At 77.0% G+C, this 57,671-nt stretch carries 20 protein-coding genes (1 of these 20 running past the window's edge); 4 read left to right on the forward strand and 16 right to left on the reverse strand.

The window, feature by feature from the left end:
• From AC2TEW_RS26170 to AC2TEW_RS26180, 3 genes are all read right to left on the reverse strand, one after another.
• On the reverse strand, positions 1–10,382 hold a 10,382-nt coding region (locus tag AC2TEW_RS26170), incomplete at its 3' end, for a non-ribosomal peptide synthetase (protein WP_484625813.1).
• Positions 10,379–18,250, reverse strand: coding sequence for a non-ribosomal peptide synthetase (locus AC2TEW_RS26175; RefSeq protein ID WP_484625814.1), 7,872 nt, complete (start codon positions 18,248–18,250; stop codon positions 10,379–10,381). The genes AC2TEW_RS26170 and AC2TEW_RS26175, both read right to left, overlap by 4 nt.
• A gap of 152 nt (positions 18,251–18,402) precedes the next feature.
• Positions 18,403–19,257, reverse strand: coding sequence for a response regulator transcription factor (locus AC2TEW_RS26180; protein WP_484625815.1), 855 nt, complete (start codon positions 19,255–19,257; stop codon positions 18,403–18,405).
• Positions 19,258–19,467: 210 nt separating this feature from the next.
• Between AC2TEW_RS26180 and AC2TEW_RS26185 the strand changes: the two genes are divergently transcribed.
• The 4 genes from AC2TEW_RS26185 to AC2TEW_RS26200 all read left to right on the forward strand — a co-directional run bounded on the left by AC2TEW_RS26185 (position 19,468) and on the right by AC2TEW_RS26200 (position 23,288).
• The gene (locus tag AC2TEW_RS26185) at positions 19,468–19,731 is read left to right on the forward strand and encodes a phosphopantetheine-binding protein (RefSeq protein ID WP_484625816.1); all 264 of its coding nucleotides are present in this window, start codon (positions 19,468–19,470) and stop codon (positions 19,729–19,731) included.
• A gap of 197 nt (positions 19,732–19,928) precedes the next feature.
• Entirely contained in the window at positions 19,929–21,026 is a 1,098-nt protein-coding gene (locus tag AC2TEW_RS26190; protein WP_484625817.1) for an LLM class flavin-dependent oxidoreductase, read from the forward strand.
• A gap of 75 nt (positions 21,027–21,101) precedes the next feature.
• A complete protein-coding gene (solA, locus tag AC2TEW_RS26195) occupies positions 21,102–22,304 on the forward strand; it encodes an N-methyl-L-tryptophan oxidase (protein WP_484625818.1) in 1,203 nt (400 codons plus the stop codon).
• A gap of 6 nt (positions 22,305–22,310) precedes the next feature.
• Positions 22,311–23,288, forward strand: a complete 978-nt coding sequence (locus tag AC2TEW_RS26200) for an AfsR/SARP family transcriptional regulator (protein WP_484625819.1) — start codon at positions 22,311–22,313, stop codon at positions 23,286–23,288.
• Between the two features lie 24 nt (positions 23,289–23,312).
• Here the strand turns inward: AC2TEW_RS26200 and AC2TEW_RS26205 are convergent, their stop codons facing one another.
• The 13 genes from AC2TEW_RS26205 to AC2TEW_RS26265 form a co-directional block, all read right to left on the reverse strand.
• Positions 23,313–25,007, reverse strand: a complete 1,695-nt coding sequence (locus tag AC2TEW_RS26205; protein WP_484625820.1) for an ABC-F family ATP-binding cassette domain-containing protein — start codon at positions 25,005–25,007, stop codon at positions 23,313–23,315.
• Positions 25,004–25,969 carry a 4'-phosphopantetheinyl transferase family protein gene (locus AC2TEW_RS26210; protein WP_484625821.1) on the reverse strand — a complete coding sequence of 322 codons (966 nt, stop codon included), beginning with the start codon at positions 25,967–25,969 and terminating at the stop codon, positions 25,004–25,006. The genes AC2TEW_RS26205 and AC2TEW_RS26210 overlap by 4 nt, the downstream gene beginning before the upstream one ends.
• The gene (locus AC2TEW_RS26215; RefSeq protein WP_484625822.1) at positions 25,966–26,772 is read right to left on the reverse strand and encodes a thioesterase II family protein; all 807 of its coding nucleotides are present in this window, start codon (positions 26,770–26,772) and stop codon (positions 25,966–25,968) included. The genes AC2TEW_RS26210 and AC2TEW_RS26215 overlap by 4 nt, the downstream gene beginning before the upstream one ends.
• 31 nt (positions 26,773–26,803) lie before the next feature.
• Positions 26,804–27,721, reverse strand: a complete 918-nt coding sequence (gene fabD, locus AC2TEW_RS26220; RefSeq protein WP_484625823.1) for an ACP S-malonyltransferase — start codon at positions 27,719–27,721, stop codon at positions 26,804–26,806.
• 38 nt (positions 27,722–27,759) lie between these two features.
• Positions 27,760–35,577, reverse strand: a complete 7,818-nt coding sequence (locus AC2TEW_RS26225; protein ID WP_484625824.1) for a non-ribosomal peptide synthetase — start codon at positions 35,575–35,577, stop codon at positions 27,760–27,762.
• A gap of 24 nt (positions 35,578–35,601) precedes the next feature.
• Positions 35,602–41,694: an SDR family NAD(P)-dependent oxidoreductase gene (locus AC2TEW_RS26230; RefSeq protein ID WP_484625825.1), complete on the reverse strand. Its 6,093-nt coding sequence runs from the start codon at positions 41,692–41,694 to the stop codon at positions 35,602–35,604.
• A 95-nt stretch (positions 41,695–41,789) separates the two neighbouring features.
• Positions 41,790–42,593, reverse strand: a complete 804-nt coding sequence (locus tag AC2TEW_RS26235; protein WP_484625826.1) for a polyketide synthase — start codon at positions 42,591–42,593, stop codon at positions 41,790–41,792.
• Entirely contained in the window at positions 42,590–43,366 is a 777-nt protein-coding gene (locus tag AC2TEW_RS26240) for an enoyl-CoA hydratase-related protein (RefSeq protein WP_484625827.1), read from the reverse strand. The genes AC2TEW_RS26235 and AC2TEW_RS26240 overlap by 4 nt, the downstream gene beginning before the upstream one ends.
• Complete coding sequence (locus AC2TEW_RS26245) at positions 43,363–44,616, reverse strand: hydroxymethylglutaryl-CoA synthase family protein (RefSeq protein ID WP_484625828.1); 1,254 nt, start codon at positions 44,614–44,616, stop codon at positions 43,363–43,365. The genes AC2TEW_RS26240 and AC2TEW_RS26245 overlap by 4 nt, the downstream gene beginning before the upstream one ends.
• 13 nt (positions 44,617–44,629) lie before the next feature.
• Positions 44,630–45,988: a beta-ketoacyl synthase N-terminal-like domain-containing protein gene (locus tag AC2TEW_RS26250; RefSeq protein WP_484625829.1), complete on the reverse strand. Its 1,359-nt coding sequence runs from the start codon at positions 45,986–45,988 to the stop codon at positions 44,630–44,632.
• On the reverse strand, positions 45,985–46,224 hold the full coding sequence (locus AC2TEW_RS26255; protein WP_033825422.1) for a phosphopantetheine-binding protein: 240 nt from the start codon (positions 46,222–46,224) through the stop codon (positions 45,985–45,987). Before AC2TEW_RS26255 ends, AC2TEW_RS26250 begins: the two co-directional genes overlap by 4 nt.
• Before the next feature lie 57 nt (positions 46,225–46,281).
• Entirely contained in the window at positions 46,282–53,631 is a 7,350-nt protein-coding gene (locus tag AC2TEW_RS26260) for a beta-ketoacyl synthase N-terminal-like domain-containing protein (protein ID WP_484625830.1), read from the reverse strand.
• On the reverse strand, positions 53,628–57,671 hold the 3' portion of the coding sequence (locus tag AC2TEW_RS26265; RefSeq protein ID WP_484625831.1) for a non-ribosomal peptide synthetase. 11,205 nt of this gene lie beyond the right edge of the window; the window shows 4,044 of its 15,249 coding nt (coding positions 11,206–15,249); the start codon falls outside the window, past its right edge; its stop codon occupies positions 53,628–53,630. Before AC2TEW_RS26265 ends, AC2TEW_RS26260 begins: the two co-directional genes overlap by 4 nt.

The raw sequence follows: 57,671 nt of genomic DNA on the forward strand, positions 1-57,671 counted from the left end.
TTGCCGTTGGGCGTCAGCGGCAGCGCGTCCAGCACCACGAACGAGGACGGCACCATGAACGCCGGCAGCACCCGCCCCAGCGCCTCCCGCACCTCGCTCTGGTCCAGCACCGCACCCGCCGCGGGCACCAGGTACGCCACCAACCGGCGGTCCCCCGGCCGGTCCTCCCGGGCCAGCACGGCCGCCCGCGCCACCCCCGGCAGAGCGCACAGCACCGCCTCCACCTCACCCGGCTCGATCCGGAACCCCCGGACCTTCACCTGATGGTCCACCCGGCCCGCGAACTCCAGCTCACCGCGTGCGTTCCAGCGCGCCAGATCACCGGTCCGGTACATCCGGCCACCGGACCCGCCGAACGGATCCGCCACGAAACGCGCAGCCGTCAACCCCGGACGGTCCAGGTACCCGCGCGCCAGACCCGCACCCGCCAGGTACAACTCCCCCGTCACACCCGGCGCCACCGGACGCAGGAACCCGTCCAGCACATACACCCGCGCACCGTCCACCGGCCGCCCGATCGGCACCGGCTCCGGCCACGACGACGGATCGGCGGGCAGGGTGTGGGTGGTGACGGCGTGGGTCTCGGCGGGGCCGTAGACGTTGTGCATCCGCCGTCCGGGCAGCAGTCGGTGGAAGGCCCGGACCCGGTCGCCGGCGGTGAGGGCCTCGCCGCCCTGGAGGATGTCGGTCAGGTCGGGCAGGGTGCGGCCGGCGCGCAGCGCGGCGTCGGCGAGTGCCTCGACCACCAGGTTGGGGGCGAAGAGCTCGTTGACCCGGTACTCCTCCAGCCAGGCGGCGAGCCGGTCGGCGTCGCGCCGGACCGGGTCGGCCGGCACCACCAGGGTCTTGCCCGTGACCAGCGGGGAGAGGATCTCCTGCACCGAGAAGTCGAAGCCGATCGCGGTGAACTGGGCGGTGCGCACCCCGCGGCCGCCGGGGAACCTGGCGGTGTGCCAGGTCAGCAGGTTGGCCAGGCCGGAGTGCGGCATGACCACGGCCTTGGGGCGGCCGGTGGAGCCGGAGGTGTAGATCACGTACGCGGGGTGGGCGGGGGTCAGCGGGGCGGTGCGCTCGGCGTCGGCGAGGTCGTGGGCGGGCAGGCCCCGTCCGGCGGCCGGGTCGGTGCGCTCCAGCCGGGCCGGGATGCCCTCGCAGGCGCCGGGGACGGTGACCACGCAGACCGGTTCCGCGTCGGAGAGCATCTGGGTGATCCGCGCGGCGGGGTACTCCGTGTCCACCGGCAGGTAGGCCGCGCCGGTCTTGAGGACGGCGAGCAGCGCCACCACCAGCTCCGCGGACCTGGGCAGGGCCAGGGCCACGGTCCGCTCGGGTCCGGCGCCGCGTGCCACCAGGTGGCGGGCGAGGCGGTTGGCCCGGGCGTTCAGCTCGGCGTAGGTCAGCTCAGCACCTTCGTGCACCAGTGCCACATCGTCCGGCGTATCCGCCACCTGACGCTCCACCAGCGCGGGTACGCACTCACCTGTGGTCGCTCCGTTCGTGGTGTTCCAGTCCGTCAGTACCCGGCGGCGTTCGGCCGGGTCGAGCAGGTCGGTGCCGCTCAGGCGGCGGTCGGGGTGGGCGGTGACCGTCTCCAGCAGGCGTACCAGGCGGGCGGCCAGTGCCTCGGCGGTGCTCCGCTCGAACAGGTCGGTGCTGTACTCCAGGGCGGCGGTGATGCCGTCGGGGGCGCCGTCGGCGTTGCGGTGCTCGACCATGCTCAGGTGCAGGTCGAACTTGGCGATCCCGACGCCGACCGGGGCCGGCTCGGCCCGCAGGCCGGGCAGGTCCAGCCTGGCCTCGCCGTCGCTGAGGAAGGCCAGCATCACCTGGAACAGCGGGTGGCGTGCCAGCGAGCGTTCCGGGCGCAGCCGCTCGACCAGCTTCTCGAACGGCAGGTCCTGGTGGGCGTAGGCGGCCAGGTCGGTGTCGCGGACCCGTTCCACCAGTTCGCGGAAGGTCGGGTCGCCGGAGGTGTCGGTGCGCAGCACCAGGGTGTTGACGAAGAACCCGACCAAATCGTCCAGGGCCTCGTCGGTGCGTCCTGCGATCGGGCTGCCGATCGGGATGTCGGTGCCCGCGCCGTGGCGGGTCAGCAGTTCGGCGAAGGCGGCCTGGAGGAGCATGAACAGGCTGGCCCGGCTCTCGTTGGCCAGCGCCAGCAGGCGCCGGTGCAGGGCCGGCGGGATCCGGAACGGCACCTGGTCGCCGCGGTAGCTGATGACGGCGGGGCGCGGCCGGTCCAGCGGGAGTTCCAGCAGCTCCGGCAGGCCGGCCAGGGCCTTCGTCCAGTGGTCGAGCTGGAGGGCGTGCCGGCTGCCGGGGACGGTCTCCTCGCCGAGCAAATCGCGCTGCCACAGGGTGTAGTCGGCGTACTGGACCGGCAGCGGCGGCGCGCTGGGCGCGGCGCCGGTCAGCCGGGCCGCGTAGGCGGCGGACAGGTCGCGGGCCAGCGGGCGCCAGGACCAGCCGTCGCCGGCGATGTGGTGCAGCACCAGCAGCAGCACGTGCCGGTCGGGCGCCAGCCGGAACAGGGTGGTGCGCAGCGGCAGTTCGGCGGCCAGGTCGAAGCCGAGCGCGGCCTCGGCGGACAGCAGGGCGTCCAGCTCCGCCTCGCCGGTGTCGACCACCCGCAGCTCCGGGCGGGCCTCCTGCGGCGGCAGGACCAGCTGCCTGGGCACGCCGTCCGTCTCGGGGTAGCGGGTGCGCAGCGTCTCGTGGCGGCCGGTCACGTCGGCGAGTGCGGCGCGCAGCGCGTCCTCGTCCAGCCGGCCGGTCAGCCGCAGGCTCATCGGGATGTTGTAGGTCGCGCCGGGGCCCTCCATCCGGTGCAGGAACCACAGCCGCTGCTGGGCGGAGGAGAGCGGGACGGTTGCGGGCCGCGGCCGGGGCAGCAGGGGCGGGCGGACGCCCTGGGCGTCGCCGACGACGGTCGCCAGCGCGGCGACGGTGGGGGCCTCGAACAGGTCGCGGACGGCGAGTTCGGTGCCGAGGACGGCCCGGATCCGGCCGATCAGCCGGGTGGCGAGCAGCGAGTGCCCGCCGAGCTCGAAGAAGTCCCGGTCGACGCCGACCCCGGGCAGGCCGAGGACCTCGGCGAACAGCGCGCCGAGCACCTCCTCGCGCCGGTTGCGCGGGGCCTGGCCGGCCGCGGCGCCGCTCCAGTCGGGCGCGGGCAGCGCCCGGCGGTCGAGCTTGCCGTTGGGGGTCAGCGGCAGGGCGTCGAGCACCACGTACGCGGCGGGCACCTGGTGCGCGGGGAGCAGCTGCTCGGCGTGGGTGCGGACGGCCGCGGCCAGCTCGCCGGCGCCGTGGGCGCGGGCGGGGTCGTTGGCCAGCGCGGCGAGCGGGGTGTCCGGGCCCGCGGCCGGACGGTAGGGGTCGGGCCCGGGGGCGGCGCCGGGCAGGGTGAACACCGCGTCGAGGGCGCCCTGGTCGCCGGCGGACCAGGTGACGGCGGTCCGGTAGCCGAGCCGGTCGCCGAGCGCGTACAGCTCCTCCGGGTCGGGCAGTCCCGCGGGGGCGGGTGCGTCGAGCCGGGCGAGGGCGGTGGCGGCGTCGGTGGCGGCGAGCGCCGCGCGGGCCCGGTTCTCCTGCGCCAGGCGGAGGTTGGGCACCCCGGTGACCCGCAGCCGCTCGGGCCGGTGCTCCCGCAGCAGCGCGGCGAGCGCGTCGGGGCCGGTCAGGTCGGTGCCCCAGGCGAGGCACTGCTCGGGGCGGTGCCCGGTGGCGGCGGTGCCGGTGCGCAGCACCACGTCGTAGCGGTGCCGGTTCATCTCGTTGTGGTCGCGGCCGCGGCGGATCTCGATCCCGACGCCGGTGACGACGGGCGAGGCGGCGGCGAGGACGGCGAAGTAGTCGGGGTCGAGGAGCAGTTCGGGTTCGCCGGTGACGCTCTGCCCGATGCTGCGGGCCACCGCGGCGCGGTCGGCGAAGGCACCGGCGCGGCGCAGTTCGACGGCGGTGCGGAAGGTCTCCAGCAGGCGGCCGTTGCGGACGTCGCCGATGAAGACCGAGCCGCCGGGGGCGAGCAGGTCGAGGACGCCGGTGAGCACCTCGGCGAGGTAGGCGGCGTTGGGGAAGTACTGGACCACGGAGTTGAGCACGACCGTGTCGAAGTGGCCGCGGGGCAGGCCGTCGAGGACGTGCGCGGGCTGGGCCCGCAGCTCGACCCGTCCGGCCAGGTCGGGGCGGGCGTCCAGCTGCTCGCGCAGCCGGGCGATGACGGCCGGGGAGATGTCGGTGCCCCAGTACGTCTCGCAGTCGCCGGCCAGCGGGGCGAGGATCAGCCCGGCGCCGCAGCCGATCTCCAGCACCCGGCGCGGGGCGAGGGCGCGGATCCGTTCGACGCTGTCCCGGCGCCACCGGTCCATCTCCTCGACGGGGATGGGTGCGCCGGTGTAGCTGGAGTTCCAGCCGGCGAAGTCGTCGCCGAAGGCGCCGTCCAGCTCGCGGTAGTGGCCGTCGTAGGTCTGCTGCCAGCTGTCCAGCCGGCTCTGCTCGCCCCGGGTGTCGCGGCCCTCGGCGGGGTCGGCGGGCACCAGGTAGGCGACCAGCCGGCGGTCGCCGTCGTGCTCGGCGGCGAGCACGGCCGCCTGTCCGACCTGGGGGTGGGCCACCAGGGCGGCCTCCACCTCGCCGGGCTCGATCCGGAACCCGCGGATCTTCACCTGGTGGTCGGTGCGGCCGGCGAACTCCAGTTCACCCGCGGCGGTCCAGCGGGCCAGGTCCCCGGTCCGGTACATCCGGCCGCCGGCCGGGCCGAACGGGTCGGCCACGAAGCGGGTGGCCGTCAGCGCCGGCCGGTTCAGGTAGCCGCGGGCCAGGCCACCGCCCGCCAGGTACAGCTCGCCGGTGACGCCCGGCGCCACCGGCCGCAGGGCGGCGTCCAGCACGTAGACCCGGGCGCCGGGGACCGGGCGGCCGATCGGCGGTACCACGGCGCCGGCCAGCGGCCCGCTCATGGTGGCGCAGACCGCGGCCTCGGTGGGGCCGTACGCGTTGGTCATCCGCCGTCCCGCGGACCAGCGTTCGACCTGGTCGGGGGCGGTGGCCTCGCCGGCCACCACCAGGTCCAGGCCGGGCGGCAGGGCGCCGTCGGCGAGGACCGCGAGGGCGGTCGGCGGCAGGGTGGCGAAGGTGGTGCCGGTCCTGGTGACCAGTTCGGCGAGGGCCGGGCCGGGCCGCAGCTGCTCGGCGGGGGCGACCACGAGGGCGGCGCCCGACAGCAGGCCCAGGGTGATCTCCCACAGGGCCGCGTCGAAGCTGATCGAGGCGAACTGCAGGACCCGGCTGCCCGGTCCCAGCCCGAACTTCCCGATCAGCGGCACCAGGACGGCGGTGACGCTGCGGTGCGGCACCGGGACGCCCTTCGGCTGCCCGGTGGAGCCGGAGGTGTGGATGACGTACGCGGGGTGCAGCGGGTGCAGCGGCGCGGTGCGTTCGGCGTCCGTGAGGTCGCCGTCGGCGACGCCGGCCGTCGGCGCGGCGTCGACCAGCAGCCGCGGTACCGCCCCGGGCAGTCCGGGGGCGAGGGCGGTGGTGGTGAGCAGCAGCGCCGGGGCGCCGTCGCGCAGCAGGTGGGCGATCCGCTCCGCGGGGTAGCCGGGGTCGACCGGCAGGTAGGCGGCGCCGGACTTGAGGACCGCGAGGACGGCGGTGATCAGGTCGGCGGAGCGCGGCAGGGACAGCGCCACCCGCTGCTCGGGGCCGATGCCCCGGGCGACCAGCAGACGGGCCAGCCGGTTGGCGCGGGAGTTCAGTTCGGCGTAGCTGAGCTCGCCCTCCTCGCAGACCAGGGCGACGGCGTCGGGCTGCTCGGCGGCCCTGCGCTGGAACAGCTCGGGCCAGGTGGTGTCGGGGCCGGGGCGGCCGGTGTCGTTCCAGGTGTCGAGCAGCCGGTGCCGCTCGTCCTCGGCGAGGACGGGGACGTCGCCGATCCGCCGGTCCGGGTCGGCGGCGACGGCCTCCAGCAGCACGGTCAGCCGGGTGGAGAGCGCCTCCACGGTGCTGCGGTCGAACAGGTCGGTGCTGAACTCCCAGTCGCCGCGCAGGGACCGGGTGCCGTCGCCGTGGCGCTGCTCGGCGACGGCCAGCGCCAGGTCGAACTTGGCGAAGCCGACCTCGACCGGTTCCACGGTGACCTCGAGGCCGGGCAGGGCGGGCTGCGCCTCGGGCATGCTCTGGAACGCGAGCAGCACCTGGAACAGAGGGTTGCGGGCCGCCGAGCGCTGCGGGTTGACCGCCTCGACCAGCTTCTCGAACGGCAGGTCCTGGTGGGCGTAGGCGGCCAGGTCGGTGGCGCGGGTGCGGGCGACCAGGTCGCGGAAGGTCGGGTCGCCGGAGGTGTCGGTGCGCAGCACCAGGGTGTTGACGAAGAACCCGACCAGGTCGTCCAGCGCCTCGTCGGTGCGTCCGGCGATCGGGCTGCCGATCGGGATGTCGGTGCCCGCGCCCATCCGGGTGAGCAGGGCGGCGAACGCGGCGTGCAGGACCATGAAGAGGCTGGCGTCGCAGGCCCTGGCGAGCCGGGTGAGCCGGGTGAGCAGCTCGGGCTCCAGGTGGAACGGCACGGTCTGCCCGCGGTGGGCGGCCACCGCGGGCCGGCTCCGGTCGGCGGGGAGTTCCAGGTGGTCGGGTGCGCCGGCCAGCGTCCGCGCCCAGTGGTCGAGTTGGCGGGCGCCGAGGCTGTCGGGGTCGTCGGGGTCGCCGAGGGTGCGCTGCTGCCAGAGCGCGTAGTCGGCGTACTGGACCGGCAGCGGCGGCCACTGCGGGGGCGCGCCGGCGCGCCGGGCGGCGTAGGCGGTGGCGAGGTCGCGGGTGAGGGGGGCGAGGGACCAGCCGTCGCCGGCCACGTGGTGCAGCAGCAGGAGCAGCACGTGCTGGTCGGCGGCGAGGGTGAACAGCGTGGCGCGCAGCGGCAGTTCGGTGGTGATGTCGTAGGGGTGGCGGGCGGCGAGGGCGAGCCGTTCGGCGAGGTCGGCCTCGGTGGCGGTCTCGACGGCGAGCACCGGTTCGGCCTCCTCCGGTGGCAGGACGAGCTGGTAGGGCTCGCCGTCGTGGCTCGGGTGGAGGGTGCGCAGGCTCTCGTGGCGCCGTACCAGGTCGGCGAGGGCATCGCGCAGCGCGGCGCGGTCGGGTTCGCCGTGCAGGCGCAGGGCGAGCGGGATGGTGTAGGTGGAGTTCGGCCCTTCGAGGCGGTTGAGGAACCACAGCCGGCGCTGGGCGGAGGACAGCGGCACCCGGTCGGGCCGCGGGACGGGGGTCAGTGCGGGGCGGGTGTCACGGGCCTCGTCGAGGACCTTGGCGAGGGCGGCGACGGTGGGCGCCTCGAACAGGTCGCGGACGGCGAGTTCGGCCCCGAGGACGGTCCGGATCCGGCTGGTCAGCCGGGTGGCGAGCAGCGAGTGCCCGCCGAGCTCGAAGAAGTCCTCGTGGATGCCGACCTTGGGCAGAGCGAGCACCTCGGCGAACAGGGTGGCGAGGATCTCCTCGCGGGGTGAGCGGGGCAGGCCGGCGGAGGCCGACGGGAGCCGGGTGGGGGCGGGCAGGGCGGCGCGGTCGAGTTTGCCGTTGGGCGTCAGCGGCAGCGCGTCCAGCACCACGAACGAGGACGGCACCATGAACGCCGGCAGCACCCGCCCCAGCGCCTCCCGCACCTCGCTCTGGTCCAGCACCGCACCCGCCGCGGGCACCAGGTACGCCACCAACCGGCGGTCCCCCGGCCGGTCCTCCCGGGCCAGCACGGCCGCCCGCGCCACCCCCGGCAGAGCGCACAGCACCGCCTCCACCTCACCCGGCTCGATCCGGAACCCCCGGACCTTCACCTGATGGTCCACCCGGCCCGCGAACTCCAGCTCACCGCGTGCGTTCCAGCGCGCCAGATCACCGGTCCGGTACATCCGGCCACCGGACCCGCCGAACGGATCCGCCACGAAACGCGCAGCCGTCAACCCCGGACGGTCCAGGTACCCGCGCGCCAGACCCGCACCCGCCAGGTACAACTCCCCCGTCACACCCGGCGCCACCGGACGCAGGAACCCGTCCAGCACATACACCCGCGCACCGTCCACCGGCCGCCCGATCGGCACCGGCTCCGGCCACGACGACGGATCCCCGGGGAGTTCGCAGCCGGTCACCACGTGGGTCTCGGCGGGGCCGTAGTGGTTGTGCAGGCGCCGGCCGGGGACGGCGGCGCAGAACGCGCGCACCCGCGGGCCGGCCGTCAGCGCCTCGCCGGCCTGGACCAGGTGGCGCAGGTCGGGCAGGGTCAGGCCCTGCTCGGCGGCGGCCTCGGCGAGTGCCTCGATCACCAGGTCGGGGGCGTACAGCTCGTTGACCCGGTACTCCTGCAGCCAGGCCGCGAGCGCGCCGGCGTCGCGCCGCACCCGGTCGGCCGGCACGGCGAGGGTGCGGCCGTGCAGCAGCGCGGAGAGGATCTCCTGCGCGGCGACGTCGAAGCTCAGCGAGGCGTACTGGGCGACGGTGGTGCCGACCCCGCCGGGGATCTCCCGCTGGTGCCAGGCGAGCAGGTTGGCCAGGGCGCCGCCGGGCATCACCACCGCCTTGGGGCGGCCGGTGGAGCCGGAGGTGTAGATCACGTACGCGGGGTGGGCGGGGGTCAGCGGGGCGGTGCGCTCGGCGTCGGTGAGGTTGCCGTCCGGCAGGGCGCCGTGGTCCTCGGCGGCGTCCGCGGCGGTCAGCACCAGGGCCGGGCGGGCGTCGTCGAGCATGTCGGCGATCCGCCGGGCCGGGTACTCGGGGTCGACCGGCAGGTAGGCGGCGCCGGTCTTGAGCACGGCCAGCACGGCGACGTACAGGTCGAGCGAGCGGGGCAGGTGCAGGGCGACGACCCGGTCGGGTCCGGCGCCGCGGGCCGCGAGGGCGCGGGCGAGGCGGTTGGCCCGGGAGTTGAGCTCCGCGTAGTCGAGGGTGCGGCCCTCGAAGGCGAGCGCGGTGGCGCCGGGGGTGCGGGCGGCCTGCGCCTCGAACAGCTGCGGCAGGGTCAGGTCGCCCACCGGGCGCTCGGCCGCCCGCCCCAGGCCGAGGACGTGGGCCCGCTCGTCGGCGGTGAGCAGGTCCAGCCGGCCCACCGGGCGGCCGGGGTCGGCGGCGAAGTCGGCGAGCAGCCGCTCCAGGCGCCCGAGCACGGTGCGGGCGCCGTCGCCGTCGAGCACGTCGGCGCGGTGGTCCAGCCGCAGCCGGATCCGGTCGCCCGGGATGGCGAGCAGCGTCAGGGCGAAGTGGGTGGCGTCGCCGACCTGGAAGCCGGCCAGCCGTACGCCGCGGCTCTCGGCCCGCAGCACGGCCGGGTCCAGCGGGTAGTTCTCGAAGACGACGGCGGAGTCGAAGAGTTCGGCGTGCCCGGCGCCGCGCTGGACCTCGGTCAGCGGCAGGTGCCGGTGCTCGATCAGCGCGGCCTGCTCCCGCTGGACGCGGGCGAGCAGGTCGGCGAACGGTTCGGCGGGGCGCAGCGCCACCCGGACCGGCAGGGTGTTGATGAACATCCCGATGGTGGACTCGATGCCGGGGATCTCCGGCGGCCGGTTCGCCATGGTGGCGCCGAACACCACGTCGTCGCGGCCGAGGGCGTGGCCGAGCAGGACCGCCCAGGCGCCCTGCACCACGGTGTTCAGGGTCAGGCCGCGGCGGCGGGCGGCGGCGGTCAGCGCGGCCGAGGCCTCCTCGTCGAGTTCGTGCCAGAGCTGGCCGGGCAGTTCGCCGGCGGGTGCGGCGCCGCGCCCGGCGGCGCCGAGCAGGGTGGGCTCGGCCAGGCCGGACAGGTACGAGCGCCAGGCGTCCCGGGCGGCGTCCTGGTCGCGCTCGGCCAGCCAGGCCAGGTAGCTGCGGTAGGGCGGGGCGACGGGCAGCGTGCGGTCGTCGCCGCGCTGCCCGTACAGCGCGAACAGTTCGCGCACCAGCAGCGGCATCGACCAGCCGTCGAGCAGCAGGTGGTGGGTGGTCAGCACCAGGGTGTGGTGGTCGGGGCCGAGCCGCACCAGGCCGGCCCGCAGCAGCGGCGGCACGGCGGGGTCGAACCGCCGGGCGCGGTCCTCGGCGACGAACCGGCGCAGGCCCTCGGCGCGGGCGTCCGGATCGAGCCCGCCGAGGTCGGCCTCCTGCCAGCCGGGCAGCGCCTCGTGCGGGACGAACTGGACCGGCCGGTCGAGGTCGTGCTGCCAGAACCCGGCGCGCAGGTTGGGGTGGCGGCGCAGCAGGGCGTGCACGGCCGCCCGCAGGTCGCCGGTGTCCAGCGGTCCGCGCAGTTCCAGGACCAGTTGGACGTTGTACACGTCCACGCCGTCCCGGTCGTACTGGACCTGGAACAGCAGTCCTTCCTGCAACGGTGCCAGCGGCAGGACGTCTGCCAGGCCGTTCTGCGTCATCGGGACACCTTCCACATGGCTTCGAGTCGGTCGATCTGGGCCTGGTCGAGGGAGACCAGGGCGAGGTCGGAGGGGGTGTGTCCGCCGGCGTCGGGGCGGCGGGCGTGGGCGGTGAGGGCTTCCAGGGCCCGGAACCAGGTGTGGGCGAGGTCGCGGACGGCGTCCTCGTCCAGCAGGTGGCGGGGCCGGCTCCAGGTGGCGTGCAGCCGCGGTCCGTCCGGGCCGTCCAGGGTGAGGGCGTCGACCTCCACCGCGTGGGCCGCCGGCAGGCCGGGGTCGGTGCCCTCGCCGAGCGCCTCGGCGTCGGGCGCCACGCTCCACTCGGCGGCCGGGCCGTCGGCGGCGCGGAAGCGGCCCAGGTAGTTGAAGCCGAGCGGGGGCGCGGGCAGGGCGGCCAGCCGGGGTCCGGCGTCGGCGTCCAGGTGGCGCAGGACGCCGTAGCCGAGGCCGCCGTCGGGGACGGCCCGCAGCTGCTCCTTGACGCGTTTGACGGCGCGTCCGGCGGCGGGGCCGCCGGCCAGCGCGTCCCGCCGGTCGAGGGTGCCGAGGTCCAGGCGGACGGGGTACAGGGCGGTGAACCAGCCGACCGTGCGGGACAGGTCGGCGCCCGAGTCGCCGGGCTCCCGGCCGTGCCCCTCCAGGTCGAGCAGGACGGCGCCCGAGTCGCCGAGTCCGCGGCGGGCCCGCCAGTCGGCGACGGCCAGGGTGAACGCGGTGAGCAGGATGTCGTCGACCTTGGCGTGGAAGACCGCGGGCACGGTGGTCAGCAGGGCTTCGGTGGTGTCGGCGGGCAGGGTGAGGGTGAGCTGCCGGGCGGTGGCCGCGGTGTCGACGGCGGGGTCGAGCGGCCGGGCGGTGACCGGTGCGGTGGGCGCCGTCAGCAGGGCGGTCCACCGGTCGAGTTCGGCGTCCCGGCCGGGGCCGGCGGCGCGCGCGGCCAGCTGCCGGGCCCAGCTGCGGAACGAGGTCCCGCCGGGGGTGGGGCGGTAGGCGGTGCCGTCGGCGGCGGCCTGCCAGGCGGCGGCCAGGTCGGGCAGCAGGATGCGCCAGGACACGCCGTCGACCACCAGGTGGTGGAGGGTCAGCAGCAGCCGGCCCGGCAGGTCGGGGCCGCGGTCGAGCCAGACCGCCCGGCCCAGGGCGCCGGTCCAGGGGTCGAGCCGGGCGCGGGCCCGCGCCGCCTCGGCCGCGGTGAGGTCGCGCAGCGCGGCCTCGTCGAGGCCGGTGGCGTCGACCCGGGCGGTCCAGCCGGCCGTGGCCGCGCCGCCGGGCGGGGCGACGGTCATCCGCCAGGCGCCGTCCGGGCCGGTCGTGAAGGACGCCCGCAGGACGTCGTGCTGGTCGGCGACGGCGCGCAGCGCCGCGGCCAGCCGCGCCTCGCCGAGTGCGGGCGGCACCGGGACCACCAGGGACTGGCTGAACGCCTCGACGGGTCCGCCGCGTCCGCGCAGCCAGTGCATGATCGGGGTGAGCGGGACCTCGCCCCAGGCCAGGCCGTCGGCGCCACCGCCGTCCTCGCCGGCCGCCCGGTCGTCGGCCTCGCGGGCGACGGCGGCCAGCGCGGCGATCGTCCGGTGCTCGAAGACCTGGGCCGGGGAGAGCAGCAGTCCGGCCCGGCGGGCCCGGCCGACCAGTTGGATGGCCATGATGCTGTCGCCGCCGAGGTCGAAGAAGCTGTCGTCGGTGCCGGGCTCCGGCACGCCGAGGATCGCGCCGAACAGCCCGGCCAGCAGTTCCTCGCGGGGTGAGGCGGGGGCGCGGTGCGCGTCCGCGGATGCGTACGCGGGGACGGGCAGCTGCCGGCGGTCGAGCTTGCCGTTCGGGGTCAGCGGCAGCTGCTCCAGCAGCACGACCGCGGCCGGGACCATGTAGTCGGGCAGGGCGGCGGCGACGTGCCGGCGCAGCTCGCCGGGGTCGGCGGCGGCACCCGGCTGGGCGACCACGTAGGCGGTGACCCGCTTGTCGCCGGGGCGGTCCTCGCGGACCAGGACGGCGTTCTGCGCGACGGCCGGGTGGCGGCCCAGTACCGACTCGATCTCGCCGAGCTCGATCCGGAACCCGCGGACCTTGACCTGGTGGTCGCCGCGGCCGAGGAACTCCAGCACGCCGTCGGTGCGGCGCCGGACCAGGTCGCCGGTGCGGTACATCCGGGCGCCGGGCGGGCCGTACGGGTCGGCGACGAAGCGTTCGGCGGTGGCGTCCGGCCGGCCGAGGTAGCCGCGGGCGAGGCGGTGGCCGCCGATGTACAGCTCGCCGGCGACGCCCGGCGGCACCGGGCGCAGGCCCGCGTCCAGGACGTGGCAGGTGGTGTTGTCGAGCGGGGTGCCGATCGCGACGGTGGTCTCCTGCTGCCACGGTGCGCGCATGTGGTGGTGGGTGGCGAAGGTGGTGGCCTCGGTCGGCCCGTAGCCGTCGACGACCAGGGTGTCCGGGGAGGCGGTGAGGACCCGGGTGACGGCCGCGGGCGAGACCACGTCGCCGCCGGTCCACACCTCGCGCACGCCACGGAAGCAGGCCGGGTCCTCCTCCGCGAGCAGGTTGAACAGCCCGGAGGTGAGCCACGCGCCGGTCACCCGGCCGCCCACCAGGGCGTCGCGCAGCGCGGCGGTGTCGAGGTCGCCGGGCGGTGCGACCACCACCGTCCCGCCGGACAGCAGCGGCACCCACAGCTCGTACTGCGAGGTGTCGAAGGAGTACGGCGAGTGCAGCAGCACCCGCTGCTGGTTGCCGGTGCGCCAGCAGCGGTCGGCGGCCAGCACGGCGACGTCGCGGTGGGTGACGGCGACGCCCTTGGGCAGCCCGGTGGAGCCGGAGGTGTACATCACGTAGGCGAGCCGGTCGGGGTGCGCCGGGACGGGGGCAGGGCGCCGGGGCAGGGCGTCGGGCTGCGGCTCGTCGACCACCAGGACCCGGGCCCCTGCGGCCCACTCGGCGCAGTGGTGGCCGGCGTCGACGGCGCGGTCGGTCAGCAGCACGGTGGCGCCGGCCTCGCGGATCAGCAGGCTCATCCTGGACGCCGGGTAGCGGGTGTTCAGGGGCACGTAGTAGCCGCCCGCGCGGACCACCGCCAGCAGCGAGACCACCAGGTCCGCGGAGCGCTGCTGGAGCACGGCGACGGCCCGTTCGGGTCCGATCCCCAGCCGCACCAGCCGGGCGGCCAGGGCGTCCACCCGGGCGTCGAGCTGGGCGTAGGTCAGTTCGGTGCCGCCGGCGACCACCGCGGTCGCGTCGGGGGTGCGGCGGACCTGGGCCGCGAAGAGCTCGGCGAGCCCGGTGTCCGGGAGGTCGCAGGCGGTGTCGTTCCAGGCCGCCAGCCGGGCCAGTTCGGCCTCGTCCAGCAGGTCGAACCGTCCGATCGGCAGCTCGGGGTCGGCGGTGACGGCCCGCAGCAGGGCCAGCAGCCGGCGGACCATCCCGGCCGCGGTGGTGTGGTCGAACAGGGCGAGGTCGTACTCCAGGTCGCCGTCGACGCCGGCCGGTGCGTGGTCGCCGTCGCGGTGCTCGACCAGGTTGACGGTGAGGTCGAACTTGGCGACGCCGAGGGCGACCGGTTCCCGGGTGACGGTGAGCCCCGCCAGCCGGGCGTTCGGCTCGGACTCCTGGTAGGAGAGCACCACCTGGAACAGCGGGTGGCGGGCGGCCGAGCGGGCCGGCTGGAGGCGTTCCACCACCCGGTCGAACGGCACGTCCTGGTGGGCGAAGGCGTCCAGGGCGGCGCCGCGGACCCGGGTCAGCAGGTCGGCGAACGGCAGGCCGCCGGGTGCGCCGTCCCCGCCGGGCCCGGCGGAGGTGTCCACCCGGACCACCACGGGGTTGACGAAGAAGCCGACCAGGGCGTCGAGTTCCGGCTCGTCCCGGCCGGCGGTCGGGCAGCCGATCGGGATGTCGGTGCCCGCGCCGAGCCGGGTGAGCAGCGCCGCGAGGGCGGCCTGCAGCACCATGTGGACGGTGGCGCCGCGCTCGCGGGCCAGCCGTTCCAGCCCGGCGTGCAGGTCCGGGTCGATGGTGAGCGGGACCGAGCCGCCGTGGTGGCGGGCCACCGGCGGCCGGGGGCGGTCGTAGGGGAGCTGGAGCTGGTCGGGCAGGCCGGTGAGGGCCCGTTCCCAGTGGCCGAGCTGACGGCTGCCCACCGAGTCCGGGTCGTCCTCGCCGCCGAGCAGCTCGCGCTGCCACCGGGCGAAGTCGGCGTACCGGACCGGCAGCGGTTCGAAGCGGGGGGCACGGCCCAGCGAGCGGGCCGCGTAGGCGGTGGCCAGGTCGCCGAAGAGCGGGCGCAGCGACCGGCCGTCGCCGGCGATGTGGTGCAGCACCAGCAGCAGGACGTGGCTGCCGTCGTCCACGGTGAACAGGTGGGCCCGCAGCGGGATCCCGGTGTCGAGGTCGAAGGGCTCGCGGGCGGCGTCGGACAGCGCCCGGGCGAGGCCGTCCGCGGCCACCGCGGTCGCGGACAGCGGGTCCGGTACGGAGTCCGGGGCCAGGACCTCGGGCCGTGGTCCGTCGGGACCGGCCGGGTAGCGGGTGCGCAGGGTCTCGTGGCGGCCCAGCACGTCGGTCAGGGCGGTGTGCAGCGCGGCACGGTCCAGCGGACCGGTCAGCCGCAGCGCGATCGGCAGGTTGTAGGTGGGGGCGCGGCCCTCGACCTCGCGCAGCACCCACATCCGCTGCTGGGCCGGCGACATCGGCGGGCTGCCGTCCTGCGGGTCGGTACCGGCCCGCAGCGGCGGGCGGGTACCGTCGCTGCGCCGGGCGAGGCGGGCCAGGCCCGCGGGCGTGGGTTCGGCGAACAGGTCCTGGATGGTCAGGTCGACGCCGAGTTCGGTCCGGGCCGCGGACAGCAGCCGGTTGGCGGTCACGGAGTGCCCGCCGAGGGTGAAGAAGTCGCCGCGCGGCCCGACCTCGGCGACGCCGAGCGCCCGGGCGAACAGGCCGCCCAGCAGATCGGCGAGCGGCCCGGTGCCGCCCTCCGCGGGGTGCCCGGCGGCGGCCGCGGCGGGGGCGGGCAGCGCGGCGCGGTCGAGTTTGCCGTTGACGGTGAGCGGGATCGCGTCCAGTGCCGTGAACGAGGCCGGCACCAGGTGGGCGGGCAGCACGGCGGCCAGCTCCCGGCGCCAGCCGTCCGGGTCGGGGGCCGTGCCCCGGGCGGGGACGGCGTAGGCGGCCAGCCGCCGGTCGCCCGGCCGGTCCTCGCGGACGGTCACGGCGGCCTGGGCGACCGAGGGCAGTGCGGCGAACGCCGCCTCCACCTCGCCGAGTTCGATCCGGAAGCCGCGGATCTTCACCTGCTGGTCGCCGCGGCCGAGGTACTCCAGGGCGCCGTCGGTGCGGAGCCGGACCAGGTCGCCGGTGCGGTACATCCGGGCCCCGGCGTCGGCGGCGGGCGCGAACGGGTCCGCGACGAACCGCTGGGCCGTCAGGGCCGGGCGGTTCAGGTAGCCGCGGGCCAGGCCGGGTCCGGCGACGTACAGCTCGCCGGCGGTGCCCGGCGGGACCGGGCGCAGCGCGCCGTCGAGCACGTGGGCGCGCAGGTCGGCCAGCGGCGCGCCGATGGCGCCCGGGGCGGCGTCGGGCCCGTCGACGACGGTGTGGGTGACGTGCACGGTGGTCTCGGTGATGCCGTACATGTTGGACAGCACGGTGCGCCGGCCGTGCCGGGCGTACCAGTCGCCCAGCCGGGCGGCGTCCAGTGCCTCGCCGCCGAGGACGACGTGCCGCAGCGCGGACAGGTCGGCGGGGCGGGCGCGGTCCCGGTCGGCCTCGATCAGCTGGTAGAAGGCGGAGGGGGTCTGGTTGAGGACGGTGACCCGCTGCTCCGCCAGCAGGTCGAGGAACTGCCCCGGGGAGCGGCTGACGGTGTACGGGACGACCACCAGGCGTCCGCCGTGCAGCAGCGGGCCCCACAGCTCCCACACCGAGAAGTCGAAGGCGTAGGAGTGGAAGAGGGTCCACACGTCAGCCGGCCCGAGGTCGAGGTGCCGGCGGGCGGCGGTGAACAGCCGCACCACGTTGCGGTGCGGGACGACGACACCCTTGGGGACCCCGGTGGAGCCGGAGGTGTGGATCACGTACGCGGGGTGGTGCGGGTCGAGGGCGACCTGCGGGTCGGTGGCCGGGTACGGGCTGCGCCCCTCGTCCTCCATCGCGACCGCGGCGGTGCCGGGCGGGGCGGTGACCGGGGCGGGCCCGGCGGTGACCAGGACGGCGGGGGCGGCGTCGGCCAGGGTGCGGGCGAGCCGTTCGGCGGGGTAGTCCGGGTCGAGCGGCAGGTAGGCGGCGCCGGACTTGACCGCGGCGAGCACGGCGACCACCAGGTCGGCGGAGCGGGGCAGGGCCAGGGCGACGGTGCGCTCCGGTCCGGCGCCGTGCGCGCGCAGCCGGTGGGCGAGCCGGTTGGCGCGGGCGTTGAGCTCGGCGTAGGTGAGCCGCTGCGCGCCGTCGACCACGGCCACGGCGCCGGGGGTGCGGGCGGCCTGGGCCTCGAACAGGGCGGGCAGGGTGGCGCCGGGGTCCGGGACGGGCCCGGCGGCGGGGGCGGCCGGCTGCTGCTGCTCGGCCGGGGTGCGCAGGTCGATGCGGGCGGTGGGGGCCGCGCCGTCGGCGGTGGCGAAGGTCTCCAGCAGGGCGGTCAGCCGGGCCAGGTGGGCGGCGGCCTGCTCCGCGCGGTGCAGCAGGGGGTTGGCCTCCAGGTCGACCCGCAGGCCGGTGCCGTCGGGGCCGGGGCGGACCGAGACCTTGAGGTCCTCCACCGGGCCGGTCGACACCGGGTGGACCGAGGTCTGCAGACCGTCGAGGTCCGGCGCGTGGTCGAACGGCATGATGTTGGCGATGACGGCGTGCAGCCGCCGGTCCGGTGCGCCGAGGCCGAGTTCGCGGCGCAGCTCGGCCGCCGGGAAGCCCTGGTGGCGCAGGACCGCGGCGACGGCGTCGCGGACCTCGGTGACCAGGGCGGTGAGCGAGGAGCCCGGGGCGGCCGGGACCCGCAGCGGTGCCACGTCGGCGAGCATCGCCGGGACGCGGCGGGCGTCGGCGGTGCGCCGGGCGGTGACCGGCAGGCCGAGCAGCGCCTCGGGGGCGCCGGTCAGCCGGCGGGTGTAGAGCGCGACGGCGGCGAGCGCCGCGAGCTGCCAGCCGGTGTCGGCGGTCCCGGCGAGGGTGTCCAGGCCCTGCCGCACGGTGTCCGGCAGGAACGCGGTGCGGCGCAGCGGCTCGGCGGCCGGGGCGGCGACGCCGCTGCCGAGGCCGGCCGCTTCGGGCCGGTCGGCCCAGGTGGTCAGCCAGTGCGCGCGGTCCGCGGCGTACGCCCGGGTGGTGCGGTACGCCTGCTCGGCCTCGACCAGGGCGGCGAGTTCGCCCGGGCGGGCGGTGGCGGGCCGGCCCCGGTAGGCGTCGGCGACCCGGCGGGCCAGCAGCCGGAAGCCGTAGCCGTCCAGCAGCAGGTGGTGGACCTGCTGGTACCAGCGGTGGTGGTCGGGGCCGAGGACGAACAGGACCTGGGTGAACAGCGGTCCGTGGTCCGCCACCGGCAGCTGCGGGCGGCTCAGCAGCTGCCGGATCCGGTCGTCGGCCGCGGCCCCGGGGTCCGGTTCGGCGCTGAGGTCGACCAGTTGGACCTGCCAGGTGTCGTCCCGGTCCGGGGCGACCTGCTGGCGCACCTCGCCGTCGTCGCGGGTGGTGAACCTCAGCCCCATGGTGTCGGTGGCCGCCACGGCGGTGCGGACGGCGGCGGTGAACCGGCCGGTGTCCAGCGGTCCGCGCAGTTCGGTGTACTCGGCCGTGGTCCAGGCCGGGCTCTGCGGGTCCCTGGCCTGGGCGAACCAGATACCGAGCTGTGCCTCGGTGAGAGCCAGCGACGCAGCGTCAGCACCACTCATCATTTCCCCTCCTGTCGGGCCGTCCGCCGCGGCCCGGCGGGGCGGTGGCACGGCGCAGCCGACCGCACCATGGGGTCGACGGGACCGCGGACATGCTGGTCCGGGCGCTTGACGGACGGCTGACGGGCCTGACGCGTCCGGCGCCGGGACGGTCAGCCGGGCTGCCGCAGCCCGGTCTCGTACGCGTAGACCACGGCCTGGACGCGGCTGCGCAGGTGGAGCTTGTTGAGCAGGTTCTGCACGTGCGACTTGACGGTGTGCTCGGACAGCGTCAGCTCGTCGGCGATCTCGGCGTTGGACAGGCCGCGGGCGATCAGGTCGAGGACCTCGGCCTCACGGGCCGTCAGCTCGTCCGGGCCGACCGCCCCGAGCCCGGCCCGGCGCGGGGCGGCGCCCGTCGCGGGGAGCCGGTCACGGGCCGGTCCGGCGGCCGGCCGCCGGGTCAGGTGGTAGCCGGCCGCGGCCATCCGGACCGCGGCGGCCAGGTCGGCGGCGGCCACGGTGGCGGGCAGGCAGCCGTGCACGCCGGGCCGCCCGGACTCCTGCTCCGGGTCGCCGACCGTCAGCACCGCGGGCCGGTCCGGGCCGCCGCCGTACGGCAGACCGAGCGCCGCCGGGTCGGGGACCCCGTGCACGAGGACCACCTCGGCCCGGTGCAGGGCGGTCCCGGCGGGTGCGCCGGGTGCGCCCTCGCCGGCGATCCGGACGCCCGGCTGGCGCTCCAGCAGCGCGCGCAGCCCGGCCCGGACCAGGACGTCGGAGGCCAGCAGGAAGACCGGCACGGCGTCCTGGCCGTGGTCGTGGCCGAACTCCCCGGCCGGGTCCCGGTACGGCAGGTCCCCGGCGGGCCGGTGGTGGGCGTCCGCGGTGAGCGGGACGGCCGGCGCCGACGGCGCGGCGGCCCCGTGGTGCCGCGGGCGCGGGCTCGGCGCCGTGGATCCGCCGGGCAGCACGCGCAACGCGGTGGTCCCGGTGGCGGCCGGGCGGGCCTGGGCTCGCCGTTCCATCCTCGCTCCCAGTGTTCGGCGGGTCGGTGCGGGAGGGCGGCCGTCCGGGGTGCGGGCGGGCCGTCCGGATTCCGAAACTAGCCGCCGGGAAGGCCGCGGCGCGGATTTCTCCAGCCCCGTTCAAGCGCTTCGCCAATGGCTTCCCACCGGCCGCCGACGGAATTCCGGCGGACCGCCGCGGATTTCCTCCCCGGTGCTACGGTCCGGCCCATGGACAATTCCTCGAGCACCCCCCTGACCAAGGATTCACTCCGCCTGATGATCGCCGAGAGCATGGGACTGGCCCCCGGCCAACTGCCGCCGGACGACGAGGACCTGATCGACCACGGCCTGCACTCCGTCGCGGTGATGCAGGTCGTCAGCCGGTGCCACCGGCACGGCATCGAGGCCGCCTTCCCCGAGCTGATCGCCGAACCCACGGTGGACGGCTGGTGGCGCCTGCTGTCCGCGGCCGGACGGCCCGCGGACCGCTGAACGGGCACCCGCCCGAGCCCGGCGGCCGCCCCCCACGTCCGCTTGAGAGCCGTTGGAACGCGGCTTGGACAGCGGTCGGGAAACCGGGGCGGCGGCCGCCCCCGCGGTTACGTTGCTGTCGCGGCGGCGGTGCGCCCCGGAAAGGGGCCGCACCGATATCGCCGGCCATCCGTACCGGACCGTCAGACGGAGTCGCCATGGAATTCGGAGTCAATTTCTTCCCGGTCGTCGACCCGGAGCGGAAGAGCGCCGCCCAGTACTACGACGAGAGCCTGCGGCTGGTCGAACTGGCCGAATCGCTCGGGTACGAGCACGTGCAGATCGTCGAGCACTACGGCTCCCCGTACGGCGGCTACAGCCCCGACCCGGTGGCGTTCCTGTCCGCCGCCGCGGCCCGCACCAGCCGGATCCGGCTGGCGACCGGCGCCGTGATCGCGGCCTTCACCCACCCGGTGAAGCTCGCCGCCACCCTCGCGATGCTCGACAACCTCTCGCACGGCCGCCTCGACGTCGGCTTCGGACGGGCCTTCCTGCCGGACGAGTTCGAGGCCTTCGGCGTCCCGATCGAGCAGAGCCGGGCCCGTTTCGAGGAGGGCATCGCCGCCTGCGTCGCACTGTGGAGCGGGGAGCGGACGGTCTTCGAGGGCGAGGTGCACCGCTTCGGCCCGTTCACCGGGTTCCCTAGCCCCTACCAGCAGCCGCATCCGCCGGTCTTCGTCGCCTCCGCGAGCAGCCCGGAGTCCTGCGCGGCGGCCGGCCGGGCCGGCCACCACCTCCAGGTGGTGCCGTCCGTGACGACCCGCCAGGGCCTGCGCGACATGATCGAGGGCTACCGGCAGGCCCGGGCGCAGGCCGGACACCCCGGCGCGGGCCGGATCCAGGTCAAGTACACCTGCTACCTCTCCGAGGACCACGGGCTCGCCCTCGCGGACGCCCGCGCCCAGGAGGAGAACTACGTGGCGCGGATGGCGGAGGCTGTGTCGTCCTGGGCGCACACCCGCAGCAGCCAGTATCCCGGGTACGAGAAGTTCGCCGACAAGGCCCGCTCGTACGACTTCGACCGGGCGCTGGCCGACGGGAAGGTCCTGGCCGGGACCGTGCCGGAGGTCCGCGAGCAGGTCGCCCGGATCGCCGGGGAGTACGGGCCGGACCTGTGCCTGAGCCTCCAGTTCAACCCCGGGCACCTGCCGTACGAGCGGGCGGCGCGGGCGATGGAGCTGTTCGCCGGGCAGGTCGCCCCCGGCTTCGCCCGGCCCGCGGCCGCGGTGCAGCAGCCGGCGGCCGCGGCCGTCTGAGCCGCGGCCCGGCCACCGCCGGGGACCGCACCGGGACCCCGGACCACACCAGGACCGGACGCACCAGGAGGGACCATGAGCCGTACATCCGCCGTCAAGGACGCCGAGGTCGCGGTGGTCGGGCTGGGCGCCTGGGGCGCCTGCGCCCTGTGGCAGCTCGCCCGCCACGGCATCGACGCGATCGGCATCGACCGGTACGGCATCGGCAACGTCCACGGCTCCTCGCACGGCGAGAGCCGGATGTTCCGCACCGCCTGCCTGGAACACCCGGGACTGGTCCCGCTCGCCCGGCGCTCGCGCGAGCTGTGGGCGGAACTGGAGGCGGAGAGCGGCGAGGTCCTGATGGAGCGGGTCGGCGCGATGCTGATCGGGCCGCGCGAGGGCCGCATCGTCGGCGGCGCGCTGACCGCGGCCCGGCAGCACGGCCTGGACGTCGAACTGCTGGACGCCGCCGCGATGCGCCGGCGGGCGCCCGCCCACGCCGGCCTGACGGACGGCCAGATCGGCGTCCTGGAACCGGCCGGCGGCCTGACCTACCCCGAGCGCACCATCGCCGCGGCGGTCGGCGCCGCCCGCCGCGCCGGGGCCCGGGTGTACACCGACACCCGGGTCACCGCCCTCGAGCCCGCCGACGACGGGATCCTGGTGCACACCCCGCTGCGCCGGCTGCTGGTGCGGTCGGTGGTGGTCGCGGCCGGGCCGTGGCTCTCCCAGCTCGTCCCCGGGCTCCCGCTCGACGTGGTCAGGATGCCCACCACCTGGTTCACGCCCGCGGCCGCCGAGCCGCGCTTCACCCTGGAACGGCTCCCGGTGTTCATGCGGGAGCTCGCCGACGGGGAGGTGATCTGGGGCCACGGCACCCTCCCCGGCCGCGCCGAGCTGAAACTCGGCCTGGAGGACGGCGGCCGCAACTTCCGCACCGTGGACCCCGAGGGCATGGACCGCTCGGTCTCCCCCGACGACTGGTCGGTGCTGGCCCGGATCCTGCCGGACGCCGTCCCCGGGGTGGGCGCGCTCCCCTCCCGGGCCACCGCCAACCTGTACGCCCGCACCCCGGACGGCCAGTTCGTCCTCGGGCCGCTCGCCGCGGACCCCCGGATCGTGGTCGCGGGCGGCTGCAACAGCCACGGGTTCAAGCACGCGACCGGCATCGGCGAGGTGGTCGCCGGGCTGGTCCGCGGCCGGCCGCCGGCGTTCCCGCTCGGCTTCGCCGACCCGAACCGGTTCTCCCGCTCGCCGGTCGGGCCCCGACCGACCCCGTCAAGCGCCGCATTGTGAGGAAACATGCAGTTCCGCATTCTCGGCCCGGTAGAGATCCACGACGAGCGGCGCGGTCTGCGGATCGTCCCCACGGGCTCCAAACAGCGCATCCTGCTCGGTGCCCTGGTGGTCAAGGCGGGACACCTGCTGTCCTACCACCGGCTGATCGACGAACTGTGGGGTGAACACCCCCCGGCCAACCCCGCCAACGCCCTCCAGGCCCACATCGCCCGGCTGCGCAAACTGCTGGAGGACGCCGGCTCGACCGGCCAGGAACGCATCGACACCCACGCCTTGGGCTACCAGCTGCACGCCGGACCCGACGCCACCGACGCCGCCAGGTTCCACCGCCTCTCCGCCCAGGGCCGGGCCGTGGTCACCACCGACCCCGCCCGGGCCGTCCGGCTGCTGCGCCAGGCGCTCGCCCTGTGGCGCGGACCCGCCCTGCAGGGCAGCCTCGGCGGTGACATCTGCCAGGCCGAGGCGGCCCAGCTGGAGGAGAACCGGCTGGTCGCCCTGGAGACGCTCTACGACGCCAGCCTGCGGGCCGCCCTCCACCACGAGATCACCGGCGAACTCGAGGAGCTCACCAGCGACAACCCGGTCCGGGAGCGGTTCTACGACCTGCTGATGGTCGCCCTGTACCGGTGCGGCCGGCAGGCCGAGGCGCTCGGCGTGTACGAGCGGGCCCGGATGCGGCTGGTGAACGAGCTCGGGGTGGAGCCCGGGCCCGCGCTGCGCCGCCGGGTCCAGTCCATCCTCAGCCAGGCGCGGGAGCTCGGCGCCCCGGCGGGGCAGCAGCCGCCCGCGCCGGTGCTCGGCCCGATCCCGGCGGCCAGGGCGGCCCGCGGCGGCCCGGCCCCGCAGGGCGGGGCGGTGGTGCTCGACCTCGGCGACGAACTGGCCCGGCTGCGGCGGCGGCTGGACCGGCTCAGCCACGAACAGGAGCTCCTCAGCCAGCAGTTCGACCGGCTCAGCGCCCGCAGCGCGGCCGCCCGCTGACCCGGGCCGCCGCGCGGGCCGCCGTCAGGACGCCCGCTCCAGGCTCAGCAGCCGGCCGGCCGAGCGGCGCAGCCGCCGGTCGTGGGTGACCGTCACCACCGGGCCGGGGAAGTCGTCCAGCGCGGTCTGCAGGTCCTCGATCAGCGGCAGGCTCAGATGGTTGGTGGGCTCGTCGAGCAGCAGCACCTCGGGCCGCAGCGCCACCAGCCGGGCCAGGTCGAGCCGCCGACGCTGGCCGACGCTCAGCGCACCGACCGGCACCCGCAGGTCGGCCGCGCGGAACAGCCCCAGCTCCAGCAGCTGTTCGGCGGCCTCGTCCTCGTCGGCGGCGACCGCCTGCGCGTAGCAGCGCAGCAGCGGCCGGTGCCCGGCCGGGAAACTGCTCTCCTGCGGCAGGTGGCCGATCCGCAGCCCCGGCCGGGTGGTGACCAGGCCGCGGGCCGGGGCCAGTTCACCCGCGAGCACCCGCAACAGGGTCGACTTCCCGGCCCCGTTGGGGCCCGCCACCACGACCCGGTCACTGTCCCGCAGGGTGAGCGCGGGCAGCCTCAGGCCCTGCGCGGTCTCCACGTCCCGGACCTCGATCAGCGCACCGGCCGGGTCGGCCGTGGGCGCCGCGCCCGCGCCGCGGGCCGCGTCGGCGAGCCCGACCGCCGTGAACCGCAGCGGCCTGGGCGGCTTCGGCACCTCCTGCATCCGCAGCCGCCGGATCTCCTCCTTCGCGGCGCGGGCGGTCCGGGCGACCGCGGCCTGGGCGCCGGCGCCGCGCAGGTCGTAGTTCATCTTGGCGTTGTCGCGCGGCGGACGGTAGTGCCCGGCGGCCCGGTCGGAGCGCGACAGCCGCAGCGTGGCGGCGGTCATCGACTCGGTCCAGACCTGGTGGTCGGCCTCCCAGCGGCGCCGGGCGGCCGCCTGCTCGGCGGCGTACTCGCGGTAGGTACCGCCGTAGCGGACCACGGACCCGCGCGGGCCGTCGAGGTCCAGCAGCCCGGTGACGGCGCCGTCCAGCAGGTCCCGGTCGTGGGAGGCGATCAGGCACGGTCCCCGGTAGCCGCGCAGCCACGCCGCCAGCCAGTCCACGGCCTCGTCGTCGAGGTGGTTGGTGGGTTCGTCCAGCAGCAGGGCGGGCGGGCTCCGCAGGACCAGCACGGCCAGGCCCAGCCGGGCCCGTTCGCCGCCGGACAGCTCACCGGCGAGCCGGTCGGACGGCAGCCGGTGCAGGCCGAGGGCCTGGAAGACCTCGGCGGCCCGGGCCGGGAAACGCCAGCCGTCGCGCGCCGTGAACTCCTCCTGGAGGGCGCCGTACTCCGCCAGCAGGGCGGCGAGGGCGTCCTCGTCGGCGGTGCCCATCAGCGTCTCGACCTCCCGCATCCGTGCGGCCAGCCGGTCCACCTCCTGCCGGGCCTCGGCGAGACAGCGGGCGAGGTCCCAGTCCGCGGGCAGGTCGGGTTCCTGGGAGAGGTGGCCGGGTGCGCCGCCGACGGTGGCCCGGACCCGGCCGGCGTCCGGGGCGTCGAGCCCGGCCAGCACCCTGAGCAGGGTGGACTTGCCGACGCCGTTCTCGCCGATCAGGCCGAGCCGTTCACCGGCCGACACGGTCAGCGACACGCCGTTGAGCACGGTCCGGTCGCCGCGGATCCGGGTCACGGCGTCCGCGGCCAGGTGCGCGGTCCCGCCGGGGCGCGCGCTCTCCCCGGCCGTCCGTACGGTTTTGATCATGCGGCGCTCCTCTGGTGTGCCTCGGTGTGGTGCGGTGGGGCCCCGGCGGGCCCCGGTCGGGCGGGTCCCGGGCCGGTGCTTCCCGGGCCGGTGCTCGCCGGGCCCGCGGTGCCGGGCGCGGACAGGGTGCCCGGGCCGAGCAACGGCGCCGGGTGGCCCGGGGTGAAGGTGTCCCGCAGGGCGGCGGGCCGCCAGGGGAACCCGCCGTGCAGGTGGACCGCGCGCGGCGGTTCGGCCCCGGCCTCGACCGCGACCGACAGCAGCAGGTCCGGCTCCGGCTCGAGGGCCAGGAAGGTCCAGCGCCCGGCCGGGTCGTCGGCGGGGGGCTCGAAGGCCAGCACCCGGTCACTCCCGGACAGGACGAAGCCGAAGGAGTCGAAGGGCAGTCCGAGACCGAGGCCGCGGGCCTTGGAGTAGGCCTCCTTCAGCGTCCACAGCCTCAGCACGGCCCGGTCACGCACCCCTCCCGCCGGCAGGCCCGCCAACTGCCGGCGCTCTCCGGGGGTGAAGCTCTCGGCGATCCCCTCGAGCGCGCGGCCGCCGACCCGGTCGAACCTCTCGACGTCGACGCCGACCCGCCGGTCCCTGGCGACGACGATCGCATTGTAACCGTGCGCGTGCGAAAGGTTGAAGTCCAACTCGCCGTGCCCGCACCGCAGTCCGCCGTCCGGCGGGCGCAGCGAGGGACGCCCGCGGTCGGACCGCCGCAGCTCCACCAGCGCCTCCGGGACGCCGGTCTCCAGGGAGAGCAGCCGCCGCACCATGACGTGGGCGACCAGGTACTGCCGGCGGTCCCGCTCGAACACGAACCGGTCGGCGGTGGCCAGTTCGTGCTCGTCGAGCCAGTGGCCGGCCAGCGCCGTGGCCATCCCCGGCCCGAGGTCGTCGTTGGCGCAGATCCACAGCCGGACCTCGTCGCCGCGGTGGGTGCGCGATGCGCAGTCCGTACGCGTGCCGGTCACCGGGCGGCCCCCCAGGTGGTGGCGGCACCGGCGGTGGCGGCGCGGATCTGTGCGGTGACCAGTGCGGCCATCTCGGCGGTGCGGCCCCGGAAGTAGAAGTGGTCGCCGTCGAACAGGTGCAGCCCGAGGAAGCGCCGCGCGTGCTGCTGCCAGGCGGCCAGCCGCTCCGGTGACACCACCACGTCGTCGGACCCGCCGAACACCGACAGCGGGACGGTCAGCGGCGCCGTCCCCTCGCGCGGGGTCCAGGTCTCCACCAGCCGCAGATCGGTCCGGATCATCGGCCCGAACAGCTGCCAGATCTCCGGGTCCTGGAGCACCTCGGGCGGGGTGCCGCCCATCGCCGCCAGGTGGTGGCGCAGCGCGTCGTCGGGGAGGGTGTGCCGGGTGTCGGACGGGCCCGGCGGCCGCGGCGCGCCGCGTGCCGACAGCCCGAGCCAGACCGGCAGCGGCAGGCCCTCGGCGGCCAGCCGGTTGGTCAGCTCGTACGCGGCGAGTCCGCCCATGCTGTGCCCGAAGAAGGCGAACGGGCGGTCCATCGCGAGCACGATCTCGTCGTGGAAGAAGTCCACCAGCTGCCCGGCGTCGGAGCAGGCCGGCAGGTCGGTGAGCCGCCCGCGGCCGGGGGCGTCCAGCAGGTGGATCTCCCAGTCTGCGGGGAGGTGCGCCACCCAGTCGCGGTAGAGGAGGTGGGATCCCCCCGCGTGGTGGAACAGGAACAGACGCAGGGCCGCACCCGGGACCGGGCGGGGGCAGAACCCCGCGCCGGCCGGCGGGCGGAACCTCAGGGTGGAGCTGGTCATCGCGTCTCCTCGTGCGGTGCGTGGGTGTCTCTCAGGCGACGGCGGCCCGGAGCTGACGGGCCGTGCGGTCCGAGCGCTCCTGGCGGTCCTGGCGGTCCTGGTCGGCGTCGCGTCGGATCTGCCGGACCATGCTGGTCAGCACGGTGCTCTCGCCGACCTCGGTGAACTGCGGGTCGGGCCCGGCCAGCAGCGCCTCGACGCTCTCGCGCCAGCGCACCGGGTGGTCGATCTGCTCCAGCAGCAGGTCCGCGGCCAGGTCGGCGCGGTACGGCTCGGCGGTCCGGTTGGCGATCACCGGGAAGGCGGGCGGGCGCAGCCGGGCGGCCCGGACGGTCCCGGCGAGCGCGGCGGCGGCCGGTGCCATGTAGCGGGAGTGGAAGGGGCCGCTGACGTGCAGCCGGCGGACCATCCGGGCGCCGGCGTCCTCCAGCACCTGACCGGCCTCGTCGAGGTCGTCCACCGGGCCGGCCAGGACGGTCTGGGTGGCGGTGTTGAGGTTGGCGAGGTCCAGGGCGGCGAACCCCGCGCGCAGCAGCAGGAACCGCAGCGTGGTCTCGGTCAGCCCGACCACGGCGCTCATCCCCCCGCCGTCCACCTCGGCCATCGCGGCCGCCCGGGCGGCGACCAGCCGCAGGCCGTCGGCGAAGTCGAACACCCCGGCCGCCTCCAGGGCGTTGTACTCGCCGAGGCTGTGTCCGATCGCGACGTCGGGCTCGCCGGTGTCCTGGAGCGCCGCCCGGTAGGCGAGCGCGTTGACCGCGAACATCGCGGGCTGGGTGTAGCGGGTGTGGCCGAGCCGCCCGCCGGGGTCCTCCAGGCACAGCTCGCGCAGGCTGTACCCGAGGACCTCGTCGGCCTCACGGACCAGGGCGGGGAACCGGTCGAGGAGCGCCCGGCCCATGCCGAGGCGCTGGGCTCCCTGGCCGGGGAACATGTAGATCCGGGTCATGGTGCATCAACTGCTCTCTGGTGGTGGTCCGGTGGTGTTCAGACGGCGACGGGGGCGGGGAAGGCGAGGTCGGCCAGCGCGGCCAGGTCCGGCGCGGTGAACAGCGCCTCCAGCGGCAGCTCGCGGCCGCCGTCGGCGGTCACCCGGGCGGCGATCCGCAGCAGTTGGCGGCTGGTGACGCCGATCGCGAACAGGTCGTCGGCCGGGGTGAGGCGGGCCCGGTCGGCGCCGGTCTCCTCGGCCACGATCCGCGCCATCCGCTCGAACGGGCCCTGCGGTACGGCCTCCGGCCCGGTGCCGGCCGCGACCGCGGCGGTGGGGAGCCCGGTGGCCGGGGCGCCGGCGGCAGATACCTCGGCGGCCGGTGCCGGGGCGCCGGGAACCACCGCGGCCGGGGCGGCCGGGACCGCGGCGGCCGGCGCCCGGTCGGTCGTGGCCCGGGCGGCCGGCGCCTCCACGGCGACGGTCTCCGCGGTCAGGGTCCCCGCGGTCGGCAGCGGCACCCGGCGGACGGTCAGCGGCACCGGGGGCAGCGCGGCCCGGGGTGCCGCCGACGCCTGCGCGGGCTGTGGCGCGGCGCCGCCGGCCGCCCAGTCGGCGAGCCCAGCCCGCTCCTCCTCCGGGGCCCGTTCGGCGCCGACGGTGACGCCGGAGCCCTCCCGGGTGACCCGCTCGGCCAGGGTCCGCAGGTCGGCGGCGGCCCGGTACCGGTCCGTCACCACCACGCCCCGCGCCGCGCGGTCGCGGCGGCCCTCCCGCAGGGTGCGGGCGGCGGCGGCCAGCGTGAGGCCGGGTTCGCGGTCGAACTCCAGGGCCAGCGAGCGGGCCCAGCGGGCCAGGTTCCCGGTGGTGTCGGCGGACAGCGGCAGGGCCTGCGCCCGGTCGTCGTCGGCCGGTCCGGCGGGGGCGGGCCGCTGCGGCGGCTCCTCCACCACCAGGCTGCCGTAGGACCCGCCGCCGGCGAACCCGTTGACCAGTGCCCGGCGGGTGGCGTCGGGTCCGGTGCGCCACCGGTCGGCGCCCGGGCCGGCCACCACCACGGCGCCGCCCTGCCCGGCCAGGGCCGGGTTGGGGGCCGAGGTCCGGCGGGTCGGGTAGAGCCGATCCCGGCGGAACTGGGCGATCACCTTGCCGAGTTGGGCGAAGACCGAGGCCGCCTCCAGGTGGCCGGTGGCCGGCTTCACCGACCCCACCGGAACCGGGCCCGCCGGGCCGCGGCCCGCCGTGTCCGGCGCCGTCCCCCCGCCGCCGAACAGCCGCCCCAGCGCGGTGACCTCCAGGGCGTCGGCCAGCGCCGCCCCGGCCGCCGCCGCCTCGACGTAGCCGATGTCCGCGGCGGTGAGGCCGGCGTCGGCGAGCGCGGCCCGCATCACCTGCTCCTGCCGCAGCGGGTCCGGTACGCCGAACTGCCGGGTCCGGCCGGAGTGCACCAGGGCGCCGCCGGTCAGCACCGCGTGCACCGGGTCGCCGTCGGCCAGGGCCCGGTCGAGCGGCTTGAGCAGCACCGCACCGATGCCCTCGCCGACCAGCCAGCCGCTCGCCCGGTCGGTGAACGCGCACGAGTCGGGCTGCTCGGCGACCAGGCCGAGCTCGGACAGCACGTCCAGGTGGTCGGGGTGCAGCACCAGGTTGGTGCCGGCGGCCAGCGCGGCCTCGCACCGGCCGTCGGCCACCGCCCGCATGGCCGCCTCGACGGCGGCCAGTCCGGAGACGCAGCCGGTGTCCAGCACCAGGCTCGGCCCGGTCAGGCCGAAGGCGTGCGAGACCCGGTGGGCCAGGCCGCCGCGGGTGGCGTGGGTGCCGGGCCTTCCGTCGGCCCGGGCCGCCACCCCGTACAGGGCGTGGTCCTGCCACATCGAGCCGACGAAGACGCCGACCGGTCCGGCGGCGGACAGCCGCTCGGGGGTGAGGGCCGCGTCCTCGACGCAGTGCCGGGCGACCGTCAGCAGCAGCCGCTCCTGCGGGTCGAGTGCGGCGAGTTCGCCCTCCGGGAGGCCGAACTCCTCGGCCTCCACGGCGGTGACGTCCGCCAGGTAGCCGCCGACCGCGGCGCCGGCCCGGCGGGCCCGGGAGCGCAGCGGGGCCCACCGTCCGGCGGGGGCCGGGCCGACCGCGCTGCCGCTGGCGGCGAGGAGGGTGTCCAGCTCGCGCAGGTCGTCGGCGCCGGGCAGGCGGGCGGCGAAGCCGATCACGGCCACCGCGCGGGTGGCGGCGGGGGCGGGACGGGGGCCCCGGTCGCGTTCCGCCGCGACCAGGTCGGCCCGGCGCTCCAGCGCGGCCTGCGGCAGCGCGCCGCCCCACAGCGACAGCAGCAGCTCCTGGTCGTCCGCCAGCGCGAACCGGTCCCGTACCGCGCCGAAGTCCATCTCCCCCACGGCGCACAGCCCGAGGCCCCGACCGGGTGCGGCGGTCAGCAGCAGCTGGGCGATGTGGCCGGCCTCGATGGTCGAGAACCGCGCCGCGTTGCGCTCGCCGTACGCCGGTGCGATGGCCGCCGGGGTGGACACCAGGAACACGCCGAACGCGGCGGACTCCACCAGCGCGCGGTTGTGGAAGACATGGAGGTCGGTGCCGAAGCGAGCCTGCGGGTCGACCGCCACCAGGGTCCGCTCGCCCGGGTGCAGGTAGTACAGGCCGCCCTCGGTGTCCTGCACCGCGCCCGGCCTGACGTACAGGTAGACCTGCACCGGGTAGAAGCCGCCGGCCGACGGGTAGCGGTGCTTCTGGCGGCCGTCGAGCTCGCCGCGGGTCAGGGTGCCGAGCAGCTCGGTCAGCCGGGCGAGGGGCAGCGGCCCGGCGGCGAACTCCCGGAACGAGGAGGCGTCGTACAGTGCCCGGTCGTGCTCGGGTCCGGCCGGTGCGAGGGCGACCCGCGCCAGGTCGGCCGGCAGCCGGCGCTCGGCGATCCTGGCCTCCTTGAAGGCCGCCTTCGCCTGCGGGTCGAGGGCGATGCGTACGTCCGTCCGCCGCTCGGGCGCGGGCGCGGGTCCGGGCACCGGCGCGGGGGCGGCCGGCTGCGCGGGCCGCGGCGCCGGGGTGAGGGCGTCGGCGATGCCGCGGGCCGTGGGGGTGAGGATCAGCGCGTCCACCGGAACGTCCGCACCGAAGCGGTCACCGAGGAGCTGGGCGAGCCGGATCAGGGTGAACGAGGTGGCGCCCAGGTCGAACAGGTCGGCGTCCGGGTCGACCGCCGCCAGGCCCAGCAGACCGGCCGCCTCGGCCGCCACCGCCTGCGGGTCCACGGTGACGGCCGGCGCCACCGGAGCCGGGGCGGCCGCCGGGGCCGGCGCCGGGCGGGCGGCGTCGACCGCCGCGAGCAGACCGGTCACCGTGGGGGCGTCGATCAGCACGTCGACGGGCAGCGCCACGCCGGTCAGCCGCTCGATCTCCTGGGCCAGCCGGATCAGGGTGAACGAGGTGGCGCCCAGGTCGAACAGGTCGGCGTCCGGGTCGACCGCCGCCAGGCCGAGGCTGTCGGCCACCACCGTCGTGATCCGCCCGGCCGGGTCCTCGGGTGCGGCGGGCGCGGCCGCCGGGGTCGGCGGGTGCGGGATCGGGTGGTCGGGCACGGTGTCCTCCTCGGTGTGGGTGGTGCCGTCCGCCGGGGCGGGCGCCGCGGGCCGGGCGGTCCCGAAGAGCGCGGCGGCGGCGGAGCGGTCGAGCTTGCCGTTGGCCGTCAGCGGAAGCCGGTCGACGAACCGGAAGCTGCTGGGGACCAGGTAGGGCGGCAGGGTCAGGGCCAGGGCGCGGCGCAGGGTCCCGACCGACGGCGCGGGCACGCCGTCGCCCTCGATGCAGACGGCCGCGAGGACCTGTTCCTGCGAGGTGTGGTCGGTGACCGGCAGCACCCGGGCCTCCAGCACCCCGGGCAGCGCGGTGAGGGCGGCCTCGATCTCCTCGGGTTCGATCCGCAGGCCGCGCAGCTTGAACTGGCCGTCGATCCGGCCGAGGTACCTGAGCTCGCCGTCCGGGCCGAGCTGCCCCAGGTCGCCGGTCCGGTACAGGCGCGGTGACGGGTCGTCGGCGAACGGCGAGGCGATGAACCGCTCCGCGGTGAGCTCCGGCCGCCCGTGGTAGCCGAGCGCGACGCCCGCACCGCCGATGACGATCTCCCCCGGGGTGCCGTCGGGGACCTCGGCCAGCCGCTCGTCGACCAGGTGGATCCGGGTGTCGGAGATCGGCCGGCCGATCGGCACGGTGGCCTCGTCCCAGTCCCGGCGGCACGCCCAGTGGGTGACGTCGATGGCCGCCTCGGTGGGCCCGTAGAGGTTGTGCAGCTCGGCCCCGGCGGGCATGACGTCGAAGAACTGCCGCATGGTCGGCACGGGCAGCGCCTCCCCGCTGGCGAACACGTACCGCAGCGAGTCGCAGTCGGCGGCCGTGCGCCCGCGCAGGAACAGGCCGAGCACCGAGGGGACGAAGTGGGCCACGGTCACCCGCTCGTCGCGCAGCAGCCGGGCGAGGTAACCGGGGTCGACGTGGCCGCCGGGACGGGCGACCACGATCGAGGCACCGGCCAGGAGCGGCCAGAAGAACTCCCAGGCCGACACGTCGAACCCGTACGGCGTCTTCTGGGCCACCCGGTCCCGGGCGTCCAGCGGGAAGCGGTCCTGCATCCAGCGGACCCGGTTGACGAAGCCCCGGTGGGTGTTGCGGCAGCCCTTGGGACGGCCGGTGGTGCCGGAGGTGTAGATCATGTACACCGGGTCGTCCGGGCCGACCCCCGGCTGCGGGGCGGTGGCCGGCCGGGCCGCCAGCCGGGCCCGGTCCTCGTCCCGGTCCTGGCAGAGCACCAGGGCGCCGGCCGCGGCAGGGACGGCGGCGCGGGCCGCGTCGGCGACCACCACCCGGGCGCCGCTGTCCTCGAGGAGGTACCGCACCCGCTCCGGCGGGTTGGCCGGGTCGACCGGGACGTACACGCCGCCGGCCCGCACGATGCCGACCAGGGCGACCACCAGGTCGTCGGAGCGGTCCATGTGCACGGCCACGTGGTCGCCCGGGCGCACGCCCATCGCGGCCAGCTGGTGGGCCAGTTGCGCGGTCCGCCGGTCCAGCTCGCGGTAGCCGACGGCGCGCCCGTCCCACCGGACGGCCGTCCGGTCGGCGTACCGCTCCAGCGCCCGGTCGATCAGCCCGGTCATGGTCTCCGGGGCGTCGGCCGGCGCGGGCGGCACGGCGGGCGGCACGGCCGCTGCCGGGCCGTCGGGGGCGCCCGCACCGTCGAGGAAGGAGCGGACCCGCCGCACGTAGCGCTCGAACATCGCCGCCAGCCGGTCCGCGGGCAGGCAGCCCTCGGCGGCGTCCCACTGGCCGACCAGGTCGTCGCCGACCAGCAGCGGCACGTGGTCGAGGGCGACCTGCGCGGTCTGCGACTGGCTGGCCCGCAGCCGGACACCGCGCGGGTGCAGGGCGGGGTCGATCGCGGGGACCCGGGTGAAGACCACCGGCAGCCGCAGCCCGCCGCCCGACCGGAACACCCGGCCGCGCAACTCGGCCAGCCCCGGCTGGAGTTCACCGCGTTCCAGGTCGGCCCGGGTCCGGGCCCACAGTTCCCGGGCGCGCTCGGCGAAGTCCTGCGGCAGGGTGTCGTCCACCACCACCCAGGCGAGCTGGGTGAAGTCGGCGACCAGCTGCGCGCCGCCCGCGAGGCCCGCCGGCCGGTCCCAGGACACCACCGTCACGGTGAACGGGTCCGGCCCGAACTCCCGGCGCAGCTCGTCGGTGTAGGCGGTGAGCAGCACCAGGTCGGCCGGGACCCCGATGGCGGCGGCGCGCTCACCGAGCCGCTGCCAGGAGCCCAGGTCGGTGCGGTGGTGGAGGCGGGGGGCCTGCGGCGCCGGGTCGGGGAGCGCCGGTCCGTTCGGCAGGGCGGCGAACTTGTCGCGCCAGGCGCGGCGGGCCGCCCGGGCCTCCTCGCCGCGGGCGCGGACGGGCCGGTCCGCCAGGTACGGCCGGGGGTCGGCGGGGGTGTCCAGCATCCGCCGGTCGCCGTCGTGCAGGGCGAAGAGCTGGCCGAACAGCAGGGCGAAGCTGCGGGCGTCGGCGAGCAGCGCGTCCAGGACGACGTGCAGCACGGTGGTGCCGTCCGGCAGCAGGCTGGCCTCCAGCGCGTACATCGGGCGGCTGCCGAGCGGGAAGGTGCCCTCGCCCAGCCGGGCCGAGACCGCGGCCAGCTCCCGTTCGACCGCGGCCGCCCCGTCGGGGCCGGTGGGCAGCGCCGTCAGGTCGTGCCGGGCGATCCGGTACCGCGGGACCTCGGCCGCGACCTCCAGCGTGCCGTCCGGGTGGACGGCGGCCCGCAGCATCGGGTGGTGGGCGACCAGGTCGTTCCAGGCCGCCTCCAGGGCGTCCACGTCGTGGTGCTCCAGCAGGAACTCCTGCTGGACCCGGCTCTCGGCGGTGCCGCCGAGGCCGCCGAGCCGGCCGACCAGGTACGCCGACTGGATCTCGGTCAGCGGGAGCCGCGACGGGCCCGCGACGCCGGCCGGGGCGGGCGCAGGCGCGGCCGCGGCCGGGCGGGCCTCGGTGTCCCACACCGCGGGCCCCCGGTCGGCGACGCGCGCCAGGCTGTCGAGCAGGCGCCCGAAGGCGGCCCGCACCAGGGCCTCGTCCAGCGCCTGCGGCAGGAAGTCCCAGGACACCTGGAGCGCTCCGGCGTGCTCCTGGACGCACATCTCCAGCTGGACGCCGGGGGTGCGGGTGGCGGAGGCGTCGGCGTCCACCAGCGCGGCCCAGTTGCCGGGGTCCTCGTCCCGCCGGTCGGCGATGCTGCCGAGCAGGCTGGTGAAGACCACCGGGACTGCGGCCGCCCGGCGGCCCGGCGAGGTCCGGGCCCGCTCGCGCAGCGCCCGCACCCCGCTGACGTCGGTGTGTTCCAGGTCGCGCCAGAGCTGTCCGCGGACCTCGGCCACCAGGTCGCCGAGCGTGCCGGTGGGCCGGGGGGCGACGAACACCGAGGTGGACAGGAACGGCCCCACCAGGCGCGCCACATCGGGGTGGAGCGGACGGCGGTTGTAGGTGGTCAGGACCATCGGGACCGGGCCCGCCCCGGGGGCGGACAGCGCGGCGGCGGTCAGCGCGAGCAGCATCGCGGACGGCGTCGCCCGCGCCTCCAGCGCCGCCTCCTTGGCCCGCTCCCACTGCGCGCGCTCCAGCCGGAGGGCGAGCCGCCGGTGCGGGCTGTCACCGTCACCGGCGCCCGCGGCCGGGGCGGCCGGGCGGGCGAGCGGCAGCGGCCGGTCGAACTCGGCGTCCGCGAGCTTGTCCCGCCAGTAGCCGAGCGAGGTCTCGGAGGGCCGGGTCGCGGCGGTGGCCAGCGCGTAGTCGCGGAAGCCGACGGCCGGCCGGGCGGGCCGCTCGCCGAAGGTGTACCGGGCGTACCAGTCCTGGAGCAGCAGGGAGACGCTCGGGCCGTCGGCGATCAGCTCGTCGACGGTGAGCATCACCCTGGTCCGGTCGCCCGGCAGCTGCGCCACCCCGACCGCGAACAGCGGCCAGTGGTGCGGATCGACGGCGGCCGCGGCCTGCACGCGCAGCTCCCCCAGCGCCTCCCGCAGTTCCGCCGGGCCGGCCGCGGTGAGGTCGCGGACGGCCGGCCGGTACGCCGGGACGTGCTCGCGGACCACCTGGCGGGCGTCCGGCAGCAGGTGCGCGCGCAGCATGTCGGTGTCGGCGACGAGCCGGTTCCACTCGGCGGCGAGCCGGTCGGTGTCGAGCCGGTCCGTCTCGAACTCGAGGTGGATCTGGGTCCCGGCGCCGTCGGCGCCGGCCGTGCTGCGCCCGACGTAGAAGGACTCCTGGACCTCGGTCAGGGGGAACGGCCGGTGCCGGTCGGCGGGGCTGGTCTGGATGGTCATGGCGTGACGCCAACTCCCTCTGGTTCAGGCCCGGTCGTGGGCGTGGTCGGTGGTCAGCCGGGCGGCGAGTGCGGTGAGGGTCGACTCGCTGAGCAGCTGGAGGGGCAGGGTCGCCCCGAACTGCTCGGTGATCTCGAAGCGGAGGTTCATCAGGTTGATCGAGTCGATGCCGTGTTCGAGCAGGGTGCGGTCGGGTGCCGGGGCGCCGGCGGTGTCCGGCAGGAAGGCCCGGACGAGCCGGGTGAGCCGTTCGGCCACCGGGTCCGGAGCCGGGTCGGTCCCGGGCGCGGGGTGGGTCCGGGGCTCGGGGTCGGCGGGGGTCGCCGGGGCGGCCGGGGGCTCGGGGTCGGCGGGGGGCTCGGTGCTGGCGGGGGGCTCGGGCGCGTCCGCACCCGTACCCGCACCCGCACCCGCGCCCGACGGGCCGTCGGCGGGCGGGTCGGTCAGCCACAGCCGGCGCCGCAGGAAGACCGAGGGCGGTAGCGCGACCCTGCCGCCGGCCGGGTCGTCCGCCGTACCCGCACGGACGTCGAGTCCGGACAGCCACAGCTCGCCGAGCTGGTACAGGCGCGCGTTGCGCCACAGCTCGGACAGGAAGGCGGTGGTCTCCGGCAGCGAGCCGAGCTCGCGGTGGCCGCCGCCCTCGCGGACGTCCGCGGACCGGGCCGTCGTGCCGCGCGCACCGCCGGCCTCCGGCCGGGCGAACTCCGCCAGCGCCGAGGCCAGTTCGGCGGTGTCGGCGGCCACCACCGCGAGGCGGTGGTCCAGGGCCGCCCGGCCGGTGCGCAGCGAGTGCGCCACGGCCCGCAGATCGGTGCAGCCCTCGGGGCTGCGCAGCCACCGGGCGAGTCGGTCGGCGGTGGCCGCGAGGTGGTCCCGGGTGGGGGCGGAGAGCAGCACCAGTTCCGGGTCTGCCGCCGTGGCGGTCGCGGGGGCGGGCTCGGCGGGCTCGGCGGGCTCGGCGGGCTCGGCGGGCTCGGCGGGCCGCCCGTACCGCTCGGGCAGGAACTCCTCGACGATCACGTGGGCGTTGACCCCGCCGGCGCCGAACGAGCTGATCCCGGCGCGACGCGGCAGCGGGCTGCCGTCGGGACCGGTGACCGACTGCCAGCGCTCGGCGGTGTGCTGGAGCACGAAGCGGGTGTCCGCCAGCCGCAGGCCCGGGTTGACCGGGTCCGCGTGCAGGGTGGGCGCCAGCGTCCGGTGGCGCAGTTGCAGCACCACCTTGGTGAGCGCGGCGATGCCCGCCGCCGACTCGCCGTGCCCGACGGCGGACTTGACCGAGCCGAGCGAGCAGGTGGCGGCGCCGTCCCCGGCCCGGCCGTAGGTGTCCTGGAGGCCCGCGAGCTCGACCGGGTCGCCGAGTTCGGTGCCGGTGCCGTGTGCCTCGATCACGTTGACGGTGGCCGGGTCCACGCCGGAGTCGCGCAGCGCGGCGCGGACCACCCTGGCCTGGGAGCGCGGGCTGGGGGCCGTGAACCCGTTGGTCCGGCCGCCGTGGGCCACCGCGCTGCCCCGCACCACGGCGTGGACGGTGTCGCCGTCGGCCAGCGCCCGGGCGAGCGGCTTCAGCACCACGGCGCCGCCGCCCTCGCCGGGGCCGAAGCCGGACCCGCCGGCGCCGAAGCTGCGGCACCGGCCGTCCTCGGCGAGGAACCCGGACTGCCGCAGCATCCGGAACCGGGACGGGTGGACGTACAGGTTGACCCCGCCGACCAGTGCGGCCGCGCACTCGCCGCGCCGCATGGCGTCGAGGGCCAGGTGCAGCGCCACCAGGGAGGAGGAGCACGCGGTGTCGACGGGCTGGCTCGGGCCGCGCAGGTCCAGCAGGTACGACAGCCGGTTGGGCAGGCTCCAGTAGTGCCCCGACGGCATGTCCCGGTGTCCGGCGGCCCAGCGCTCGGCGCCGAGCAGCCGGTAGTCGCTGGAGGTGATGCCGGCGAACACGCCCACGCTGCGGCGTTCGCCGTCGGCCGCGACCAGGGTGTCGAGGCGGGGGCCGGTGTACCCGGCGTCCTCCATCGCCTCCCAGGCGACCTCCAGGAACAGCCGCTCCTGCGGGTCCAGCAGGGTGCCGTCGTGGCCGGACAGGCCGAAGAACGCCGGGTCGAACGCGTCGATGCCGTCCAGGAAGTGGCCCCGGGCGCGGACCCCGCCGGCGTCCGGCCAGCGGTCGGTCGGCAGCTCGGAGACGGTGTCCTTGCCGTTCAGCAGGTTCTGCCAGAAGGCGTCCAGGTCGGGGGCGTGCGGGTAGCGGCCGCTGATCCCGATGACCGCGAACCGATCCTCGGCCGGTCCCGGCACGGCGACCGGCACCGGGGTCCGCGCACCGTCCGGCACTGCGGTCGGCACGGCATCCGGCACCGCGGCCGTCGGGGCGGTCTGGGTCGGCCGGGGCTCCCGGGCGGCCAGCAGGTCGACCAGCTCGTCCAGGTCCCGCAGGCCGAAGAGCATCTCCGGGCCGACCGGTGCCACCTCGGCGCTGAGCCGCGAGGCGACGGTGCGGATCATCACGGAGTCCAGGCCCAGCGACTCGAGTGAGGTACCGCCGCCGACGGCGCCCGCCGGCCGGCCGATGGCATCGGCGACCGTCCGGTGCACCAGCTCGGCGAGGACGGCCCGCCGGGCACCGTCGGCCGGCTGCTGCCCGGCGCGGTCCTCCCGGGCGCGGTCCTGCCGGGTCGGATGCTGCGCGGCGGTGTCCGGCCCGGCGGCGTCCGGCCCGGCCGGGTCGGGCCCGGTCAGCTGCTGCTCGGCCAGGTGGCGGTGCCAGCGGGCGGCGTCGCCGTGGAAGAGCGAGACCACGGACGGGCCGTCCGAGGCCAGCAGGCGGTCCAGCGCGGCGAGCGCGGTGGCGGCGGGCAGCGGGGCCATGCCGGTGTGCTGCCGCACCACCTCCAGGACCGGTGCCGGGATCGTCATCCCGGGGACGTCCCACAGCGGCCACTGGACGGACAGGGTCCGCCCGGACCGTTCCCCGCGGGCCACCCGGCCGGCCCTCCGGGTGGCGAAGCCGTCCAGGAAGGCGTTGGCGAAGGCGTAGTCGCTCTGCCCGAGGTTGCCGGTGACGGCGGCGACCGAGGAGAACAGCACGAACGCGTCCAGCGGGAGCGTCGCGGTCGCCTCGTCGAGCGCGGCCGCGCCGAGGATCTTGGGGGCGAGCACCTCCGCCACGTCCTGCCGGGTCTTGCGCAGCAGGTAGCCGTCGCGCACCACGCCCGCGGCGTGGAAGACCCCGTGCAGGGCGCCCTCGGTCCGCAGCACGTCCTCGATCAGGGTTGATGCCGCGCCCGGCGCGCCGAGGTCGGCCGCCACGTAGCGCAGCCGCCGGTGTCCGGCCACGGTCCGGCGGACCGGTGCGGGGAGGTCTGCCCAGGGCGTACGCCCGCACAGCACCACCCGGGCCCCGGGACGGTCCGTCAGGTGCCGGGCCAGGGCCGACCCGATCCCGCCGGCCCCGCCGCTGACCAGGTACACCCCGTCCGGCCGGGCCGAGCGGGCGGCGCCCGGCAGCGGCCACGGCGCGAGCACCCGCCGGGTGCGCGTAGCGGTCCGCAGGTCGGCCAGGTGCCCGTGCCCGGGCGCCGGGGCGGCCGCCTCGGCGAACAGCCGCCGGACGTCGGGGGTGCCGTCCGGGGGGACCAGCACGGCGCGTCCGGTGAGCCGGGGGTTCTCCTGGCGCAGGGTCTGGACGAGCGCCCCGGCGGCGGCGGCGCGGGCGGGGTCCGCGGTGACCACCAGCAGGGTGAGCTGCTGGGTCCGCAGGGCGGCGAGCGCCGTCCGGGCGGCGTCGAAGGCGGCCAGGTCCGCCGCGAGCGCCTGCTCCCCCTCGGCCGCGGCGGCGTCGGCGGTGAGCCGCAGGACGACGGTGGCGGCGCTCACCCCGGCCGCGCGGACCGCCTCGGCGGCGGCCCGGTCGGCGCCGAGCGGGTGGACCTCGGCCCCGGCGGCGGCCAGGGCGGCCGTCAGGTCGCCGGCCGGGTCGTGGACCAGGTACGGGCCCACCGGGCGGCCGTCGGCGGCGGGCAGCGGGGCGGGGACCCACTCCTGCCGGTGCAGCACCGGCGGTGCCTCCCCGCCCGCGAGGTCTCCGAGCGCGGGTACGACGGCCGCACCGGCGTCCACGTAGTGGCGGTCCCGGGCGAACGGGTAGCCGGGCAGCGACAGCCGCCGGTGCCGGGCGGCGGGGCCGACCGCCGCCCAGTCGACCTGGTGGCCCTGCACGTACAGCCGTGCCAGTGCCGCCAGTTCGGCGCCGGTGGGCCGCTCGCCCAGGCGCTCGAGCAGCCGGTCCAGCAGGTCCCGCTGGGCCTGCCGGACCGCCGGGTCGGCCACCGCGGACCCCGGTACGGCGTCCGGCGCGGGCGCGGCCCGCCGGGGGTCCGGCCGGCCGTCGGCGAGCAGGTCCAGCGAGTCCAGCAGTTCGTCGCGGCCGGTGACCAGCAGCGCGACGCGGTACGGGTGGTGGGTCCGGGCGACGGCGAGGGTGTGGGCGACATCGGCGGCCCGGGCGCCGGCGCCGGGGCCGCGCAGCCAGCGTGCCAGGTCCGCCGCATGGGCCGCGGCGGCGTCGGCGCGCCGGCCGGAGAGCGGGACCAGGACCGGCAGGTGCTCGGCGGTACCGGCGGCAGCGGGTCCGCCCGCCCGCCCGGGCGGCTGCTCGACGACGACGTACGCGTTGGTGCCGCTGAAGCCGAAGGAGCTGACCGAGGCCCGCCGCGGCCGCCCGTGACCGGCCGTCAGCGTCCGGCGCCGTGCGGCGACCGTGAACGGCCCGTCGGCGAACGGGATCTGCGGGTTGGGCCGGCGGTAGTGCAGGGACGGCGGGACCTCGCCGGTGGTGACCACGCCGACGGCCTTGAGCAGGCCGGCCAGCCCGGCGGCGGCCGAGGTGTGGCCGATGTTGCCCTTCACCGAGCCGACCGGGACGCTGCCCGGTGCCAGTCCGGACCCGGCGAACGCCTCGTTGAGCGCCGTGATCTCGATCGGGTCGCCGAGCGGGGTGCCGGTGCCGTGGCACTCGACGTAGTCGATCCCGGCCGGGTCGACGGCGAAGCGCCGCATGGTGTCGCGGACCAGCGCGGCCTGCGATCGGGCGCTGGGCGCCGTGATGCCGTTGGTCCGCCCGTCCTGGTTGAGCCCGGACGCCCGGATCACCCCGTGCACCGGGTCGCCGTCGGCGAGCGCCTTCGACAGCGGCTTGAGCACCACGACCGCGCAGCCCTCACCCGGCACGATGCCGTCGGCGGCGGCGTCGAACGGCCGGCAGCGCCCGTTCGGTGACAGCATCCCGGCCCGGCTCATGAAGACGTGCGGGAGTTCGGTCAGGTAGAGCGTCACCCCGCCCACCACCGCCAGGTCGGCCTCGTCGAGCCGGAGCGACTGGCAGGCCAGGTGCAGGGCGGTGAGCGAGGACGAGCAGGCCGTGTCGACGGTGACGGCCGGGCCCTTGAGGTCGAGGTGGTAGGCGATCCGGGCGGCCAGGATGGAGTTGGAGTTCCCCTGCATCACCTGCGGGAGCCGGGCGTGCGGGCTCTGCCGCTCGATCAGGTCCCGGTAGTCGTTGAGCATCACGCCCGCGTACACACCGCACCGGGAGCCGGCGAGCGAGCCGGCCGGCTGCCCGGCGTGCTCCAGCGCCCGCCACGCCTCCTGGAGGAAGAGCCGGGCCTGCGGGTCGGTCAGCTCGGCCTCCCGGGGCGTCATCCGGAAGAAGTCGGCGTCGAAGCGGTCGGCGTCCGCCACGAACGCGCCCCAGCGGGAGACCGAGCGGCCCTCGGCGGCCGGGTCCGGGTCGTAGAACTCCTCGGTCCGCCAGCGCTCCGGCGGGACCTCGGTCACCAGGTCGTCGCCGTCCAGGATGCGCTGCCAGAAGGTGTCCGCATCGGCCGCGCCGGGGAAGCGCGCGCTGTAGCCGATGATCGCCACCGGTTCGGTCGCGGCGGGCCCGGGGACCGGGTCGGAGATCGGCGCGGCCGCCCGGGCCGGGGCCCCGGCCACGACCTCGGCCACGGCCGCTGCTGCTGCTGGTGCCTCGGCGCCGAGCAGCGCCCGGGCGGCGGCGGCCCGGTCCAGGCCCCCGTCCTTGAATCGGGTCAGGATCTCTTTCGCGTCCATCAGTTCTCGCGGTCCTCGCGTCGGCGGTGGCAGTGGCAGTGGCGGCGGCAGTGGCGGTGGCGGTCGGGTCGGGCGGACCCGGTCCGTGGGTGGGCTCAGCTCCGGTCCGGGTGGTCGGCGGCGCCGTAGCCGCCGAGGATGCGGTCCATCACCTCGGGCAGCCGGAAGGAGGTCCGGTGCATGGCGGCCTCCCTGGCGATCGCCGCGTCGGTGGCGGCGAGCAGCGGCGCGGCCAGGTCCTGCTTGAGCAGTTCCAGGGAGGCCCGGGGAGCGGCCGCCAGGTCGGCGGCGAGCGCACGGGCGGCGGCGGGTACCCGGTCGTGGGCCACCACCGTGACGGGCGCACCGCGCTCGCGCAGTTCGGCACCCCGGTAGTTGCGGGCGGTCCACAGCATCTCGGTGCCGAGCTGCGGCCCGAAGCGCCACGGCAGCAGGTGGGTGGCGCCCATGCCGGGGGTGAAGCCGTAGCGCATGAAGTTCCCGGCGTAGACCGAGCGTTCGCTGAACACGGCCAGGTCCGCGTAGAGCGCCAGGACCAGCCCGCCGCCGATGGCGTGGCCCTGGACCGAGGCCACCACCGGCAGCGGGCAGCGGGCCAGCACCCGGAAGAAGTCGTCGGTGTCGAAGCTGCCCTCGCCCCGGGCGAAGTGGACCAGTTCGCGCTGCGAGCCGCCGGCGCAGAACAGCTCCGGCATGCCCTCGACCAGCACCACCCGGGTCCGCTCCTCGGCCACCGCCCGCCCGACGGCGTCGACCAGGCTCCGGCTGAACTCCGGCCCGAAGGTGTTGCGGCGCTCGCGGTCGGCCATCCGCACCACCGCGATCGGGCCCTGCCAGGACAGCGAGACCGGCTCGGGCCCGGCCGTGGTGTCCGGCGAAGGGGCCGGTGCGGCGCTCATGCGGCGGCTCCCGCCGTGCGCAGCCGGTCCAGCAGCCGCCGGGCGCCCGGGGCCGCGAACCGTTCGATCAGCAGTTGCGAGGCCTCGTGGCCCAGGCCCGGGTCGCGCGGGAACAGCCGGGCCCGGTAGTCCTTGAGCGCGGCGGCGGTGGGGCGGTCGGTCCGGCCGAGCCGGGCGAGCAGCGGCCGCAGCACCGATTCGGCGTCCGGGCCCGCGAGGTCGGCGAGTCCGGCGGCGTGCGCGGCGGCCGCGTCGAACTCCTCGGCGCACAGCGTCGCCGCGAACGCGCGCTGCTCGCCGAGGCGGCGGGCCACGAACGGCAGCGCCATCGCGGGCACCAGTCCGGCCAGCACCTCGGTGAGCCGGAACCGGGCGCGGTCGCCGGCCACCACCAGGTCGCAGGCCGCGGCCAGGCCGACCCCGCCGGCGGTGGCCCGGCCGTCGACGGCCGCGACGGTCACCAGCTGGCTGCGGGTCAGCCGGTCCAGCAGCGTCCAGTACGGCAGTTCGGCGCCGTCCGGCAGCGGCTCGACCACGGCACCGGCTCCGGACAGGTCGGTGCCGGACAGGTCGGTGCCCGCGCAGAAGTCCTCGCCGACCGCCGACAGGACGAACACCCGGCAGTCGGGGTCGGCCTCGGCCCGGTCCAGCGCCGCGGCCAGGCCGTCGAGCAGCGCGTCGTCGATGGGGTTGCGGCGCTCCGGGCGGTCGAGCACCGCCCGCACCATCCCCCGGCCGCGGACGACCCGGACGGCCGTGTCCCGGCCGCTCATCGGTCGGCCCCCAGCCAGACGTACTCCCGGTGGTAGTCGCGGACGGCTTCCAGCACCAGCCGCGGACGGCTGTCGCCGCCGCCGAACCGGGCCTTGGTGATCTGCGGGAAACGGTCCAGGTCGAAGGTGAAGTCCCGGGCGCCGAACTTGAGTTCCGCGGTCGCGGTGAGCAGCTCGTCGTACTCGGGGACGGACAGCGAGTACCGGGCGTCCAGGGCCTCGCGGATGCCCATGGAGCGCACCGCGCGCTGCGACTGCGGGGTCACCACCGCGCTGTAGAACTCGGAGCTGCAGCCGGAGCCGTAGGAGAAGATGCCGATCCGGCGCTCCCGGTCGATGACGGCGTTGTCGATGGTGCTGGCCAGCGCGAGGAAGACGGTGCCGGCGTAGATGTTGCCGACCTGCCGCGGGTACTCCACCGCGGCGGACAGCCGGGCGGTGAAGTCCTCCTCGATGGCCTGCGGCGACATCCGCTTGAGCTTGCGCAGGACGGCCCGGTGGGCGCCCTTGACCATGCCGGGGAACGGCGTGTGCATCGCCAGCAGGTCGAAGCTGTCCACGAGGTCGGCGCCCTCGACCTTGCGGGCGTAGTCGGTGAACGAGCCCTTGAGGCAGTCGATGTAGGTGAGCAGCGAGAGGTCGACGTCGCCCGCCTCGGCCTCCGGGTCCGGGCGGCAGGTGTCCATCACCTCGTAGCTGTGGAAGCCGTTGGCGCCCCGGTCGAAGGCCGCCACCACCGGCCGGTCGCCGATCAGCATGGCGACCGCCCCGGCGCCCTGGCTGGGCTCCACGTAGGTGTGCGGCACGGGCCGGGCCACGTCGCTGCTGATGACCAGCGCCTTGGCGCCGTCGAACGGGCTGGCGGCCACCACGGCCGCGGCCATCTGGACCGCCGCCGTACCGCTGTAGCAGGCCTGCTTGGTCTCGAACAGGCGGCAGGAGCGCGGCAGGCCGAGGTGGTCGTGGACGTAGGTCGCGAGCGACTTGCCGAAGTCGACGCCGGACTCGGTGCCGACGATCAGCAGTTCGATCCGGCCGCGCTCCTCCTCGCTGAGCGCGTCCACGATCGGCTTGGCCGCGTTGACGGCGAAGGAGACGGCGTCCTCGCAGTGCAGGGCCACGCTCTTGCGGGCCATCATCAGGTTGTCGATCCGGCTGTCGTCCAGCCCGCGGGCGGCGAACAGCGTGGGGACGTCGACGTAGGTCTCTCCGCAGTAGGCGTTGACGGCTTCGATGCCGACCGGCTTCATGGGGTGATCTCCCTCAGGAAAGGACAGGGTCAGGGCTGGCGGCGGCCGGGCCGGCCGCCTCGGGCAGCCGCAGCACGACGGAGGCGTTGATGCCGCCGAAGGCGAAGCTGTTGGTGAGCGCGGTGCGCAGCGGGTGGCGTTCGGCGCGGGTGCCGACCAGCGGCAGCCGGGGGTCGAGCGGCCGGGCGAGGTTGGGGTTGGGGTGGCAGATGCCGGCCCGGAGCTGGGCGATCACGGCGACCGCCTCGACCAGCCCGGCGGCGCTCAGGCAGTGACCGGTGAGCGGCTTGGTGGAGTTGATCCGCAGGGACGGGCGGGCGCCGAAGACCTCCAGCAGCGAGTCGGCCTCGGTCCGGTCGCCCAGCACCGAACCGGTGCCGTGGGCGTTGACGTAGTCGACCTGGTCCGCCGTCAGCCCGGCCGACGCCAGCGCCGCCCGCATCGCGGCCACCTGGCCCCCGGCGTCCGGCTCGGTGCCGCGCCGGGCGTCCAGGCGCTGCCCGTACCCGGCGACCTCCGCCAGGATCCCCGCGCCGCGGGCCCGCGCCGCGGCCGGCCGTTCCAGCACGACGGCCGCCGCGCCCTCGCCCCGGACGAAACCCTGCCGGTCACGGTCGAACGGCCGGCACATCCGGGCCGGTTCGGCCCGCAGCGCCTCGCACGCCATGGCCCCCGTGCGCCGGAACGCCTCCGCCTCCACCGGGGACAGCTCCGCCACCGGCGCGACCACCAGGACCCGCTCGGCCCAGCCGGCGGCGACCATCCGGGCACCCTGCAGCAGCGCGATCGAGCCGCTGGCGGACGCCCCGCCCACCGCCCAGCCCTCCGACCGGACCCCGGTCACCTCGCTCACGGCACCGACCACGTCGACATCGAGGTGGGTCAGGGCGTACGAGGCCCGCAGCCGGCCCGGGGCACGGCGGTGACCGAGCACGGTGTCCGCCTGGTGCGCCAGGGCGAGGTTGCTGCCGGCGACCAGCAGGGCGGTGCCGCCGGCCACGGCCGGATCGACGGCCCGGCCGGGCGGCGCCAGCCCGGCGTCCACCATGGCGCGCAGTGCCACGCAGGCCGCGGTCCGGGCGGGCAGCGCGGCCCGGCCCGCGACCCGGCGCAGCAGGGCCGCCCGCTCCGGGTCGTCCGGGAGGTGCCGTTCGGCCCACTCGGCGACGCCGAACGGCCCGAGGGCCGCGACGGGCAGCGCGATGCCGTCGGGCGTGCCGGACGGGCCGGTCCCGGCGGGGAGGGCCACCGCGCTGCGCCCCGCCAGCAGGGCCGCGGTGAAGTCCGCCAGGCGGTCGCCGAGCGGCCCGAGGACGGCGGCCGCGGTCACGGCCACCGCGGGGACCGGCCGGTCCGGCACGCCCGCGCTCACACGTGCTCGCTCAGGACCGCGACCAGCGAGCGCAGGTCGTTGGCACGGGTCAGCGTCTCGGCGGGGACCCGGACGCCGAGGTCGTCCTGGGTGGCGATGACCACGTCCATCCGGTCGATGGAGTTGGCCCCGAGGTCACGCATGCTGTGGTCGAGAGTGATCTGGGACTCGGTCAGCTCGGGGAGCACCTCCAGGAGGTTGCGGCGGACGACGGCGAATATCTCGTCGGTGGTCATGGTCTGGTTCCTCTTCGGGTGCGGTGGGACGGGCCTTGGGATGGGTTGCGGACCGGGTCAGCTCGGGCGGGGCAGCAGGCTGAGCGCCTGCTCGATGGTCAGGCGGTTGTCCCGGACCGCGCTGAGGAGCGCGTCCAGGTCAGCGGCCGAAGGAGCCGCGGCCGAGGGGGCGGCGACCGAGGGGGCCGCGGGTGCCGGGGGGACGGGTGCCGCACCGGTCAGCGCGGCGACATGGCGGCTCAACGCGCCCAGGCTGGGGTGGTCGTAGAGGACACCCGCCTTCTCGTCCAGGCCGTACGCCTGGTTGACGAAGGCGACGAACTCCACGCCGAGGATCGAGTCCAGGCCGAGGGTGTTGAAGCTCGCCTCGTCGTCGAGGTCGGCGGGCTCGCAGTACAGCGTGCGGGCCAGCTCCTCGCGCAGGGCGCCGGCGATCACGGCGGCGTCGGCCGCGCTGCGCGCCGTCCGCGGGGCCGGGGCCGGCGCGGGCGCCGCCGCAACCGCGGTGGCGGCCGTGGTGGAGGCCGTGGCCAGGGCGGCGACGTGTCGGGCGAAGGCGGCCGGGGTGGGGTGGTCGTACAGGGCGGTCGCCTTGACGTCCACCGGGTAGGCGGAGTTGACGGCGGCGACGAACTCCACCCCGAGGATCGAGTCCACCCCGAGCGTCAGGAAGGTCTCCTCGACGTCGAGTTCGCCCGGTTCGAGGTACAGCACCGCGGCCAGCAGCCCGGCGACGGTACGGGTGACCTCCTCGGCCGCGGCACCCCCGTCGCCGGAGGCGGCCCCGGCGGCGGGCGGCGGGGTGGCAGGGCGCCGCACCGGGGCGGGGGCAGGCACCGCCGGGGCCGCCGGGGCTGCGGGGGCGGACGGCGCTAGCGGCCGGAGGGAGATCTTGCGGTCGCTGGTCATCGGTGGGTTCTCCAGGGTGTCGGGAGTGGTCGGTACCCCGGCGGCCGGCGCACCGGTACCGCGCAGGGTCAGGGCAGGCGCCTGGACCGGCGGCCCCGCCGGGACCGTGCCGCGCTGCGGGTGCACGGTGGGCGCGGGCGTGGGCGCGGACACGGGCGCGGGCCGGACCGGGGTCGCGGCGGGGACGGGGTCCAGGCCGAAGTCACGCAGGTGGCCGCGGGCGAACCCGGGCTCCTGCCCGGCGCTGCCCAGCCCCTGCCGGTGCAGGTGGGCGATCTGCAGGTCGTACCAGCAGCGGACCCGCTCGAACGGGTAGTGCGGCAGCGGTGTCCGGCGGCCGGTGCGGGCCGCTCCGCAGGCGGCCTCCCGGTCGATCCGGCCGCCCGCCAGCCAGGAGGCCACCGCTTCGCCGGCCGGTGCGGCAGGGGTCCGGCCCGCGGCCACCTCGTCCAGGCCGGCCAGCAGGGTGTCGAGCGAGTCGGCCGGCAGCGCGGCCCGGCGGGCCAGGTCCACCCGGCCGACCGCGAAGGTGAGGGCCACGTCCGCCGGGCGGGGCTCCGCCCCCGCGGAGCGGCTGCGCCGCAGGTGGTCCCGGAGGTCCCGGGCGTAGGCGGCGAGCGCCGTCGTCGTCCGGGCGGACAGGAACAGCACCAGTGGCTCGCGCTGCGCTGCCCCGTGGGGCGCGGCCTGCGCCGGCGCCTCCTCGACGACCAGGTGCGCGTTGCCGCCGCCGGCCCCGAAGGAGCTGATCCCGGCGCGCAGCGGCCGCGCCGAGCCGTCGGCGGTGCGCCAGGGCCCGAGCTCCTGCTGAACGCCGAACGGGACCCGGTCGAAGTCGATCTCCGGGTTCGGCGGGGTGGCGTGCAGCGAGGGCACCAGGGTGCGGTGGCGCAGCTGGAGCAGCACCTTGGCGAGCGCCACCGATCCGGCGGCCGACTCCAGGTGGCCGACGTTGGACTTGACCGAGCCGATCGGCAGGCTGCCGGGCCCCTTGACGCCGTCCCGGGCGAACGCGGAGGCGAGGCCGCGGATCTCGATCGGGTCGCCGAGCGAGGTGCCGGTGCCGTGGGCCTCCAGGTAGTCGAGGTCACGGGCGGTCAGGCCGCCGTCCCGCAGCGCCTTGGTCACCAGGTCGGCCTGGGCCCTCGGGTTGGGCACGGTGTAGCCGTTGGTGCGGCCGCCGTGGTTGGCGGAGCTGCCGCGGATCACGGCGTGGATGTGGTCGCCGTCGCGCAGCGCGTCGCGCAGCGGCTTGAGGACCACGGCGCCGACGCCCTCGCCCGGCACGTAGCCGTCGCCGCCGGCGCCGAAGCTGCGGCACCGGCCGTCGCTGGAGGCGAACCGTCCCTGGCCGAGCATGAAGTACTTGTTGGGGTGGATGAGGACGTTGACACCGCCCGCGATCGCCACCTTGGAACTGCCCGCCCGCAGTGACTCGACCGCGAGGTGCACGGCGGTCAGCGCGGAGGAGCAGGCGGTGTCGACGGCGACGCTGGGGCCCTGGAAGTCGAAGAAGTACGACACCCGGTTGGCGATCGACCAGTAGGCGCTGTTGGCCAGTACGGGGTTGCCGCGCAGCCGCTCCTCCGCCTCGTGGAGCTGGTACTCGCCGTACATCGCGCCGACGAAGACGCCGACGTCGCGCCGGTGCACCGGGTCCTCGGCGGACACCAGCCGGTCGGGGGTGTACCCGGCGTCGTCCAGGGCCGCCCAGCAGCTCTCCAGGAACAGCCTGGCCTGCGGGTCGATGATCCCCGCCTCCCGCGGCGAGATGTTGAACAGCGCCGCGTCGAAGTCCTGCACCCCGTCGATGAATCCGCCCCACTTGGTGTGGGTCCGGTCGACCTTGGTGCGGTCGGGGTCGTAGAGGGCGTCGGCGTCCCACCGGTCGGCGGGGACCTCGGTGATGCTGTCGCGGCCGGCCTTGAGGTTCTCCCACAGCTGGTCCAGGCCGTCGGCCTGCGGGAACCGTCCGGCGACGCCGATCACGGCGACCGCCCGGTCATCGGCCCCGGACCCGCTCGTCGCGGTCGCGGTCGCCGTCGCGGTCGCGGTCGCGGTCGCGGTCGCGGTCGCGGTCGCGGTCGCGGTCGCGGTCGCGGTCGCGGTCGCGGTCGCGGTCGCGGTCGCTGGAGCCTCCGCCACCGGCACGGCGGGCGCGGCAGGGGCGGCGGGAGCCGCGGGAGCCGGTTCCGCGCCCCGGGCGCCGGCCAGCGCGGCGCACCGCTCGGGGTACTCCTCGAGCAGGAACTCGGCCAGCTCGGCGACCGAACGGCACTCGAAGAGCAGGGTCTTGGACAGCCGCCCGAAGTCCTGCTCCAGCAGCTCGACCACGCGGATGGCCAGCAGCGAGTCGATGCCCAGGTCGTCGAAGAGGCGCTCCGGTACGACGTCCGCCAGCGGTGCGCGGGTCGCCTCGGCCACCACCGCGGCCAGCCGGCCGCGCAGGACCTCCGCGACGGCGCCGTCCCCCACCCGGTCGGGCAGGTGGGCCGGGTCGGGCCCCGGGGCCGCCGCGGGGGCGGCCGGCCGCGCGGGTGCCTCGGCCGACAGCAGCGGGAAGGCGGCGAGCAGGGTGTCGCGTTCGCCCGACAGCACCACCGGGGTGACGGGCCCTGCGGCGAGCAGCGTCTCCAGGACGGTGAGACCGTCGGCGGTCGGCAGGGCCCGCATGCCGAGGGTGCCGAGAACCTCCTCGGCCGGGCCGTCGGGCCGCATCCCGCCGTCCGCCCAGAACGGCCAGGCGACCGCGAGCGACCTGCCGGAGCCGCCGCGCGCGGCGCGGGCGCGCACCACCTCGTCGGCGGCGGCGTTGGCGAAGGCGTAGTCCGCCTGGCCGGGGCTGCCCAGGGCGGCCGAGACCGAGGAGAACACCACGAAGCAGTCCAGCGGCCAGTCGGCGGTCGCGGCGTCCAGCTCCGCCGCGCCGGACAGCTTGGCGTCGATCACCGCCCGGGCGTCCGCGGTGGTCTTGCGCAGGACGTAGCCGTCGCGCAGCACCCCGGCGCAGTGCAGGACGCCGTCGACGGCCGGACCGTCGGCCGCGACGGCCCGGGCGGCGGCGCGCAGGGCGGCCGGGTCGTCGCCCGTGATCTGCCGGTACTCGACCGACCCGCCGGCCTCCGCGGCGCGGTCGGCCAGGCGGCGCAGTTCCTCGCCGCGGGCGCCGTCGGCGGCCGAGCGGCCGGTGAGCACGAGGTGGGCGGCGTACCGGTCGAGCAGGTGCCCGGCGAGGAGTCCGGCCAGCCGTCCCATGCCGTGGATCCAGTAACGGCCGCCGCGGCGGAAGGCCGGACCGGTACCGGCGGCCGGGGTGAACGGGGCCAGGGCCGTGGTCGACAGGGTGCCGTCGGCCGACACGGTGAGCTGCCGGGCGGCGGGCGCCCGGTCCGCCAGGGCGGTGAGCGCGGTGCGCAGGGCGGCGCCGGAGGCGGCGTCGGGGAGGGCGACGGCGGTCAGCTCGAAGCGCGGGTTCTCGCCCGTCAGGGAGCGGCCGAGCGCGGCCAGGCCGCTGCCGGCGGTCCGGGCTGACGGGGAGTCGGCCGGGTACGGGACGACGAGGTGGGCGCCGCGTCGGGCGAGCGGGCGCAGCAGGGCGCGGAGCAGGGCGAGGACCCGCAGTCCGGTGTCGGCGGCGGCCGCGCCGGGGGCCGGGTGCTGCTGCGGGCGGCCGGTGGCGGCGGCCCAGACGATGGTGGGCCGGGTGCCTTCGGGGAGCCGGGCGGCGAGGTCCGCGCCGAGGGCGGCCGCGGCCTCGGGGTCCGCCGGGTCGGCGAGCACGAGGTCGGCGCCGGCGAGGTCGGCGCCGGTCAGGGCGGTGTCGCCGATCACGACGAGCGGGCCGGCGGTCGCGCCGGTGCCCGGTGCGACCGGCTCCTCGACGGGGGCGAACAGGTGGATGCCCGCAGGTACGGCGGCCGGCACGGCGCCGGCCGGGCCGGCGCCGGTGGTGGGGCGCAGGGCGAGTCCCCGCAGGGTCAGGGCGACCGTGCCGTCCTCGGCGGCCACCGTCACGTCGTACTTGCGGACCCGGCGGCCGCCGCCGGCCAGCCGCTGCGGGGCGACCCGGACCCAGGTCCGGGCGGGCAGCGGGCCGTGCACCAGCAGCTCGTCGACGGCGAACGGGATGAAGGTCTCGCCGCCCAGGTCCTCGCGCAGGACGCAGCCGATCACCGACTGGAGGGCGCCGTCCAGGACGCTGGGCGACACGGTGGTGCCGTCGACCGACTCCGGGGCGGCGGCGACCAGGGCGAGGACGCCGTCGGGGCCGTGGTGCAGTTCACGCAGCACCCGGAACGCCGGTCCGTAGCCGACGCCGTGGTCGGTGAAGTACCGGTACAGCTCCTCGGGGCGGGCCGAGTCGGGGTGGGTGCGGCGCAGCGCGGCGAGGTCGAGGGGGGCGGGCCGGGCGGGGGCGTCCGGCACCAGCCGGGCCTGGGCGTGGACCTCCCGGGAGACCACCCGGACGGCGCCGTCCCGGCCGCCGTCGACCTCCACCCGCAGCCCGACGGGTGCCAGGACGTCGACGGTGCGGCGGAAGGACAGGTCGGCGAGCCCGCCGGCCGGGTGGCCGAGGGTGCGGGCGGCGGCGGTGAGGGCGAGGTCGATCTGGGCGGCGGCGGGCAGCACCGGCACCCCGCCGACCAGGTGGTGGGCGGCGACCGGGTCCGCCGGGTCGACGGTCCGGGCGAACGCGTCCGGGGAGTCGGCCGCCGGGGTGGTGGCGCCCGCGGCGGCGATGGCGGTGGCAGCGGGCAGGGTGGCGGCGGTCGGCGGGAGGCCCGGGCGGTCCCAGCGGCGGCGGGCGAACGGGTAGCCCGGCAGCCGGACCCGGCGCGCGGTCCCGTCGGCGGTGGCGGCGGTGGCGGGCAGCTCGCCGCTGCCACGGATCCAGGCCCGGTACGGCTCCGGTGCCTCGGCGGCGTGGGCGGCCGGGCCCTGCGCGGCGAGCCGCCGCAGGGCGTCGACCAGCTCCGGCGTGGTCCGGGCGGGGAGCACGGCGCGTACGGCGCGGTGGCTGCGGCCGGTGTGCAGGGTGTGGGCGGTGTCGGCGGGCGCCGGGGCGTCGGGGCGGTCCAGGGCGTCGGCCAGGGCGGCGGCCAGGTCCCGCAGCGCGTCCTCGGTGCGGGCCGAGAGCGGAAAGGCGTGCGGCCCGGTGGCGGCGGTGGTGGCGGCGCGGGCGGGCCTCGGGTCGGGGGCCTGCTCCAGGACGACGTGGGCGTTGGTGCCGCCGATGCCGAAGGAGCTGACGGCGGCCCGGCGCGGGCCGTCGGGCACCGGCCAGCCGTCCTGCCGGGCGGCGACGGTCAGGCCGCCGCTGGCGGCGAGCCGGTGGTTGGGGGTCCGGAAGGGGACCTGCGGCGGCACGGTGGCGTGCTCGAGGGCGAGGATCGCCTTGGCCATCCCGGCGAGGCCGGCGGCGGTGTTGAGGTGCCCGACGACGCTCTTGACGGAGCCGATGGCGGCGGGACGGGCGCGCCCGGCGCCCCCGTACACCCGGTCCAGGGCGGCGTACTCGACCGGGTCGCCGAGGTGGGTGCCGGTGCCGTGGGTCTCCAGGTAGCCGACGGAGTGCGGGTCGACGCCCGCGACGGCCAGCGCCTCGCGCAGGACGGCCTCCTGACCCTCCGGGGAGGGTGCGTGGTAGTCCATCTTGCGGGCGCCGTCGTTGTTGACCGCGCTGCCGCGGATCACCGCGCGGATCGGGTCGCCGTCGCGGACGGCGTCGGCCAGCCGCCGCAGCACCAGCGCACCGGCGCCGTTGCCGAAGACCGTGCCGTCGGCGTCGTCGTCGAACGGCCGGCACTCGCCGCTCGGCGAGAGGATCATGTCGGGCGCGGCCAGGAAGCCGGCCTGCGGGAAGTGCAGGGAGGCGGCCGCCACCACGGCCAGGTCGCACTCCTCGCCGAGCAGGCCCTCGACGGCCAGGTGCACCCCGACCAGGGCGCTGGAGCAGGCGGACTGCACGGTCAGGCTCGGACCGGTGAGGCCGAGCTTGTACGAGATCCGGCTGGCGGCGAAGTCCTTGTCGGCGGAGGAGAACCGGATCATCCCGGCGGCGTCCAGCTCGGTGATGCCGACCGGCGGCACCGTCGGCTGGCCGACCGAGACGTACGCGGCGGTCCGCAGGCCGGTGCGGTCGGGGGCGAACCCGGCGTCCTCGACCGCGTGCCAGGCGGTCTCCAGCAGGATCCGCTGCTGCGGGTCCAGCCACTCGGCGTGCAGCGGGCTGTAGCCGAAGAACTCGGCGTCGAAGGCGTCGGCGTCGTCGAGGACCACGCCGGCCGGGACGAAGTCCGGGCGGGCGACCAGCTGCGGGTCGTGGCCCATCCGGACCAGCTCCTGCGGCGGGTAGCGGCGGATGCCGCTGCGGCCCTGCTCCAGCAGCTCCCACAGGCGGTCGGCGGAGGTGGCGGGTCCGAAGCGGCAGGCGAGGCCTACGACGGCGACCGCGTCGGGATCGTCGGCCCGGGCGGCCGGCTGGTGGTCGTGGGTCATCGGTGGTCGTCTCCGAGTCGAAGGGCGCGCCGCACCTCGCGGCGGGACGGACGGGCGGACGGGGTGCGGGCGGCGGGGACACCGGGCCGCTCGGGGGCGGCAGGCCGCTCCGGGGCATCGGACCGTGACGGGACATCGGGCCGTTCCGGGGCGGCGGGCGGCTCCCCGGGCGACAGCCGGGCGCCGATCAGCTCGACCTGGTCGTCGAGCGTGGGGCGGGCGAACAGGTCGGCGACCTCCAGGGCGGCGCCGGGGAAGGCACCGGCCAGGCGGGCGTGCAGCCGGCCGAGCAGCAGCGAGTTGCCGCCGAGGTCGAAGAAGCGCCGGTCCCCGGGGACCTGGTCGAGTTCGAGCAGGTCGGCCCAGCTGGAGGTGACCAGGCTCCGCACCTCGGGGCCGGCCACCGGGCCGGGCTCCGCCGTCCGGCCGGGGCCGTCGGCGACGGTCTGCTGCCGCGCCCCGGCGGGCACCCGGGCGAGCAGGGCGGCGGCCTTGCGGTCCACCTTGCCGTTGGGTGTCAGGGGCAGGTCGGCCGTGGTGACCAGCCGGTCGGGCAGCATCCAGGCCGGCAGCGCGGCGGCGGCGAAGGTGCGCAGCTCGTCGAGGCCGGGCGGGAGCACGCCGCGGGCGGGGACGGCGACCGCGACCAGCCTGGCCGAGGCGCCCTCGCCGCGCAGGGTCAGCACGACCCGGGCCAGGCCGGGGTGGGTGCCCAGGACGGACTCGATCTCACCGAGCTCGACCCGGTGTCCGCGGATCTTGACCTGGCTGTCGGCCCGGCCGAGGAAGATCAGCCGGCCCTGGTCGTCGCGGCGCACCAGGTCACCGGTGCGGAAGTAGCGGCCGCCGCCCTCGGGGCGGTTCGGGTGCGCGGTGAACCGTTCGGCCGTCAGGTCCGGCTGCTGCCAGTAGCCCTGGGCGACCGCGGGCCCGCCGATCCACAGCTCGCCGGGCTCGCCCGGGGCCGGTTCGGCGGTGCCGTCGACCTCGGTGACGACCAGGTCGGTCGCCCCGATCGGGTCGCCGAGGTGGACGGCGGTGCCGTCGGCCACCCGGGCGATGGTGGACCAGATGGTGGCCTCGGTCGGCCCGTAGACGTTCCACAGGCTGCCGGTGCGGGCCGCCAGCGCGGTGGCCAGGTTCGGCGGCAGCGCCTCCCCGCCGCACAGGGCGGTGAGGCCGGGGGCGCCGGTCCAGCCGCCGTCCAGCAGCAGCTGCCAGCCCGCCGGGGTGGCCTGCAGGACGGTGACGGACCGTTCGGCGATCAGGCCGGCCAGCCGGCTCGCGTCGATGACGTCGGCCCGGCGGGCCACCACCACGGTGCCGCCGGTCAGCAGCGGCAGGAACAGCTCCAGCACCGAGATGTCGAAGCAGACCGTGGTGACGGCCAGCAGCCTGGCGTCGGCGCCGGTACCGGTGGCGGCGGCGATGGCGTCCAGGGTGTGGACGACGTTGCCGTGGGTGACGGCGACGCCCTTGGGCCGGCCGGTGCTCCCGGAGGTGAACATCAGGTACGCCGGGTCGCCCGGCCCGGGTGCGGCGGCTGCCGCGGCTGCCGGGTCCGCCGGGGCACCGGCGCCGGAGGCGGTGGCCTCGTCGGCGGGGACCACCCGCAGCCCGGACGGGAGCAGCGCGGCGAGGTCCCGGTCGGCGACGGCGAGCCGGCAGCCCGCGCCCTCCACCACCATCCGCAGCCGGTCGGCCGGGTAGGAGTCGTCCAGCGGTACGTACGGGCGTCCGCTCTTGAGGATGCCGAGCAGGACGGCCGGCAGCCGGGCGCCGCGGTGCATCAGGACCGCGACCGGTTCGCCGGGGGCCGCGAGGGCGGCGACCTGCCGGGCCACCGCGTCGGACAGCTCGTCCAGCCGGGCGTAGCTCAGGGTCTCCTCGCGGTCCTCGACGGCGGGCGCGTGCGGGTGCCGGCGGACGCGGTCGGCGAACCGGCCGGCCAGGGTGTCCGCCGCCGGGTCCAGCAGCGTCCCGACGGTGCCGCCGGGCAGCTCGCGGGAGACGCCGACCGCGAGCCGGCGCAGCTCCTCGACCAGTCCGTCGACGGCCGAGCCGTCCAGCGCGGCGGTGCGGTGGTTGGCCAGCACCTCCAGACCCGCGGGTCCGTCGGTGATCTCCAGCCCGAGGTCGAAGTGGCCGCGCTGGCCGCGCCGGTAGCGGTGCGGGCCGAAGCCGGTCCGGTCCGCGGCGGCCGGGCCCCGGAGCCAGTTCTGGTAGGCGAAGGTCACCGTGGGGACGGCCCGGTCGCCGCCCGCCGCCCGGCACAGGTCGGCCAGCCGGGGGTAGGGCGTCGCCGCGTGGGCGAGCGCGCCCCTGATCTCCTCGTGGAGCTCGGTCAGCCAGGCGGCGACCGGCCGGTCCGGGTCCAGCCGGACCCGCAGCGGCACGGAGTTGACGAAGCATCCGACCGCCGTGTCCTCCTCGGCCGAGACCCGGCCGTAGGTGGGGACCGCGACCAGGAAGGAGCGGCTCCCGGTCGACCGGCCGAGCGCGGCGGCGAACGCCGCCAGCAGCACGGTGAACGGCGTCACCCCGGCACTGCGCGCGGTCCGGGCCAGCAGCGCGGACAGATCGGTGCCGAGCCGGTACTCGCGGTGGGCGCCGGCCGCACCGGCGGGTCCCTGCGGGAAGGGCCCGTCGGCGCGCAGCCCGGCCAGCCGTGCGGTCCAGAACTCCTCGTCCTCGGTGCGGGTGCGGCGGGCGTCCTCCTGCTCGCGGCGCAGGAGGGCGGCGAACGGGACGGCCGGCGGCAGGGCGGTGCCGGTTCCCGTGCCGGTGCGGGCCGCGTAGAGCGCGGCCAGGTCCTGGCCGAGCAGTTCGGCCGAGCGGCCGTCGACCGCGACGTGGTGGGTGGTCAGCTGCAGGACCGGCCCGTCGGGGTCCGTCCACAGCACGGCGCGCAGCAGGGGTCCGGTGGCCGGGGCGAGCCGCCGGTCGGCCTCCTCCCGCAGGGCGGCGGCCAGGTCCTGGCCCGGCTCGGGCGACCGTTCCAGCAGGTCGGGCGCGGCCGGGGCGGGGACGAAGCTCGGCTCGCCGTCGTGCGGGCGCACCGAGCAGGCCAGCACCGGGTGACGGTCCACCAGGTCGGCCAGCGCGAGGCGCAGGGCGGCGCGGTCGACGCCCGGCAGGTGCCAGGCCAGCGAGATGTTGTAGGGCGCCAGCGGGGCGGCGGCCTGGTCGGAGGTCCACATCCCGATCAGGCGGTCGGGCAGCGGTACGGCGGCGCCGGGGCCGGCGGGGTACGTCACGGTGTCGTCGGCGGGTCCGGTGGTGGCGGGTGCCGTGGTGGCGGGTCCGGTGGTCGGCCGGGCGGTGGCCGGGTGGGCGGTGGCGCGGTCCGGGGCCGGGGACCGGTCGTCGTCGGCCCCGACGGCGGCGGTGAGCGGGGCGCCGTGGTCGCGCAGCAGACGGTCGGTCAGCTCGCCGAGGGTGGCGCTGTCCAGCAGCACCGCCAGCGGGATCCGGCCGAGGTCGTCCTCCAGCAGCCTGCTGAGGCGCATCACCGCGATGGAGTCCACGCCGTACTCGACCAGCGGCCGGTCCGGGCCGATCATGGCGGCCGGTACCCCGATCGCCCGGCCGACCCGTTCGGCCAGCCAGCGCAGCACCGCTGTACGGGGGCGCGGCAGCCCGGCTGCGGAGTCCAGCGGCGGCCGATCGGCGGGCGCGGCTGGCGTGCCCTGCGGGGCGGCCGCCGCCTGCGCGGCAGCCGGGGCCGGGACGGCCGGGGCCGGGTCGGCCACGCCGAGCGCCTGGGACCAGCGGTCCTGGTCCCCCGCGACCAGCGCCGCGTGGCTGCGGTCGGGTCCGAGCGCGGACGCCAGCAGGGGCCACATCTCGCGGACCGCCGCGTCCGCCGGGATCGGGCGCAGGCCGTAGGTGTCGGTCAGGTAGCCGAGGGCGGCCGGTTCGGGCGCCATGCCCGCGCCGTCGAGGACCGGCCACCCCACGGAGAGGGTGCGGCCGTGGCGCAGGCCGCGCTCGGTCCAGCGGGCCCGGGTGGCCGCGAAGCCGTCCAGGAAGCCGTTGGC

This window comes from Kitasatospora sp. NEAU-CNBT7, from assembly GCF_057220535.1.

Coding starts and splice junctions, on each gene's coding strand:
- AC2TEW_RS26175 (WP_484625814.1), bottom strand. CDS start 18,250: ATGAGTGGTGCTGACGCTGCGTCGCTGGCTCTCACCGAGGCACAGCTC.
- AC2TEW_RS26180 (WP_484625815.1), bottom strand. CDS start 19,257: ATGGAACGGCGAGCCCAGGCCCGCCCGGCCGCCACCGGGACCACCGCG.
- AC2TEW_RS26185 (WP_484625816.1), top strand. CDS start 19,468: ATGGACAATTCCTCGAGCACCCCCCTGACCAAGGATTCACTCCGCCTG.
- AC2TEW_RS26190 (WP_484625817.1), top strand. CDS start 19,929: ATGGAATTCGGAGTCAATTTCTTCCCGGTCGTCGACCCGGAGCGGAAG.
- solA (WP_484625818.1), top strand. CDS start 21,102: ATGAGCCGTACATCCGCCGTCAAGGACGCCGAGGTCGCGGTGGTCGGG.
- AC2TEW_RS26200 (WP_484625819.1), top strand. CDS start 22,311: ATGCAGTTCCGCATTCTCGGCCCGGTAGAGATCCACGACGAGCGGCGC.
- AC2TEW_RS26205 (WP_484625820.1), bottom strand. CDS start 25,007: ATGATCAAAACCGTACGGACGGCCGGGGAGAGCGCGCGCCCCGGCGGG.
- AC2TEW_RS26215 (WP_484625822.1), bottom strand. CDS start 26,772: ATGACCAGCTCCACCCTGAGGTTCCGCCCGCCGGCCGGCGCGGGGTTC.
- fabD (WP_484625823.1), bottom strand. CDS start 27,721: ATGACCCGGATCTACATGTTCCCCGGCCAGGGAGCCCAGCGCCTCGGC.
- AC2TEW_RS26225 (WP_484625824.1), bottom strand. CDS start 35,577: ATGACCATCCAGACCAGCCCCGCCGACCGGCACCGGCCGTTCCCCCTG.
- AC2TEW_RS26230 (WP_484625825.1), bottom strand. CDS start 41,694: ATGGACGCGAAAGAGATCCTGACCCGATTCAAGGACGGGGGCCTGGAC.
- AC2TEW_RS26235 (WP_484625826.1), bottom strand. CDS start 42,593: ATGAGCGCCGCACCGGCCCCTTCGCCGGACACCACGGCCGGGCCCGAG.
- AC2TEW_RS26240 (WP_484625827.1), bottom strand. CDS start 43,366: ATGAGCGGCCGGGACACGGCCGTCCGGGTCGTCCGCGGCCGGGGGATG.
- AC2TEW_RS26245 (WP_484625828.1), bottom strand. CDS start 44,616: ATGAAGCCGGTCGGCATCGAAGCCGTCAACGCCTACTGCGGAGAGACC.
- AC2TEW_RS26255 (WP_033825422.1), bottom strand. CDS start 46,224: ATGACCACCGACGAGATATTCGCCGTCGTCCGCCGCAACCTCCTGGAG.
- AC2TEW_RS26260 (WP_484625830.1), bottom strand. CDS start 53,631: ATGACCCACGACCACCAGCCGGCCGCCCGGGCCGACGATCCCGACGCG.